The organism is Bacillus sp. FSL W8-0629 (assembly GCF_038593225.1).
GTDB classification, from domain to species: Bacteria; Bacillota; Bacilli; order Bacillales; family Bacillaceae; genus Bacillus; species Bacillus altitudinis.
Map to the genome: position 1 here is coordinate 947672 of NZ_CP151975.1, position 57671 is coordinate 1005342.

At 40.4% G+C, this 57671-nt stretch carries 57 protein-coding genes (2 of these 57 running past the window's edge); 34 read left to right on the plus strand and 23 right to left on the minus strand.

The genetic code is table 11. The features are described from left to right. Together NSQ17_RS04800 and NSQ17_RS04805 are read left to right on the plus strand one after the other, a co-directional pair. Positions 1-876, plus strand: partial view of a 5'-nucleotidase C-terminal domain-containing protein gene (locus NSQ17_RS04800; protein ID WP_342467907.1) — the 3' portion only. 2031 nt of this gene lie to the left of the window's left edge; only the last 876 of its 2907 coding nucleotides appear in the window; the start codon falls outside the window, past its left edge; it ends in the stop codon at positions 874-876. 32 nt (positions 877-908) lie between these two features. Then, positions 909-1475: a class D sortase gene (locus NSQ17_RS04805; protein ID WP_217967402.1), complete on the plus strand. Its 567-nt coding sequence runs from the start codon at positions 909-911 to the stop codon at positions 1473-1475. 34 nt (positions 1476-1509) lie between these two features. On the opposite strand, the gene NSQ17_RS04810 is transcribed toward NSQ17_RS04805, so the two are convergent. After that, positions 1510-2412: an RluA family pseudouridine synthase gene (locus tag NSQ17_RS04810; protein WP_342467908.1), complete on the minus strand. Its 903-nt coding sequence runs from the start codon at positions 2410-2412 to the stop codon at positions 1510-1512. A 108-nt stretch (positions 2413-2520) separates the two neighbouring features. On the opposite strand from NSQ17_RS04810, the gene NSQ17_RS04815 reads away from it, so the two are divergent. From NSQ17_RS04815 to NSQ17_RS04825, 3 genes are all read left to right on the plus strand, one after another. After that, positions 2521-2862, plus strand: coding sequence for a DUF5365 family protein (locus tag NSQ17_RS04815; protein ID WP_024719947.1), 342 nt, complete (start codon positions 2521-2523; stop codon positions 2860-2862). Between the two features lie 307 nt (positions 2863-3169). Then, entirely contained in the window at positions 3170-3835 is a 666-nt protein-coding gene (locus tag NSQ17_RS04820; RefSeq protein ID WP_017366913.1) for an HAD family hydrolase, read from the plus strand. Between the two features lie 14 nt (positions 3836-3849). After that, a complete protein-coding gene (locus NSQ17_RS04825; protein WP_007497061.1) occupies positions 3850-5388 on the plus strand; it encodes a bifunctional GNAT family N-acetyltransferase/carbon-nitrogen hydrolase family protein in 1539 nt (512 codons plus the stop codon). Between the two features lie 45 nt (positions 5389-5433). Here NSQ17_RS04825 and NSQ17_RS04830 read toward each other — a convergent pair whose 3' ends face one another. Continuing rightward, complete coding sequence (locus NSQ17_RS04830) at positions 5434-5850, minus strand: hypothetical protein (RefSeq protein WP_024719949.1); 417 nt, start codon at positions 5848-5850, stop codon at positions 5434-5436. A gap of 166 nt (positions 5851-6016) precedes the next feature. Between NSQ17_RS04830 and NSQ17_RS04835 the strand changes: the two genes are divergently transcribed. From NSQ17_RS04835 to NSQ17_RS04885, 11 genes are all read left to right on the plus strand, one after another. Next, positions 6017-6433 carry a VOC family protein gene (locus tag NSQ17_RS04835; protein WP_024719950.1) on the plus strand — a complete coding sequence of 139 codons (417 nt, stop codon included), beginning with the start codon at positions 6017-6019 and terminating at the stop codon, positions 6431-6433. Between the two features lie 83 nt (positions 6434-6516). Next, the gene (locus NSQ17_RS04840; RefSeq protein ID WP_007497064.1) at positions 6517-7434 is read left to right on the plus strand and encodes an AEC family transporter; all 918 of its coding nucleotides are present in this window, start codon (positions 6517-6519) and stop codon (positions 7432-7434) included. Between the two features lie 28 nt (positions 7435-7462). After that, on the plus strand, positions 7463-9055 hold the full coding sequence (locus NSQ17_RS04845; protein WP_047946632.1) for a PucR family transcriptional regulator: 1593 nt from the start codon (positions 7463-7465) through the stop codon (positions 9053-9055). A gap of 241 nt (positions 9056-9296) precedes the next feature. Then, on the plus strand, positions 9297-10634 hold the full coding sequence (locus NSQ17_RS04850; RefSeq protein WP_061418518.1) for an aspartate aminotransferase family protein: 1338 nt from the start codon (positions 9297-9299) through the stop codon (positions 10632-10634). A gap of 358 nt (positions 10635-10992) precedes the next feature. Beyond that, positions 10993-11550 (plus strand): glycerol-3-phosphate responsive antiterminator, encoded by a 558-nt coding sequence (locus NSQ17_RS04855; protein WP_146269837.1) that lies wholly within the window; start codon positions 10993-10995, stop codon positions 11548-11550. A 215-nt stretch (positions 11551-11765) separates the two neighbouring features. After that, positions 11766-12581 (plus strand): MIP/aquaporin family protein, encoded by an 816-nt coding sequence (locus NSQ17_RS04860; protein ID WP_008349011.1) that lies wholly within the window; start codon positions 11766-11768, stop codon positions 12579-12581. Between the two features lie 15 nt (positions 12582-12596). Further along, a complete protein-coding gene (gene glpK / locus NSQ17_RS04865; RefSeq protein ID WP_007497075.1) occupies positions 12597-14093 on the plus strand; it encodes a glycerol kinase GlpK in 1497 nt (498 codons plus the stop codon). 139 nt (positions 14094-14232) lie between these two features. Then, complete coding sequence (gene glpD / locus NSQ17_RS04870) at positions 14233-15894, plus strand: glycerol-3-phosphate dehydrogenase (protein WP_039169256.1); 1662 nt, start codon at positions 14233-14235, stop codon at positions 15892-15894. A 144-nt stretch (positions 15895-16038) separates the two neighbouring features. After that, on the plus strand, positions 16039-17784 hold the full coding sequence (locus NSQ17_RS04875) for a phospho-sugar mutase (protein WP_041507535.1): 1746 nt from the start codon (positions 16039-16041) through the stop codon (positions 17782-17784). A 151-nt stretch (positions 17785-17935) separates the two neighbouring features. Beyond that, entirely contained in the window at positions 17936-19081 is a 1146-nt protein-coding gene (locus NSQ17_RS04880; RefSeq protein ID WP_041507534.1) for a GAF domain-containing sensor histidine kinase, read from the plus strand. Then, a complete protein-coding gene (locus tag NSQ17_RS04885) occupies positions 19078-19728 on the plus strand; it encodes a response regulator transcription factor (protein ID WP_007497084.1) in 651 nt (216 codons plus the stop codon). The genes NSQ17_RS04880 and NSQ17_RS04885 overlap by 4 nt, the downstream gene beginning before the upstream one ends. Positions 19729-19885: 157 nt before the next feature. Here the strand turns inward: NSQ17_RS04885 and NSQ17_RS04890 are convergent, their stop codons facing one another. Beyond that, complete coding sequence (locus NSQ17_RS04890; RefSeq protein ID WP_008349000.1) at positions 19886-20134, minus strand: YhdB family protein; 249 nt, start codon at positions 20132-20134, stop codon at positions 19886-19888. 248 nt (positions 20135-20382) lie between these two features. On the opposite strand from NSQ17_RS04890, the gene NSQ17_RS04895 reads away from it, so the two are divergent. Continuing rightward, positions 20383-20646 (plus strand): YqzG/YhdC family protein, encoded by a 264-nt coding sequence (locus NSQ17_RS04895; protein WP_224562989.1) that lies wholly within the window; start codon positions 20383-20385, stop codon positions 20644-20646. A gap of 45 nt (positions 20647-20691) precedes the next feature. Here the strand turns inward: NSQ17_RS04895 and NSQ17_RS04900 are convergent, their stop codons facing one another. Continuing rightward, positions 20692-22167: a catalase gene (locus NSQ17_RS04900; protein ID WP_045034838.1), complete on the minus strand. Its 1476-nt coding sequence runs from the start codon at positions 22165-22167 to the stop codon at positions 20692-20694. A gap of 160 nt (positions 22168-22327) precedes the next feature. Further along, positions 22328-22759, minus strand: coding sequence for an Rrf2 family transcriptional regulator (locus tag NSQ17_RS04905; RefSeq protein WP_041507532.1), 432 nt, complete (start codon positions 22757-22759; stop codon positions 22328-22330). A 183-nt stretch (positions 22760-22942) separates the two neighbouring features. On the opposite strand from NSQ17_RS04905, the gene NSQ17_RS04910 reads away from it, so the two are divergent. Continuing rightward, entirely contained in the window at positions 22943-24142 is a 1200-nt protein-coding gene (locus NSQ17_RS04910) for a globin domain-containing protein (protein ID WP_342467909.1), read from the plus strand. A 76-nt stretch (positions 24143-24218) separates the two neighbouring features. After that, entirely contained in the window at positions 24219-25634 is a 1416-nt protein-coding gene (locus tag NSQ17_RS04915) for a SpoVR family protein (protein ID WP_024719961.1), read from the plus strand. Between the two features lie 50 nt (positions 25635-25684). On the opposite strand, the gene NSQ17_RS04920 is transcribed toward NSQ17_RS04915, so the two are convergent. Continuing rightward, positions 25685-27049 (minus strand): alkaline phosphatase, encoded by a 1365-nt coding sequence (locus NSQ17_RS04920; RefSeq protein ID WP_041507529.1) that lies wholly within the window; start codon positions 27047-27049, stop codon positions 25685-25687. 354 nt (positions 27050-27403) lie between these two features. On the opposite strand from NSQ17_RS04920, the gene NSQ17_RS04925 reads away from it, so the two are divergent. After that, the gene (locus tag NSQ17_RS04925) at positions 27404-28234 is read left to right on the plus strand and encodes a C40 family peptidase (protein WP_007497097.1); all 831 of its coding nucleotides are present in this window, start codon (positions 27404-27406) and stop codon (positions 28232-28234) included. A gap of 455 nt (positions 28235-28689) precedes the next feature. Further along, entirely contained in the window at positions 28690-30090 is a 1401-nt protein-coding gene (locus NSQ17_RS04930) for an amino acid permease (protein ID WP_338704850.1), read from the plus strand. Between the two features lie 44 nt (positions 30091-30134). Here NSQ17_RS04930 and NSQ17_RS04935 read toward each other — a convergent pair whose 3' ends face one another. The 3 genes from NSQ17_RS04935 to NSQ17_RS04945 are packed head-to-tail and all read right to left on the minus strand — an operon-like array spanning position 30135 to position 31955. After that, a complete protein-coding gene (locus NSQ17_RS04935; RefSeq protein WP_008348984.1) occupies positions 30135-30425 on the minus strand; it encodes a hypothetical protein in 291 nt (96 codons plus the stop codon). Further along, a complete protein-coding gene (locus NSQ17_RS04940; protein ID WP_342468083.1) occupies positions 30413-31471 on the minus strand; it encodes an anti-sigma factor in 1059 nt (352 codons plus the stop codon). Before NSQ17_RS04940 ends, NSQ17_RS04935 begins: the two co-directional genes overlap by 13 nt. Next, positions 31464-31955 carry a sigma-70 family RNA polymerase sigma factor gene (locus NSQ17_RS04945; RefSeq protein WP_008348979.1) on the minus strand — a complete coding sequence of 164 codons (492 nt, stop codon included), beginning with the start codon at positions 31953-31955 and terminating at the stop codon, positions 31464-31466. Before NSQ17_RS04945 ends, NSQ17_RS04940 begins: the two co-directional genes overlap by 8 nt. Before the next feature lie 386 nt (positions 31956-32341). Between NSQ17_RS04945 and NSQ17_RS04950 the strand changes: the two genes are divergently transcribed. Further along, positions 32342-32944, plus strand: coding sequence for a 1-acyl-sn-glycerol-3-phosphate acyltransferase (locus NSQ17_RS04950; RefSeq protein WP_024719965.1), 603 nt, complete (start codon positions 32342-32344; stop codon positions 32942-32944). 40 nt (positions 32945-32984) lie between these two features. Here NSQ17_RS04950 and NSQ17_RS04955 read toward each other — a convergent pair whose 3' ends face one another. Next, complete coding sequence (locus NSQ17_RS04955) at positions 32985-34316, minus strand: hemolysin family protein (protein ID WP_008348975.1); 1332 nt, start codon at positions 34314-34316, stop codon at positions 32985-32987. A 58-nt stretch (positions 34317-34374) separates the two neighbouring features. Beyond that, a complete protein-coding gene (locus NSQ17_RS04960; RefSeq protein WP_268381626.1) occupies positions 34375-34815 on the minus strand; it encodes a MerR family transcriptional regulator in 441 nt (146 codons plus the stop codon). A gap of 335 nt (positions 34816-35150) precedes the next feature. On the opposite strand from NSQ17_RS04960, the gene NSQ17_RS04965 reads away from it, so the two are divergent. Both NSQ17_RS04965 and NSQ17_RS04970 read left to right on the plus strand, forming a co-directional pair. After that, positions 35151-36533, plus strand: coding sequence for a hemolysin family protein (locus NSQ17_RS04965; protein WP_342467910.1), 1383 nt, complete (start codon positions 35151-35153; stop codon positions 36531-36533). Positions 36534-36622: 89 nt separating this feature from the next. Beyond that, on the plus strand, positions 36623-37015 hold the full coding sequence (locus NSQ17_RS04970; protein ID WP_017360342.1) for a hypothetical protein: 393 nt from the start codon (positions 36623-36625) through the stop codon (positions 37013-37015). Here NSQ17_RS04970 and NSQ17_RS04975 read toward each other — a convergent pair. The 3 genes from NSQ17_RS04975 to NSQ17_RS04985 are packed head-to-tail and all read right to left on the minus strand — an operon-like array spanning position 37012 to position 38495. Continuing rightward, a complete protein-coding gene (locus NSQ17_RS04975) occupies positions 37012-37377 on the minus strand; it encodes a CrcB family protein (protein WP_007497111.1) in 366 nt (121 codons plus the stop codon). The two genes, NSQ17_RS04970 and NSQ17_RS04975, sit on opposite strands and share 4 nt — an antisense overlap. Then, complete coding sequence (gene crcB, locus NSQ17_RS04980; protein ID WP_034647784.1) at positions 37378-37779, minus strand: fluoride efflux transporter CrcB; 402 nt, start codon at positions 37777-37779, stop codon at positions 37378-37380. Beyond that, a complete protein-coding gene (locus NSQ17_RS04985) occupies positions 37779-38495 on the minus strand; it encodes a glycerophosphodiester phosphodiesterase family protein (RefSeq protein WP_045034845.1) in 717 nt (238 codons plus the stop codon). Before NSQ17_RS04985 ends, crcB begins: the two co-directional genes overlap by 1 nt. A gap of 306 nt (positions 38496-38801) precedes the next feature. On the opposite strand from NSQ17_RS04985, the gene NSQ17_RS04990 reads away from it, so the two are divergent. The 3 genes from NSQ17_RS04990 to NSQ17_RS05000 all read left to right on the plus strand — a co-directional run bounded on the left by NSQ17_RS04990 (position 38802) and on the right by NSQ17_RS05000 (position 40917). Next, positions 38802-38903 carry a YhdX family protein gene (locus tag NSQ17_RS04990; RefSeq protein ID WP_017360338.1) on the plus strand — a complete coding sequence of 34 codons (102 nt, stop codon included), beginning with the start codon at positions 38802-38804 and terminating at the stop codon, positions 38901-38903. Between the two features lie 164 nt (positions 38904-39067). After that, positions 39068-40156, plus strand: a complete 1089-nt coding sequence (locus tag NSQ17_RS04995) for a mechanosensitive ion channel family protein (protein WP_024719970.1) — start codon at positions 39068-39070, stop codon at positions 40154-40156. Positions 40157-40170: 14 nt separating this feature from the next. Next, positions 40171-40917 carry an NAD-dependent protein deacylase gene (locus NSQ17_RS05000; protein ID WP_342467911.1) on the plus strand — a complete coding sequence of 249 codons (747 nt, stop codon included), beginning with the start codon at positions 40171-40173 and terminating at the stop codon, positions 40915-40917. 38 nt (positions 40918-40955) lie between these two features. On the opposite strand, the gene NSQ17_RS05005 is transcribed toward NSQ17_RS05000, so the two are convergent. Continuing rightward, the gene (locus tag NSQ17_RS05005; protein WP_024719972.1) at positions 40956-41810 is read right to left on the minus strand and encodes a polysaccharide deacetylase family protein; all 855 of its coding nucleotides are present in this window, start codon (positions 41808-41810) and stop codon (positions 40956-40958) included. A 295-nt stretch (positions 41811-42105) separates the two neighbouring features. Between NSQ17_RS05005 and dat the strand changes: the two genes are divergently transcribed. Continuing rightward, positions 42106-42960, plus strand: coding sequence for a D-amino-acid transaminase (gene dat / locus NSQ17_RS05010; protein ID WP_024719973.1), 855 nt, complete (start codon positions 42106-42108; stop codon positions 42958-42960). A 206-nt stretch (positions 42961-43166) separates the two neighbouring features. Here dat and NSQ17_RS05015 read toward each other — a convergent pair whose 3' ends face one another. Beyond that, on the minus strand, positions 43167-43673 hold the full coding sequence (locus NSQ17_RS05015; protein ID WP_342467912.1) for a universal stress protein: 507 nt from the start codon (positions 43671-43673) through the stop codon (positions 43167-43169). Positions 43674-44232: 559 nt separating this feature from the next. On the opposite strand from NSQ17_RS05015, the gene NSQ17_RS05020 reads away from it, so the two are divergent. Continuing rightward, positions 44233-45984 carry an ABC transporter transmembrane domain-containing protein gene (locus NSQ17_RS05020; RefSeq protein WP_342467913.1) on the plus strand — a complete coding sequence of 584 codons (1752 nt, stop codon included), beginning with the start codon at positions 44233-44235 and terminating at the stop codon, positions 45982-45984. A gap of 3 nt (positions 45985-45987) precedes the next feature. Continuing rightward, positions 45988-48003: an ABC transporter ATP-binding protein gene (locus NSQ17_RS05025; protein WP_342467914.1), complete on the plus strand. Its 2016-nt coding sequence runs from the start codon at positions 45988-45990 to the stop codon at positions 48001-48003. A 125-nt stretch (positions 48004-48128) separates the two neighbouring features. On the opposite strand, the gene NSQ17_RS05030 is transcribed toward NSQ17_RS05025, so the two are convergent. From NSQ17_RS05030 to NSQ17_RS05060, 7 genes are all read right to left on the minus strand, one after another. Next, complete coding sequence (locus tag NSQ17_RS05030) at positions 48129-48746, minus strand: NAD(P)H-binding protein (RefSeq protein ID WP_008348943.1); 618 nt, start codon at positions 48744-48746, stop codon at positions 48129-48131. Between the two features lie 284 nt (positions 48747-49030). Next, on the minus strand, positions 49031-49234 hold the full coding sequence (locus tag NSQ17_RS05035; RefSeq protein ID WP_008348940.1) for an alpha/beta-type small acid-soluble spore protein: 204 nt from the start codon (positions 49232-49234) through the stop codon (positions 49031-49033). Between the two features lie 226 nt (positions 49235-49460). Continuing rightward, positions 49461-50567, minus strand: a complete 1107-nt coding sequence (ugpC, locus tag NSQ17_RS05040; protein WP_024719977.1) for a sn-glycerol-3-phosphate ABC transporter ATP-binding protein UgpC — start codon at positions 50565-50567, stop codon at positions 49461-49463. Positions 50568-50704: 137 nt separating this feature from the next. Continuing rightward, entirely contained in the window at positions 50705-51580 is an 876-nt protein-coding gene (locus NSQ17_RS05045; RefSeq protein WP_268373814.1) for a helix-turn-helix domain-containing protein, read from the minus strand. A 20-nt stretch (positions 51581-51600) separates the two neighbouring features. Next, positions 51601-51810 carry a YheE family protein gene (locus NSQ17_RS05050; protein WP_008348933.1) on the minus strand — a complete coding sequence of 70 codons (210 nt, stop codon included), beginning with the start codon at positions 51808-51810 and terminating at the stop codon, positions 51601-51603. Positions 51811-51955: 145 nt separating this feature from the next. Then, on the minus strand, positions 51956-53314 hold the full coding sequence (locus tag NSQ17_RS05055) for a YheC/YheD family protein (protein WP_342467915.1): 1359 nt from the start codon (positions 53312-53314) through the stop codon (positions 51956-51958). Continuing rightward, on the minus strand, positions 53271-54377 hold the full coding sequence (locus NSQ17_RS05060) for a YheC/YheD family protein (protein WP_342467916.1): 1107 nt from the start codon (positions 54375-54377) through the stop codon (positions 53271-53273). The genes NSQ17_RS05055 and NSQ17_RS05060 overlap by 44 nt, the downstream gene beginning before the upstream one ends. Positions 54378-54591: 214 nt before the next feature. Between NSQ17_RS05060 and NSQ17_RS05065 the strand changes: the two genes are divergently transcribed. The 4 genes from NSQ17_RS05065 to NSQ17_RS05080 form a co-directional block, all read left to right on the plus strand. Next, positions 54592-55725: a DUF445 family protein gene (locus tag NSQ17_RS05065; protein WP_060780931.1), complete on the plus strand. Its 1134-nt coding sequence runs from the start codon at positions 54592-54594 to the stop codon at positions 55723-55725. A gap of 122 nt (positions 55726-55847) precedes the next feature. Beyond that, positions 55848-56204 (plus strand): YlbF family regulator, encoded by a 357-nt coding sequence (locus tag NSQ17_RS05070; protein ID WP_008348927.1) that lies wholly within the window; start codon positions 55848-55850, stop codon positions 56202-56204. 446 nt (positions 56205-56650) lie between these two features. Beyond that, positions 56651-57517, plus strand: coding sequence for a Cof-type HAD-IIB family hydrolase (locus NSQ17_RS05075; protein ID WP_008348923.1), 867 nt, complete (start codon positions 56651-56653; stop codon positions 57515-57517). A gap of 113 nt (positions 57518-57630) precedes the next feature. Further along, positions 57631-57671, plus strand: the start of a protein-coding gene (locus NSQ17_RS05080; RefSeq protein ID WP_342468084.1) for a coproporphyrinogen III oxidase. 1459 nt of this gene lie beyond the right edge of the window; only the first 41 of its 1500 coding nucleotides appear in the window; the start codon lies at positions 57631-57633; its stop codon lies beyond the right edge, outside the window.

A 57671-nucleotide genomic window follows, 5' to 3' on the forward strand; every position in this document is an offset into this window, starting at 1 on the left:
AGTGCAAGGCTTGCCAAAGAAGGTGATGACGAAATCGATGTCATTTTCGCTGGCCATAATCACGAAGTGGTCAATGGAGAGGTAAATGGAAAATTAATTGTCCAAGCCTTTGAATACGGAAAGGCAATTGGAGAAGTCAATGTCACACTTGACCGGAAAACAAAAGATATTGTCAAAAAGAGTGCAAACATTCAGTATGTGGACCAGGCTGGTATTGAAAAGGATCAGGAGGCAGCGGACATTTTAGCTCGTTACGGAAAAGAAGTGGAGCCGATTATTAGTGAGGTGGTTGGAGAAGCAGGGGTCAAGATGGAGGGCGGCTATTCAAATGATGGTGATACACCACTTGGCAATCTCATTGCGGATGGCATGAGATATTCAATGAAAAGTGACTTTGCCATGATGAATGGTGGCGGCATCAGACAAAATCTCGAAAAAGGACCCATTACTTGGGGAGACCTCTTTAATATTCAGCCATTTGGAAATGTGTTAGTGAAGCTGGACATTAAGGGGAAAGATTTAGTTGATATCATTGAAGCTCAAATATCTCCTCAATTTGGACCGGATTATAGCATTTCAGGCTTTTCTTATTCGTACAATCCGTTAACATATAAAGTAGTCGACTTAAAACTGCCTGATGGTTCTTCCGTTGATTTCGATAAAACGTATACACTCACAGTGAACAACTTCATGGCGACTGCCACTGGAAGTAAGTATGCACCGATTGGGCGGCTAGGGAAAAATCCGGAAACAGGCCCAGAAGATTTAGAAGCAACGGTCGCTTTTGTAAAGAGCTTCGAGGGAGCTTCTATTGTGTATCAAAAAGAAGGCCGAATTCAACAAGCGAAACAAGAAGAAAAGGCAGCAGCAAGCTAAAGAATCATCAGCAAAGACAAAGGAGTTAACGCATGAAAAAATGGCTTGCAGTGATTGTCATGTCAGTGGGGATTGTGGTGCTTGGCTGGGGAATCTGGCAAATGGCTTCTACTCACTTACAAACAGCACATTCTTTAGAGGAAGCAAAGAAGGTCGTAGAAACTGATCAAGGGATGACAAAGGAAAAATTTTCACCTGAAATGGGGAAAGCCTCTGGCATCCTGACCATTCCGAAATTAAAAGCCGATTTGCCGATTGTTGAAGGGACAGATGCGGACGACCTTGCCAAAGGCGTCGGTCATTATAAAGGCAGTTATTACCCTGATCAAAATGGACAAATCGTTTTGTCGGGACACAGGGATACGGTCTTCCGCCGGACTGGTGAACTGGATATTGGGGATCAGCTAAAAATCACTGTACCGTATGGTGAGTTTGTTTATGAAATCACGCATACGAAAATTGTGGATCAGCATGATACATCCATTATTACCTTACAAAATAAAAAGGAAGAGCTTGTGTTAACCACATGCTATCCATTTCATTTTGTCGGCAACGCACCAGAGCGGTACATTATTTATGCGAAAAGAGCATCTGTCTAACGTCAAAAGAGCCTGTATGATCAGGCTCTTTTTTCTACATATTGTCCATTAATTCAGCCATATCAGGTAGGAGCGGTGCTTCTATCGTCAGCTTTTCACCTGTGAATGGATGGTTCATGTCTACTTGTTTGGCATGAAGGGCGCATCTGTTTATCAGGTCACGCTTCCCGCCATATAATGTATCGCCAGCTAAAGGATGCCCGAGACTGCTAAGATGGACCCGAATTTGATGCGTTCTGCCTGTTTCTAATCGCAGCTTAACGGCCGTCATCTGTAAACGTTTATTGAGATGGAAGACCTCATAATGAGTCTTGGCGCTTTGACCAGTAGGAGAAACCCTCCTTCTGACGGCATGGTGTTTATCACGTCCAATGGCTGCTTGGATCGTTCCTTTCTTTTTCTTAAACAGTCCTTGTGCGATGGCAAGATACGTTCTGTTAATCGCTTTTTTTGAAAGCATTTGATCGAGTACAGCATGTGCCAACCTGTGTTTGGCAAAAATGACGGTGCCACTTGTATCTTGATCCAGCCTATGTATATGTCTGACCCGCTTTTCTTCTCCATTTGCTTGAAAATGGAAAGCGACTAGGTTCGCCAGCGTACCTGTTTGTCCTTTTTCATTTGGATGCGTCGGCCTTCCAGCAGGCTTTTGGACAACTAATAAATGCTCGTCTTCAAAGAGTACCTCTAATTCACCGTATTCTGGCGTCACATCACTTTCTTCCGTCTCAAATAAATCAATGATAATCTGATCACCTGTACTCACTTTTGCAGCATGGTGGGCAGGTTTTTGATTGAGACGGACTTTTTGGTGCTCCATCCAAAAATGGATAATCGGTTTAGAGGCAGACACTTCGTCTTTTAAAAATTGACTTAAGGAAATGCCATTTTGCTGCTCACCTACTTTTAGGGAGAGCGTGTGTCCTTTTATGATCATGATATTCGTCCTCTCTTTGGGTATATATAGGAAACACTTACCTTAGCGAATGACTTTTTTTCTGTGCTATTCTGAATGGAGTAATAACGACAGAGAGGTAGATGCCACGTGAGATTAATGAAAGCTGCGACAGACCTTCAAGAGCAGGCAATTGAAGAAGTATCAAAGGAAATTGAAGATCTCTTATCCCATTCTGTCAATGGAGAAGCGCAGGAAAAACAACCCCCGCTTACATTCATTGATGGTGTGTATAACGGGACAATGGATGATGCTTTTCGTATCTTATCAGGACTTCAGCTATTACATACCATTATTTTAAAGCCGAAGCGACATATCACAAAACGAGATCGTGAGTTATTTGAACTCAACCGTGAACAAGTTAATGCGTGCGGTTTTTCTTTCCCGTTTGATTTAGATGATTTTGCAGGCCGTCACCTTCAAAATGCGTAAAAGTTGGTGTGAACTTCCTTGTTAACTTACAAGGTCGTCGCACATACTATTTTTAAGGGAACGGAGAAACCTTCAAGATCTGTAATACCAATTCCGCTCTTTTTCAACAATGTCTATTCTCCACGAATCGGAGCGCTTGGATCTCTTGCAGAAAGAATCGAACATGACAGGAGCCTGACAAAACGATGCAGGCTCCTTTTATACATAATCATTTTAGCAGACATTCATCTTTGAAAGTCAATTTTATTCACGATATGATAGCAGTATGGAAGATATTTCAGACTTTCGGAAAAAAGGAGTGGCCTCTTTGGTAAAGGCGATTATATTTGATTTTGATGGATTAATTTTAGATACAGAAACACATGAATATGAGGTTCTGCAGGAAATGTTTGCGGAGCATGAATCGGAGCTGCCTCTGTCTGTATGGGGAAATGTGATTGGAACGCAGGCAGGTTTTAAGCCTTTTGAATACTTGGAAGAGCAGTTAGGAAAGACATTAGATCATGAGGCACTCACAGAAGACCGGCGTTCACGTTTTCAAAAGAGAATGAAGGACGAAGCAGCAAGACCTGGTGTAGAAGCTTATTTAGAAGCGGCAAAGGAGCTTGGAATTAAGATTGGACTTGCTTCCAGCTCAGATTATAAATGGGTGTCTGATCACCTGAAGCAAATTGGACTTTTCGATTACTTTGAATGTATCCGCACGTCAGACGATGTGGAAGAAGTGAAACCTCACCCAGAACTTTATTTGCAAACCGCACAATGCTTAGGCGTTGAGCCAAAAGATTGCGTGGCATTTGAGGACTCTGTGAATGGGTCAATCGCTGCCAAACGAGCGGGTATGAAATGTGTCATCGTGCCAAATAAAGTGACGAGCACACTGCAGTTTGAAGAATATGATGCGAGATTAGAATCCATGGCTGAAATCGAATTGCTCCAGCTATTCCATCAGCTTGAAAAAGAGGATCAGTAAGGGGGCAATACATCATGGCAGAAAAACTAGATTTAACGCGATTTGAAAAAAGAATGGTGATTCGAAATATTAGAGAAGAAGATATCGACCGAATCATTGCATTGCAAGAGGTATGCTTTCCAGGCATGGACCCTTGGAAAAAAGAGCACCTTGAAAGCCACCTTGAACATTTCCCAGAAGGCCAGTTCTGTGCGGAATTCGAGGGAGAAATCATTGGCTCATGTTCAAGTTTATTAATTAACTTTGATGAATACGATGATCGTCACACATGGCAGGACATCACAGATGATGGATATATCACAAACCATAATCCAGATGGGATGAATATGTACGGAATTGAAGTAATGGTCAGTCCTGAGTACCGCCGGATGAAAATCGGTCATCGTTTATACGAAGCAAGAAAAGACTTAGCGAGAAGATTAAATTTAAAAAGCATCATCATTGGCGGACGTATCCCGAATTATCATAAATATCAAGAGGAAATGACGCCTCGCCAATATGTAGAGCAAGTCATGCTGCACCAAATTTATGATCCTGTGCTATCTTTTCAGCTGTTAAATGAATTTAGCCTGATGCGGATCAATCCGAATTACTTGCCGGATGATAAAGCTTCCAGTACGTACGCAACGCTAATGGAATGGAACAATGTCGATTATCGCCCGCAATCGAAAAGATATTATAAATCGGCGTTCCCAGTACGAATTTGTGTCATTCAATATGCAATGAAGCAAATTCATTCCTTTGAGGAATTTATGAATCAAGTGGAGTATTACGTGGATGTGGCATCAGATGCGTCAGCTGACTTTGCCGTTTTCCCGGAAATCTTTACAACGCAGCTTATGTCATATTTAGAAGAGAGATCACCAAGTCTAGCAGTGCAGCGGATTACAGAATATACCGAGGACTACATCAATTTGTTTACAGATCTCTCGGTCAAGTACAACATTAATATCATCGGTGGTTCTCATTTCGTTGAAGAGGAAGGGAAAATCTATAATATCGCCTATTTATTTAGACGTGATGGAACGATTGAAAAGCAATATAAGCTGCATATCACGCCGAATGAAAGAAAATGGTGGGGGATTTCAGCTGGTGACCAAGTCCGGGTATTTGATACGGATTGCGGGAAAATTGCGATCCAAATTTGCTACGATATTGAATTCCCTGAGCTTGCTCGAATTGCAGCTGACAAAGGAGCGAAAATTATTTTCACTCCATTCTGTACAGAAGACCGTCAAGGCTATTTACGAGTACGTTACTGTGCGCAGGCGAGAGCGGTTGAAAATCAGATATATACGGTCATTTCTGGAACGGTCGGAAACCTTCCGCAAACAGAAAACATGGATGTCCAATATGCACAATCAGCAATCTTTGCACCATCTGATTTTGAATTCGCAAGAGATGGCATTGTAGGGGAATGCAACCCGAATATTGAAATGGTGGTTGTCGGTGATGTCGACTTAGAAATATTAAGAAGGCAGCGTCAAGATGGGACGGTTCGTCAGCTGAAAGACCGAAGAAGAGACGTGTACCATATTGAATATAAGAAATAACCAAAACAAGCGCCCCGCAATTATGCGAGGCGCTTTTCTTTATGTTTACATTTTCTTTAATGCGAGTGTAGCAAAGTGGGCAATGCTTTTGGCAGCTAAAAATGGAACGTCTGATTTGACAAGAGATTGATAAATCGTTTTTTCTACTTGTTTCCATGTAAGAGCAGGCTCTTCTAAAAGATTTTTTAAATCAGGTCCTACATGCTGGTTGAAAAACTGCTCAAATTGTTCGCGTTTTTCTTGTCCGGCAATCACTTCTAATTTTTGTAGCCACTTTTCTTGTTTTTGGAAAGATTGTTCGATGTTTTGTTTAATGGTGTCTGTTGTTGAAGGAAGCTGAAAATCACTTTCTGCTGTCACCTGCTTCGTTTGAATAGATGCAGCATCAGCTGTTTGTGTAATAGGTGAAGCGAATAAAAGGACAGAGGTGGAGAGCATCAAAGATTTTGCGATTGTTTTCATTAAGAAAACCTCCTAGTTCATTTAGTATTGTGCACGAGATTTATTATACATTTTTGTTAAAATAAGGTAATGGGGCTTACCGCTTATTTTTTCATGCGACAAAGGGATGCCAAATGAAAAGACGAATATACTGAATGGAAATGATGTTTTACAAAGGGAGAGGGATATGGGGCGAGAATCTAAACATCTGTATATCAATTTGCCGGTTAAGCATGTAAATGAGTCAAAGGATTTCTTTGAACAGCTGGGTTTTGACTTTCAACAAGAACTGACGAATGAACATGCTGCTTGTTTTGTGATGAATGAGACGATCACAGTCATGCTGTTATCACTTAAGCATTTCCAATCCATTTCAGAGAAGGAATTGGTAGATGCCAGAAATGGCGCAGAGGTCATTATCTCTTTACAGGTCGAGACGAGGGAAGAGGTTGATGAGCTTGTAGAGCGTGCGATCGCAGCTGGTGGTTCACCGTTTAAGGAAAAACAAGACCATGATTTCATGTATGGCTGGAGCTTTCAGGATCGTGATGGTCATTTATGGGAAGTGTTTTATATGGATGAGGAGAGAAGCGACCTTTCATAAGGGTGCTTCTTTTTTATTGATGATCAGTGGTATGATAAGAGGGTAAAAAATAAGGAATTCATCTAGAGAAAAGTAGGTGCTGCATGGAGTTTTTACTTGTCTTAATGCCAGTGTTCGGCATATTCCTTATAGGGTATATTGGGCAGAAGACAATTGGTTTTGATATACATACGCTCTCATCAATGTCTTTATATTTAATGTCACCTTTTCTTGCGTTTGAAACCTTTTATCAAAATAAAGTATCGATGGACTATGTGTACTTATCTATATTTGTCGTAGGGCTTTGTCTTTCACTTGTTTTATGTGTCTTCATTTTATCTCGAATTTACGGGTATTCGAATGAAACGTATTGTGCCATGATTTTGTCATCAGCATTTATGAATAATGGAAATTACGGCACGCCTGTTGTCCTTCTTGTTTTTGGAGCAGCTGGTTTAGATATTGCGATTGTGCTAATGGTCCTTCAGCAGCTCGTCATGAGTACGATCGGCATGTATTATGCAGCAAAAGGTGGAGAGGACGCGGGGGACTTGAAGGTCGTTCTAAAAAAAGTGCTGCGTATGCCGGTTGCTTACGGGGCTCTTCTTGGTCTATTATTTCAGCTCATTGACCTTTCATTACCTAAAGAGCTTATGACAGGTGTTCAGCTGGTCGGGGATGCAGCGATACCAACGATTATGCTGATTTTAGGTATGCAGCTCGCAGTGATTTCTTTTAAACAAGTGGATTATCGCAATATTTCCTATGCGGTGCTGCTCAAGCTGTTTATTTCACCTCTCATCGCCTTTGGTTTTACACTTATTTTACCTGTAGATGATTTGGTGAAACAAATTATGATTTTAGTTGCAGCGATGCCGACAGCGGCGAATACAACACTGATGGCTGTGCAATTTCGAACGAAGCCTGAGTTTGTCTCAAGCACGACGTTTCTCAGTACGATTTTAAGTATTGTGACTTTACCTGTTTTATTATGGATTTTATCCATGCACCCTCTGGGATAGGGGACGGCAAACAAAGGGGGACTTATGAATGAATGTAGATGTTCATTTTCAAGTAAGTGATGTGTTAAAAACGAAGCATTTTACGCATGCGAAAGTGTTAGCTGGGGAAAAGGGATTGTTTCGGCAGGTAAAATGGGTACATGTACTTGAAGTGCCTGCTGTAGAGGATTTGTTAAACGGAGGCGAGCTGATCTTAACGACGGCCGCAGGCTTCCATGATCAATTGGAAGTCTTTCAGGCGTTTTTAAGGCAGTTGATTGACTCAGGTGCGGCCGGCTTGTGTATTGAATTTGTACCGCTCCGGTTTGATGTACCGGAAGAACTGATTATTTATGCAGAAGAACGTGATTTTCCGCTTATTCTGTTTACAAAAGAAGTGAAGTTCGTCAATATTACACAGCATCTCCATACGATGATGATTGAGCGTCAGTATCAGATGATGGCGGATTTAGAAACACTGTCGTCCAAGTTGAATGAGCTTTTATTGACTCCTCATCCGCAGATGGATATTTTGGATCAAGTGTATCAGCACGTGAGAGGGATTCTTTTGTTGATCCCTGTTCAAGGTGAACCGATTATTTTATGTGATTCATCCAAACAAACAGAAGAGCTTGTGATGAATTATTTGCAGTATGCTTCATTACCAAAAGGATATGAAGTGACGCAAAAACAAGTCCTTGCACTCAAACAAACCTTTGCAGACCTCGTCCTCATTCATCAATCGAACACGCTCTCGGAATTTGAACTGCTTGTGATGGATAAAGGAGCGAATGCCCTTGCCCAGCAAACTTTAAGAGAGCTGTATACAGAAGAGCTGAAGAAGACAAAAGAGAATGAATGGCTGCAAAAATGGTTTCATGAAGAGCATACAGAAAGAGAAATCATAGAACACCTTGAGGAAACAGAAGGACTGAAAAAACCGACCGGCTGTGTGGTGATGCTCTTTCAAAAAAACCACCAAATAGAAGAAATCGCAGGGAATCTTTATTTTCTTGTCTCTTGCCGTTCTATTTTTCAGCGTGCTGGTTTCTATTTGATTGTGTACGAGCATCAAGGACAAACCTTATTTATTTTATTGAATACAAGAAAAGTTGAGGACTGGAAAGAGCGTGCAGAAAAAGCGGCAAACGACATCACGCAATTATATGACCGTGAGAAGCCCGGCGAGGCAGCCATCAATTATGGAATCGGTTCATATTGTGAGCAATTTCAGCGCATGAGAAAAAGTTTTCAAGCAGCGAAAGAAGTGCTGCATTTAAAGAAAGTGATGCCGCAACGGATAAAAAGCCCATTTTATCAAGATTTACATATGCTTCGGTTGATGCCTGTCATGAAAGAAAGCGGGTTATTAGAATGCATGGTGAAAGAGTATTTAGAGCCGGTGATTTTATATGATAAACAAAATAGCGGCAGGCTCTATCAGACGCTGAATATCTTTTTACAGACAAACGGTTCTAAAAAAGAAACCGCAAGCCAGCTCTATATTGTGAGGCAGACGCTTTATCACAGATTGGATAAGCTTCATGCTTTACTTGGTGAGGATATGATGCAAGCGCCAAAACGTCAAGCGCTTGAATTTGCGATCCTTGCTTATGAATTTTTACAGGGGAATCGCCATTAATGGTATATGTTAGATTTGCTAAGGGATCAAGTAGAGTGTCTCATGGTTCTTTTCAATCAGTTGACGATCTGTCTAATGTAATGTGTCTGGCCCCTTTTTTATAATGAGAGTAACGACACGGGCGGTCTTGTTTCAGTTTCATATGCCTCACTTTTTATCCATATAATGAATGGAGAGGTCATATGCAGGACCGGTTTAAGTTTCTTTTATGATGAAAACGGATACATGGGGGCGTGGGAAGATGAAAACACATAACGCACAAGATCTTCAGGCGAAAGATGATCAGTTCATTTGGCATCATATGAAAGGGACAAACAAAGAAAATGAAAGTATGGTGATTCATGAGGCAGAAGGCGCATGGGTGACAGATATTCATGGAAATCGTTATTTAGACGGAATGTCAGGACTGTGGTGTGTAAATGCCGGATATGGACGTAAAGAGCTTGCAGAAGCGGCGTATAAGCAATTAAATACGATGCCTTACTACCCACTGACACAAAGCCATGTGCCAGCGATTCAGCTGGCTGAGAAGCTCAATGAATGGCTAGGCGGGGACTATGTGATCTTCTTTTCTAACAGTGGTTCTGAAGCGAATGAAGCGGCATTTAAGATTGCCAAACAATATCATGCGCAAAAGGGAGAGAGTACACGCACAAAATTTATTTCCCGATATCGATCGTATCATGGCAACACAGCAGCAGCTCTAGCCGCAACGGGTCAAGCGCAGCGTAAGTACAAATATGAACCGTTAGGGCAGGGGTTTATCCATGTCGCACCGCCTGATATGTACCGGCATCCTGAAGATCAAGAGAGCTTGGCAAGTGCTGATGCAATCGATCAAGCGATGACGTGGGAATTAAGTGAGACCATTGCTGGCGTCATCATGGAGCCGATGATTACAGGAGGCGGTATCTTAATGCCGCCAAAAGGATATTTGAAGAAGGTGAAAGAAATCTGTGAAGATCATGGAGCGCTCCTTATTGTGGATGAAGTGATATGCGGCTTTGGCCGGACAGGAAAGCGGTTTGGATTTATGCATGAGGAAGTGAAACCAGATATCATCACCATGGCAAAAGGGATCACAAGTGGATATTTACCGCTATCTGCAACGTGCGTGAAACGAGACATTTATGAAGCGTATGCAGGAGAAGATACGTATGACAGGCTACGGCATGTGAATACATTTGGCGGTCACCCTGCTTCCTGTGCGGTGGCACTTGCTAACCTAGAGATCATGGAAAACGAGCAGTTAGTGGAGCGGTCAGGCACGCTTGGCCAAGACATGCTCGAACGTTTGCAAGAGCTAAAAGAGCATCCATTTGTCGGTGATGTGAGAGGAAAAGGCCTGCTGTTTGGGATTGAGCTTGTGCAGGATCAGGCGTCAAAAAAGCCAGCTGATCCAAGTGTAGTCGGTCAATTGATTGCAGAATGTAAAAAACGGGGATTGATCATCGGGAAAAATGGCGATACAGTGGCTGGCTATAATAACGTGGCACAGCTCGCACCACCGCTAAATATCACTGATGAAGACGCCTCATTCATTATTCATACTTTAAAAGAAAGCATGGCGCAATTATAGCAGAGATTTCTCTGCTTCAGATTGTTGACAAAGGGCTAAAATATTATTTATTTTAGCCCTTTGTCTTCTTTTCAGCGTGATAGAAAACCTTTGCAGTCTAGGAAGAACGAGTACTGGCGCGGAGCGAATTTGACATTCGTGAGCACCAGCACGCAGGACTGACAAAGAATGCGAGGGTTTGCCTACACGCTGTAGCAGAGAGATTTCTCTGCTTTTTTCTATGTCCAGAAAGGATCAGGTCTGAATCGATCTGCTAGGCTGAATGGTCAATGGGCACACTAGGTGTATTGAAAAAAACATGCGATTCTATTACTGTAAGGAGAAGATAGAACCAATACACACGAGAAGGAGACGGCATATGAGTTTTCATGATCAACCCATTCTACCTGCTGTTCGCAATATGAAGCAATTTGAGGAATTTTTAAAAAGTCCATTTACATATGGGGTGTTACTAGATGTTCACTTAGGGCGGCTTAAGGGCATCATGAATGAGGCGAATGCGCATCATAAAAAAATGTTTGTCCATGTCGATCTCATTCACGGAATCAAACATGATGAGTACGGAACGGAATTTATTTGTCAGGAAATGAAACCAGCTGGCATTATTTCTACTAGGTCTTCTGTCATAGTAAAAGCCAAGCAGAAAAAGGTATATGCCATCCAGCGAATGTTTTTACTTGATACAAGTGCGATGGAAAAAAGCATGGAGTTTGTCGGGAAACATCGTCCAGATTTTATTGAAGTATTGCCGGGTGTCGTGCCAGATTTAATTACAGAAGTGCGCAAAAGAGCTGGAATACCAATATTTGCAGGAGGATTTATTCGAACAAAAGAAGATGTAGAAAGGGCGCTTGCAGCAGGGGCGACAGCTGTCACCACATCGAATACAGAGCTTTGGAAAGCGTTCCAAAAGTGAAAAAGATAAAATGTGAAAATTGATTGACAACGTTTTCATCCTCTGTTACTATAGCACTAAGTTAATATCATGTGATGGAGAAACGGAGATCCACAACGACGCTTTACTAGGTGACAAATGACCCTGATGTAAAGTATGTTTGTTGTGGATCTTTTTTCTTTATCTTTTCTACACATTTATAGGGGATGGCAACTGAACCAGAGGAGGAATTTTTCATGACACCATTTTGGGGTGAAGTCGTTGGTACAATGCTTCTTATTATTTTCGGAGGCGGTGTGTGTGCGGCAGTCAGTTTAAAGAAATCGCTCGCTTATCAGTCCGGCTGGATTGTAATCGCTTTCGGATGGGGATTTGCAGTAGCGATTGCAGCTTATGCCACTGGAGGAATCAGCGGTGCACATTTAAACCCGGCGCTGACAATAGGTCTTGCATTAGAAGGAAGTTTTCCTTGGGCTGATGTTCCAATGTATATTGTCGGTCAAATGCTTGGCGCATTACTCGGAGCTATTATTGTCTTCTTACATTACTTACCGCACTGGAAAGCGACAGACGATCCAGGTGCAAAACTAGGCGTATTCTCAACTGGTCCTGCGATTCCGCATACTTTTGCAAACGTGCTCAGTGAAGTCATTGGTACATTTGTATTGGTGGTAGGAATTTTAGCGATTGGTGCAAATAAATTTGCAGACGGAGTCAATCCGCTGATTGTTGGTTTCTTAATTGTCGCAATTGGTCTTTCATTAGGTGGTACAACTGGTTACGCAATTAACCCTGCACGTGATTTAGGTCCAAGAATCGCACATGCCATTCTGCCGATTCCAGGTAAAGGTCCATCAAATTGGAAATATGCTTGGGTTCCAGTTGTTGGTCCAATTTTGGGCGGTGCATTTGGCGGTGTTTTCTATAATGCAGCCTTTAAAGCGAACGTCACACCAGCCTTTTGGATTGTAAGCGTTATTTTAGTTGTGGTATTGTTAGGACTCTATGTTTCTACGAAAAACCAGACAAATGCTGTCAATGAAAGTATGTAAGGGGAGGAAAACACCATGGCAAAAGAAAAATATATTCTCGCATTAGATCAAGGGACAACAAGCTCAAGAGCGATCTTATTTGATCAAGAAGGTAAAATTGCCCATACAGCTCAGAAGGAATTCAATCAATATTTTCCGAACCCAGGCTGGGTAGAACACAATGCAAATGAAATTTGGAGCTCTGTTCTATCAGTTATTTCAACTGCTTTAATCGAATCAGGAATTGAAGCAGATCAAATCGCCGGTATCGGAATTACGAACCAGCGTGAGACAGCTGTCGTTTGGGATAAACATACAGGCGCACCCGTTTACAATGCAATTGTTTGGCAGTCACGACAAACATCTGGTATATGTGATGAGCTAAAAGCGCAAGGGCACGATGAAACGTTTAGAAATAAAACGGGTCTACTCATTGATGCTTATTTCTCAGGTACTAAAGTGAAATGGATTTTAGACAATGTCGAAGGTGCTCGGGAGAAAGCAGAAAATGGTGACTTACTGTTTGGCACAATCGATACATGGCTCATTTGGAAAATGACTGGCGGTCAATCACACGTGACAGATTATTCAAATGCATCAAGAACGTTAATGTTCAATATTTACGATCTGAAATGGGATGAAGAACTACTTGATATCTTAGGTGTTCCAGCTTCCATGCTGCCAGACGTCAAACCATCATCACACATTTATGGTGAAACAACAGACTATCACTTCTTTGGTAAAAATATTCCGATTGCAGGAGCGGCAGGAGATCAGCAGTCTGCGTTATTCGGTCAGGCTTGCTTTGAAGAAGGAATGGCGAAGAACACATATGGTACAGGATGTTTCATGTTGATGAATACAGGGGAAAAAGCAATTAAGTCGGATCATGGATTGTTAACGACGATTGCATGGGGCATTGACGGCAAAGTTGAATATGCTTTAGAAGGAAGTATTTTCGTTGCTGGCTCAGCGATCCAGTGGCTGCGTGATGGACTTAGAATGTTTAAAGACTCAAAAGACAGTGAAGCTTATGCTGAGCGTGTTGAGTCAACAGACGGCGTATATGTCGTACCAGCATTCGTTGGTTTAGGCACACCATATTGGGATAGTGATGTCCGAGGCGCTGTATTCGGTTTAACACGCGGTACTTCTAAAGAGCACTTTGTTCGTGCAACGTTAGAATCACTTGCTTATCAAACGAAAGATGTTTTAGATGCGATGGAAAAAGATTCAAACATCTCACTTAAAACATTGCGTGTCGATGGCGGGGCTGTAAAGAATGATTTCTTAATGGGCTTCCAAAGTGATTTGCTGGATGTACCAGTAGAACGTCCAGAAATTAATGAAACGACGGCACTCGGTGCGGCCTATCTTGCGGGAATAGCAGTTGGCTTCTGGAACGACCGTTCAGACATTGCAAAACAATGGAACCTTGACAAGCGCTTTGAACCTAAAATGGAAGAAGACAGCCGTGACTCGTTATACAGCGGGTGGAAAAAGGCTGTAAAAGCAGCTCAAGCTTTCAAATAAACAAAAAGTATGGTATACTTCAAGTAAGTTAATAGAACGGTTGGAGAACTGGAGAGACCGCAAGCACCGAAGTGTAGAAATACGCTTTGGGTGTTTGCGGTCTCTTTTTCTTTACCGTACAACATGGGAGGAACAAGAGATGACTTTTTCTAGCTTAGAAAGAGAACAAATGCTTCAGGACATGACAAAGAAACCATATGATGTGTTTATCATTGGTGGGGGTATTACAGGCGCAGGTACAGCACTTGATGCGGCTTCACGCGGAATGCGTGTCGGTCTTGCAGAAATGCAGGATTTCGCAGCAGGTACATCTAGCCGCTCAACGAAACTTGTACACGGCGGACTTCGTTATTTAAAACAATTTGAAGTGAAAATGGTCGCAGAGGTCGGTAAAGAGCGTGCCATCGTATACGAAAACGGTCCTCATGTGACAACGCCAGAATGGATGCTTCTTCCGATGCATAAAGGCGGGACATTCGGTAAGTTTTCAACTTCAATCGGACTTAGAGTATATGACTTTTTAGCTGGCGTTAAGCATAGTGAACGCAGAAGTATGCTAAGTGCAAAAGAGACACTTGCAAAAGAACCGCTTGTGAAAAAAGATGGCTTAAAAGGCGGGGGCTACTATGTTGAATACCGTACAGATGATGCACGCCTGACAATTGAAGTCATGAAAGAGGCTGTGAAATTCGGGGCAGAAGCGGTCAACTATGCGAAAGTAAAAGAATTTATTTATGATAAAGGCAAAGTTGTCGGTGTTGTCATTGAAGATGTCACAACACAGAAAACATACGATGTATATGCGAAAAAAATCGTCAATGCGACTGGTCCATGGGTCGATCAGCTAAGAGACAAGGACCACTCAAAAGAGGGGAAACATTTACAACATACAAAAGGAATTCACTTAGTATTTGACCAATCTGTTTTCCCATTAAAACAAGCAATCTACTTTGACACACCTGATAAACGAATGGTCTTTGCGATTCCAAGAGAAGGAAAAACGTACGTGGGAACAACAGATACAGTTTACAAAAAACAGCTGGAACATCCGCGTATGACAAAAGCAGATCGTGATTACGTGATCAAAGCCATTCAATATATGTTCCCAGATCTTCATATTACAGAAAAAGACGTTGAATCTAACTGGGCTGGTCTTCGTCCACTCATTCATGAAGAAGGCAAAGATCCTTCAGAAATTTCTCGTAAGGATGAGGTATGGACATCATCTTCAGGCTTAATCACGATTGCTGGCGGTAAATTAACAGGTTACCGTAAAATGGCTGAACACATTGTGAATCTTGTACGTGATGGACTTAAAGAGGAAACTGGAAAAGATTTCGGACCATGTAAAACGAAACATATGCCAATTTCAGGCGGGCATGTAGGCGGTTCAAAAAATATGGCATCCTTTGTTCAAGCGAAAACGGCAGAAGGAGCATCCGTTGGTTTGACAGAACCTATTGCACAAAAATTAGCTGAGAAATATGGCTCAAACGTCAGCAATGTCTTCAAGCGTGTGGAGCAGCTTCAAGGGGAAGCAGACAAACGAAACATTCCCGCATATGTGTTGGCTGAACTTGTCTATGCGATCGAAGAAGAATTGGCTGTAACACCTGTCGATTTCTTCTTGAGAAGAACAGGCAGCCTATTATTTAATATCAATTGGGCAAAAACGTATGCACAGCCTGTTGTTGACTATATGGCAGATCGTTTTGGCTGGGATGAAGCGACAAAACAGAAACATCAAACTGAATTAGACCGACTATTCCATGAAGCAGTCGTACCGCTTGATGCTGAATAAGTAAAAAGCCGATCGTGTATCGGCTTTTTTTATTTTGTTCATCGTTTTTTCATATGTTCATGATATAACATGACATGAAGGATAATTCCATATAAAATAACAGTAGATGTTATTTTATTGATGATAAGAGCTGGGAGGACGACCATGAGTTGGAATACGAATTATGAGCGTTGGATCAATGAGAAGCACCTGGATACTGAACTAAGGGAATGGCTGGAGGCACATCAAGATGATCATCAAGCGCTTGAAGACTGCTTCTACAAAAACCTTGAGTTTGGTACTGGAGGAATGCGCGGAGAAATTGGTGCTGGAACGAACCGAATGAATGTTTACACTGTTCGAAAAGCATCTGCTGGTCTTGCTGCGTATATTGCAGCACATGGAGAGGATGCAAAAAAAAGAGGCGTCGCCATTGCCTATGATTCACGCCATAAATCTCCTGAATTTGCGATGGAAGCGGCCAAAACACTTGCTTCACATGGCATTCAAACATACGTATTTGACGAACTGCGTCCGACACCAGAACTCTCTTTTGCAGTTCGAGAACTGAATGCCTTTGCAGGGATTGTTGTGACAGCAAGTCACAATCCGCCAGAATATAATGGCTATAAAGTTTATGGAGAAGATGGAGGCCAAATGCCCCCATTTGAAGCAGATCAAGTCATTAAAGAAGTAGATGCCATCGAAAATGAATTAGCCATTTCAGTGGAATCAGAAGAAGTATTGAAGCAAAATGGTTTGATCCGCATGATTGGTGAAGAAATCGATCAAGCGTATATGGAAAAATTAAAAACGATTCGTGTGCACCCTGAGCTTGCAAAAGAAGTCGATGTCAAAGTGGTGTTTACCCCGCTTCACGGGACGGCGAATAAACCTGTCCGAAACGGACTTCAGGCCTTTGGTTATAAGCATGTGACGGTTGTGCCTGAACAGGAAAAACCAGATCCGCAATTCTCGACGGTTACGTCTCCAAATCCAGAGGAGCATGCCGCTTTTGAATACGCCATCAAGCTTGGCGAAAAGCAAAATGCTGATATTTTGATTGCGACAGATCCAGATGCAGATCGATTAGGTATCGCTGTGAAAAATCATGATGGTGAATTTACCGTTTTGACCGGCAACCAAACAGGCGCCTTACTACTTCATTATTTATTATCTGAAAAACAAAAACTAGGTCAGCTGCCGCCTCGCCCCGTTGTGATGAAAACGATTGTGACAAGTGAGCTTGGGCGTGCTGTTGCCTCAGCATTTGGAGCTGACACGATTGATACGCTCACTGGCTTTAAATTTATCGGAGAAAAAATCAAGCAGTTTGAAGAAAGCGGAGAATACACGTTTCAATTTGGCTATGAAGAAAGCTACGGCTATTTGATCGGTGATTTTGCACGAGATAAAGATGCAGTTCAAGCTGCGCTATTAGCAGTTGAAGTCGCAGCCTTTTATAAGAAACAAGGGAAGTCATTATATGATGCGCTTGTTGATATTTTTAAGGAATTTGGATTTTACAGAGAAGGGTTAAAGTCATTAACCTTAAAGGGGAAAGTAGGAGCAGAGCAGATTTCTGCTATTCTTCATACCTTTAGATCAAACCCGCCAGCTTCTATCGCCGGTCAGCGCATTACGGTCATTGAGGATTATCAATCAAGTCAAAGGCACCTTGTGGCTGAAAAGAAAGAAGAAACGATTCATCTGCCGGCATCAAACGTCCTGAAATATTTCCTTGAAGATGGCTCATGGTTTTGTTTACGACCTTCTGGTACGGAGCCTAAAGTCAAATTTTATATTGCAGTCAAAGGCACATCGTTAACAGACAGCGAAGAAAAGCTGAAACACTTATCAGAAGAAGTCATGAAAGTCGTCTATGACATTGTGGAAGAAACTACTAAATAAAATATCACAAAGCCATCATGTCATGCATGATGGCTTTTTCTCAGTCAAAAGGATGAGAAAAAATCATCCTTTTTGAGAAAGAGCCGCACAGGTGCTCATGGTATAATCAACATATTGATAAGAGAGGCAGTAAAAGCCGGGGGTACACACGATGGGAGATTACCAAGAAAAAGTCAAAACATTAAAAACGTTAAAAGAAATTGCTGAAAAGCTAAATGAAGGGATGGAAATGAAGGAAACGCTTCATGAAGTGCTTCATATGCTTATGGAAGTGACAGGCTTTCAAACAGCATGGATTTATTTTATAGAAGAAGACGGATCGTATGAACTAATGGCAGAAGTATGCTTACCTGAAGCGCTGGCAAAGGATCGAAAGCAATTGATGTGTCAAAACGATTGCTATTGCATCAACCGCTACACGAAAGGCTCACTGCAATCAGCTACCAATATCATCAATTGTAAACGGATTGAAACGGCGATTGAGCAAAAGCTTGGAGATACAGAAGGAATTACCCATCATGCAACCGTTCCGCTCCAAGCATGTAAGCGTACGTTTGGCTTATTAAATGTGGCGGCAAAAGGGAAGGTCACATTTACACAGGAGGAGCTGAATCTGCTTGAAAGTATTGCACTGCAAATTGGTACGGCTATTCAGCGCATGAAGCTTGTGCAAAATGAGCAGCAGCATGCACTTTTAGAAGAACGAAACCGGCTTGCGCAGGATTTACACGATTCTGTGAATCAAATGCTGTTTTCCGTGAGTTTGACTGCAAAGGCAGCGCGTCAAATGACAAGTGATCAAAAATTAGGTGAAATGATTGATTTTATTCAGCATTTATCACAAGATGCCCTCATTGAAATGCGATCACTCATCTGGCAGTTAAGACCAAAAGGGCTTGAAAAAGGATTTACAACAGCGATTGAAGAGTATGCACAGCTTTTAGGTCTAAATTGTTCATTGTCTTTATCAGGCTGTATGGAAATAGATCATTCAAAGCACGAAACCTTATTTCGCGTATGCCAAGAAGCTCTAAATAATTGCCAAAAGCATGCGGGCGTTGAGAAAGTAGAGGTCAAACTGGAGCAATCAGGAGATACGTTTGGTATGAAAATCATCGATCAGGGAAAGGGATTTCAGTATGATGAACAAATGAGTCTTCCTTCATTTGGGCTGAAAGGGATGGCTGACCGTATCCGAAGAGCAGGAGGTACATTTTGCATCAATTCTGAGCTAGGGAAGGGAACGACGATTGATGTGAAAGTACCATTTTCTCAAGAAAGGAAGGGATTGTCATGAGGGTAGTCATTGCAGATGATCATCACATTGTCCGAAAAGGACTGGTCTTTTTCTTGCAAACCCAGCCAGATGTGGACATCGTTGGTGAAGCATCCAATGGAGAAGAGGCACTACAGGTAGTGAGGCAGACAAAGCCTGACATTGTCTTGATGGATCTTTCTATGCCTGTAATGAATGGGATTGAGGCGACAAAGCAAATGACGCTGGATATGCCGGATGTCCGCATTGTCATTCTGACAAGCTATGCAGATAAGGACTATGTGATCCCTGCTATCCAAGCGGGAGCAAAGGCTTATCAGCTCAAAGATGTAGCACCTGAAAAGCTTCTCACGACAATGATTGAGGTGCAAAATGGTACGTACCAGCTAGATGGTCATATTACAGCTTTTCTTGTCCAGCATCTAACTGAACCTAAAGAGCAGAAATGGGCATTGATGAACGAACTGACCAATAGAGAACGTGATGTCTTATTTGAAATCGCAAAAGGGAAAAGTAACAAAGAAATCGCCTCATCGCTTTTTATTTCTGAAAAGACTGTGAAAACTCACGTGTCTCATGTGTTATCAAAGTTAGAGCTGGCAGATCGAACTCAGGCCGCTCTATATGCGGTAGATTATCAAAAAAATCAGCCGAAAGAGCTGTTGTAACAGTCATGGTGGACATTTCAAAAGACTTCATGAGTATTTCTCATGAAGTCTTTTCTTCTTTATGAAAGGCGGTCAGTAAAAGGGTGAAAACAAAGAGCTAAAATAAAGTTCATTCTAGCCCTATGTCAACAATCTGAAAGAAAATCAGCCTTTTTCTTTATGTGTACATCGGTTCAGCATATGCTTCAGCAACGGCAGCCTCTGAAGCATGGTCAATATACTGCAGGAGTCCATATAAACATTTTTCAACATCTGCATCGTTCCGGTTAAATTGATACGCATGTAAGAAATGCTCAATACGTTTCGAGAGCAAATCATCTTGCGTACGGACCATAAGAATAAGTAAATTATCCCATTGCGAGCGATGCGTATAATAAAGTGCCTTATCATAATCTGCCACATTCATTAAACCTTCTCCTTTCCCTTGAGAAGTCTTACTTAGTTTGCTCGGATCAGATCGACTTTTTCAGGGGAAAAGTTGGTGTCTGCATAAACAGGGTACCGGGAATTATAGGCTGAATAAATGCTTGATGTATGAAAAAGAACCAACCAGCAAAACCTAAACAAAATAGACATGAAAGTGAGAATATTGATATCATGCACCCGAAATTATGGATGCTTTTTGCAGCAGGAATTGTTTTATTTGGCAGTCTCATGATTCATCCATCTTCACAAGCAGCTGTGCAGCCAGCAGAGAATTGGGAAAGGCTTGCGTATACTGCCTTGCAAGATGAATATGAAGGCGCCGCTTTAAACGATTATCATTACATTGGACGTACACAAGTGAATGAAGATCAAACAAAAGATGTGTTTCGCGTGACCGTGAAGGAAGGCTCCACACGATTTGCAGCACATGCAGAAATTTATTTTCATCCGGTGACGGGTCATTTGATTAGTATTAACGTGTTTCGGTTATAAAAAAGCACCTCTTTTAAAAAGAGGTGCTCCAGCTGAAAAGAAGATCTATTTCATGCTTCCTTGAAGATATGAGCGAATATCCACACCGAGTGAATCCGCTAAACGCTGTCCATAATCTTCATCTGCACGATAGAAGTTGCAGATCGCAAGTAATTTCGTTTTTTCATTTACGTCTTTCAAGTCAGCTGTCAAGTTTTTGATCAATGCTTGTTTCTCTTCTTCAGAGTAGCTTCGATATTTTTCTCCAGCTTGTTTGAAATCGTTTGGTTTTTCGATTTTTTGTCTCACCATACGGTCACCGTGAAGAACCGGTTCACTTTCTTTGTAGTGAGGGTTTTCTTTTGGCTGATCGTCATAACGGTTTGGTTCATAGTTAATATGACCGCTTGGACGAGTTGTTGTCATAAAGCCATCCTGTTGGTTATTGTGAACAGGCGCATAAGGACAGTTCACTGGGATGCGCATGTAGTTTGCACCTAGGCGGTGACGCTGCGTGTCAGGATAAGAGAACAGACGACCTTGAAGCAGTTTGTCTTCAGATGCTTCAATTCCTGGTACTAGGGCACTTGGCGTGAAAGCAGATTGCTCTGTTTCAGCAAAGAAATTTTCTGGATTGCGGTTCAGTGTCATGCGGCCCACTTTTTGCAGCGGATAATCTTCCTCGCTCCACGTTTTCGTCGGATCACATGGATCATAATCTAGTTCATCATAATCACTGAGCGGCATAAGCTGAACGTAAAGATCCCATGCTGGATAATTTCCTTTTTCAATACGATCATACAAGTCTCTTGTCGCATGCTGGAAGTCGTTTGCTTGAATTTCTGCAGCTTCTTCCATCGATAAATTGCGAATGCCTTCTGATGGTCTCCAGTGGTATTTCACATATTTTGTTTCTCCGTATTTGTTTACCCATCTAAACGTATGAACACCAGAACCGCGCATTTCAGCGTAGTTCGCAGGAATACCTTCGTCAGAGAAGAGCCATGTGAGCATGTGAGTGGATTCAGGTGTTAACGTCATAAAATCCCAATAACGGTCAGGATCTTGAATGTTTGTTACAGGATCTGGCTTGAGAGAGTGAACCATATCAGGGAATTTGAGTGCATCACGAATAAAGAAGATCGGCAAGTTGTTCCCAACTAGATCATAGTTGCCTTCTTCTGTATAAAATTTGACAGCGAAGCCGCGAGGGTCACGTAATGTTTCAGGCGAACCTTTAGGATGAATAACCGTTGAGAAACGGACAAAAACGTCTGTTTGTTTTCCTTTTTCACTTAAGAAGGCTGCTCTTGTATGTTTCTCCATGCTATTTTCTACTTCAAATACACCATAAGCGCCGGCGCCTCTTGCATGAACGACACGCTCTGGAATACGTTCACGGTCAAAGTGTGCAAGTTTTTCAATCAAATGGTAATCATCAAGAAATGAAGGTCCCCTGTGACCAGCAGTTCTAGAGTTTTGATTATCGCCAACTGGCACGCCTTGATTCGTTGTCAAATTTTTATGATTAGAATTTGTCATTCTTTTTCTCCTCCTGTAAACAAAAAATGGTTTCTAGCAATCTATATACCCTAATTATATTGAATCAAACATGATAGTCAATATTTATTTATAATAATTTTAAATAAATTATTATTACAAGGAGGTAAAGAAAAAGACGAAAGAAATAAATTCTTTCGCCTTAGAGCAGAAGCTCTCTTAGAGCATCTTTGTTTTGTGTTAAATCATTTAATGTGTATTGGTCAAGAACGCGTAAATAAGCAGTGAGTGCTTCATGAAGTACGTGCTTTAATGAACAAATCGGGGAGATAATACAGCTGTTTTTCTTCGGATCAAAGCATTCAACCATGACTAAATCATCCTCTGTATAGCGGACAACCTCACCAATATTAATGCTTTCTGGGCTTTTCCCCAGCCTAATCCCACCATTTCTTCCGCGGATCGTTTCTACATAACCACGTTTTCCTAGATGGTAAATTACCTTTGTCAGGTGATTTTTCGAAATGCCATAAATATCGGCAATCTGCTGAATATTTGACAGTTCATTGTTTTCTCTCGAAGCTAAATAAATGAGTACCCTTAATGAGAAATCTGTATAATTCGTAAGTTTCATTTGGACGACCTCTAAACCTAATAGAGTTTTGTATCATCGTAACACATTTTAGACAAAAACTGTTCGAGAAAGTGCTAAATGTGACAACATTTAAAACATGTATTATAAATATTGCTTTTATATGTTGTCTTCCATTACGATAAAGATGTATTTAAAATACATCTTTTGAAAGAAGGAATAACGATGTTATCCACAGATCAAATGAATGCCATTAAACAATCAGCCCCTCTTCTAAAAGCTGAGGGAACAAAACTTGTGACAGTTTTTTATCTAAATATGATTAGACAGCATCCAGAGCTACTCAATCAGTTTAATAAAACAAATCTCATGAATGGAAGCCAGCCAGAGGCGCTTGCCGCAACACTCTATCAAGCTGCACTGCACATTGACCGCTTGGCAGACTTGCTTCCTGCTGTGAAACAAATTGCCCATAAGCATGTCAGTGTCATGGTGAAAAAAGAGCAGTACCCAATCGTCGGATATCACCTTCTTGAAGCAATGAAAGAGGTATTTGGGTTATCAGAGGAAGATGACACATTGTTGGCTTGGAAGGCTGCATATGACATCATTGCGAATATATTCATCACCATTGAGGCAGAAATGATGGCTGAAAATGTGAAACAAACTGGTGGATGGGCAGATGTCAAACCGTTTATTGTGAAGAAAAAGAAACCAGAATCTCCATCACTCATTTCCTTTTATTTAGTACCAGAGGATGAATCTGAGCTACCAATGTATGAAGCTGGTCAATACATTACGGTGCAGGTAGATATGCCGGGTGAAGCCTATGTATGCAGCAGACAATACAGTTTATCAGATCAATATCACCCATCTTACTATCGCATTACCGTGAAACGAGATGGGCATGTCTCCACATTCCTGCATGATGAAATGGAAGAAGGCGATGTTCTTCACGTCAGTATGCCGCAGGGAATGTTCTGCTTGAAAGATGACACAAAAGAACCCGTTTATTTGATTAGTGCTGGTTCTGGTGTCACACCAATGATTGGTTTAGTGAAAACAGCGTCGCATAACAATCAGCCATTCACGATGATTCATGCAGACAGACTAGAGGATGTAACTGCTTTTGAACAAGAGTTTGAACACGTTCTCACTTCATCTCCAGAGGGGCGTATTATCCTTTGTAACGAACAATTTGAAAAGAGTGTAAAGAGTGAGCTGGTTGAGAAGGTGGCTACGCGGATTGACCGACCTTTCCTTCAATCCGTCATTGGTGAAGGAAAAGGGCAATTTTATGTTTGCGGTTCCCCAGTATTTACTCAAGAGATGATCCTTATTTTAAAAGCGTTGGACATTCCGGAAGAGAATATCCATTTTGAAGCGTTCGGCGGGCAATCCACGAAAGAAATGGAAGTCGTCTAAACGGTTGGAGGAACATCATGTTTTTTTAGGTACGCTCATATAGTAGGGATAAGTCCGATGAGGAGGGATGGTTTCCTTGAGCGTATCTGAAAAACGTCTTTTACAAAGAGCGATTGATGAAATTACAGAAATTGCAGAAGGATTTGGTCTGGATTTTTATCCGATGAGGTATGAAATCTGTCCCGCGGAGATTATTTATACATTCGGTGCATATGGCATGCCAACACGATTTAGCCACTGGAGCTTTGGAAAGCAATTTCACAAAATGAAGCTTCATTATGATTTAGGATTAAGCAAAATTTATGAGCTGGTGATTAATTCAAATCCTTGCTATGCCTTTCTCCTTGATAACAATTCGCTTGTTCAAAATAAACTAATTGTGGCTCATGTCTTGGCACACTGCGATTTCTTTAAAAACAACTGCCGTTTCCAAAACACAAAACGAGATATGGTGGAAAGTATGTCAGCGGCAGCAGAGCGAATTAAAGAATATGAACATATCCACGGTACAAAAGAAGTCGAGTCCTTTTTAGATGCTGTATTGGCATTGCAGGAGCATATTGATCCGTCGCTTGTTCGTTCAAAATTAAGCTGGAATCTCGACGATGAAGATGAATATGAAGAGGACAAACCAAAACGTCAAACGCCATATGATGATTTGTGGGGAATGGATGAACCAAAAACACGTGAGAAAAAGAAAACGATCAAGCAATTCCCCCCAAAGCCAGAAAAAGATATATTGCTCTTTATCGAGGCACACTCCCGGGAGCTAGAGCCTTGGCAGCGGGATGTGCTGACGATGCTGAGAGAGGAAATGCTCTATTTTTGGCCACAGCTAGAAACGAAAATCATGAATGAAGGCTGGGCATCGTATTGGCACCAGCGGATTATGCGTGAACTTGATTTAGATTCAAGTGAATCGATTGAATTTGCCAAATTAAATGCAGGTGTCGTGCAGCCATCTAAGACAGGAATCAATCCTTACTATTTAGGGCTGAAGATTTTTGAAGATATTGAAGAGCGCTACGATCATCCATGCGAGGAATTGAAAAAAGCAGGAGTGACGGAAGGGTCGGGTCGCAGCAAAATGTTTGAAGTGCGGGAAATTGAATCAGACATTTCTTTTATTCGAAATTACTTAACGAAAGACCTTGTGATGAGGGAAGATTTGTACTTGTTTCAAAAGCAGGGGAGAGACTATAAAGTCATTGATAAAGAATGGAAGGCAGTCCGTGATCAGCTAGTCAGCATGAGGGTCAATGGCGGCTTTCCGTATTTGACAGTCATCGATGGCGACTATTTAAAAAACAATGAACTCTATATTAAACATTGGTATGAAGGCATTGAGCTCGATCTCAAATACTTAGAAAAGGTGCTTCCATATTTGTATCAACTATGGGGAAGAAGTGTGCACATCGAGTCAGTTCTTGAAGGAAAAGAAGTGATGTTTTCATACGATGGAAAAGGGGTTCATAGGAAGTATCTCACTTAATGATCAAAAAAGATGTCTACGACTAGACATCTTTTTTTGTGATTAGCACTTTATTGGTTTTTCAGCAGTTTGAAAATGTGTTTCGCTTGATCTGTATTTTCCATAAGCCCTTTTAGCTGTTCGCTTGTTGGTCCATAAGCATAAAATGGTACTTCATCCCCTGTATGACCCGATGTGGTCCAGCCTGTATGAGACCTCGTATTGATGACCTTTTCGATGGCATCATCAATTTGAACAGGATCTTTTGTTTCAGCTGCCTTTTGAATAGAGGCGATTTCCTCTTTTGTGAAATCAAGGTCGATGTATTGTTTGAGCGCAGTCTCGACCGTCATACCCCCTACAATTTTGTTTGCAATGAAATCAGGTGTCTTTTTTGCTGCTTTGACAGGCTGATAATCCCAGCTGCCCGAGCCGTCTGCCCCGAAGGAAAGGCCGCCAGTTGAATGATCTGCTGTCGTGATGACTAACGTGTTTTTATCCTTTTTTGCGAAACGAATGGCTTCTTCAAATGCTTTTTCAAAATCTTTCATCTCACTCATCGCACTGACAATATCGTGGTCATGTCCAGCCCAGTCAATTTGACTGCCTTCAACCATGAGGAAAAATCCTTTTTTGTTTTTAGACAGCTGTTTGATGGCTGAGGATGTCATGTCTTGCAAGGAAGGGGTCGTTTTATCACGATCAATTGCTTTATCGAGACCACCGTCAGCAAAAATGCCTAACAATTTTTGCTGTTTGTTTTTTTGTAAGTCAGCTTTATTGGTTACGTAACGATAGCCTGCTTTTTGAAATTCTTTCGTCAAATCACGATCTTTGCGGACAAAATCGATCAGTCCTCCGCCAAGCATGACATCGACTGTATGCTGTTTGCCAATTTTCTCATCGAAGAAATCATCAGCAATGGCTGCTGTGTTTTTTCTAGAAACATCGTGGGCGGCATACGCAGCAGGTGTCGCATTGGTTAATTCAGATGTGACGACGAGACCAGTAGACTTTCCTTTGCGTTTTGCTTCTTCTAATACTGTTTTTAGTTTTTTGCCATTTTTGTTTACACCAATGGCGTTGTTGTATGTCTTTTGACCAGTTGCCATGGCTGTCCCAGCTGCTGCTGAATCAGTAATGTTACTTTTAGAATCATCAGGGTATGTTTTATGCATGCCAGTGAGGTAAGGGTCAAACGCTGTTTGCTTGGAAAGATCACCGTTGTGTTTAAATGAGCGGTAAGTTGAAAGGTAAGGTGTTCCCATGCCATCTCCAATGAGCACGATCACATTTTGTACGTCATTTTTTGGTTTCTTTTTAGCCTCAGCTTTGTCAGCCTGTCCAAATTCAATTCCTGAAAAAATACCAATCGATAACACTGATGCGGCTGCGATTGCAGCTATTTTCGTTTTCGAGCTTTTCAACACACTCATTCATTTTGCCTCCTCATTGTTTATGTATCGCTCTCACGTTTACAATGGTAGAACAGAAGTGTGGATTCCAAATGACAGCACCGTAAAGTTCACTTTAAAATTGTAAAGGTCCACTTTACATAGAATGAACCAAAAAGAGAAATGAATGTATGATTTATCTATGACAAGATGCATTTGTTTTGTCATGATTGTGTAATAAAAATGAAATAAAAAGAACCCTAAAAAAAAATAATTTTTGCCGAATTAATAAGCATAATGTCGTAGGAAGTCAAGACTATTTCTTCTGGTATTCGATCCTTATAATAGAAAGTAGATAAAAATTCGGATCACGATAGATACATACAGGAGGAACAAATGAAAAAACAATTGATCACAGCTGCAAGTGCAGTTCTACTTGGGACGACATTATTTGCCGGAGCTGCCTCAGCACAATCAGTAAAGGTTCAAAAAGGTGACTCTCTTTCTGTTCTAGCGAAAAAATACAAAACAACCGTGAGTAAGATTAAATCAGACAATAAACTGAAATCTAACACGATTTATGTTGGACAAACCTTAAAAGTGAATGGTACTTCTTCAAAAAAGGTAACGAAAACATCAAAAACAACAACAAAAGTAAAAGCGTCTTCGACGACAGCCACTCATAAAGTTGTCAAAGGTGATACTTTATCTAAAATCGGCAAAAAATATGGAATGACAGTGAAAGAGCTGAAATCGTTAAATAAACTCAAAACAGATCTGATTAAAATTGGACAAAAGCTGAAAGTGAAAAAGACGTCCAAAGTGAAACCAACACCTGTCAAAGAAAAAACAGTTGCTACTTCTTCTTTAAATACGTCTAAACTCGTAGCAGATGCGAAAGCACAAAACGGTACACCATATAAATGGGGTGGAACGACACCGAAAGGCTTTGATTGCAGCGGTTTTATGTGGTATATCATTAACAAACAAACAAAGATTTCAAGACAAACGACTGAAGGTTTTTGGGGATCAATGAAAAGCGTCTCAACACCTAAAGTTGGAGATTTTGTCTTCTTTACAACCTATAAATCTGGCCCATCTCACATGGGTGTCTACCTTGGGAACAACAAGTTTATCCACGCTGCTTCTGATGGTGTGACGATCAGCGATATGACTTCAAGCTATTGGAAGCCAATTTACCTTGGCGCAAAGACATTTGTAAATTAATAATGGATCTTAAGAGACTGCTTACTAGGCAGTCTCTTTTTTTGTATATCGTTTGCGCAGCTAAAACAGTCCTTTATCATAGCTCTCTATGAGTCTAAAGGCTTTTAAATAAGCAAAAGTGAAGACAAGTTATCAAAAGAATAATTTTATTTTCACTTTATAAAAATTATATCAAAAAAGTATAATTTTGTATGTTGTATAATAAATAGAAGAGGCCAAGCTATGATTTGAATAAAGATTGAAGAAAATCTACCATGAATATTGACAAGTATTTTGTTGATAAATAAGAATTTTCACTCTATTTTGAAAAAAGTGTTTTCATTTTTTAATTTTCATATATAATAATTTCACGCCACCAATTTATTGCGCTAAATTAAATCTAAATATTCAGAAAATAAAGTGAATTACGAAGTGGTGGCGTCTTTAGACCGATACTAAGTTTTGGGAGTGATGGTATGAGCAATTCGTTGTTTAGAAAGAAGAGCATTTCAGAGCTAATTGCGGCAACACAAGGGGAAAAAGCGTTAAGAAAGGAATTAGGCTCATTTGACTTAACGATGCTTGGTATTGGAGCGATTATCGGTACAGGGATATTTGTTCTGACAGGTACAGGCGCCGTCACAGCAGGTCCAGGACTTGTTTTATCATTTGTAATTGCAGGTCTTGCATGTTTATTTGCGGCATTGTCATATGCGGAATTCGCTTCCACAGTGCCAGTATCAGGATCTGTTTATACATTTACGTACGCATCTATGGGAGAATTTTTAGCGTTTATCATTGGCTGGGATTTGATATTAGAATATATGCTAGCCGCTAGTGCCGTTTCAGCAGGCTGGTCAGGCTACTTTGTATCGTTTTTAAATGGGATAGGGATTCATATACCGGTTGAATTAACAGCAGCACCAGGTGGTTTAAAGGGTCAAGTGACATATTTTAATCTTCCTGCATTTATTATTTTAATGATCATCACCTTCTTGCTGTACTTCGGTATTAAAGAATCAAAACGAGTCAACAACATCATGGTCATTATGAAAATTGCGGTGATTCTGCTCTTTATTTTAGTCGCTGTGAAATATGTAAAACCTGAAAACTGGACACCATTCGTTCCTTTTGGAACTTCAGGCGTGTTAAGTGCAGCAGCTCTCGTATTCTTTGCATTTATCGGATTTGATGCAGTTGCTTCTGCGGCAGAGGAAACAAAAAATCCATCCCGCAACTTGCCAAGAGGAATCATCACTTCCTTATTGGTTTGTACCATGTTGTATGTGGTAGTCAGTGCCATCATGACAGGCATTGTTCCATTTATGAACTTTGAGGGAGTATCCCATCCAGTGTCTCTTGTTTTACAAGTAGCCGGTCAAAATTGGGTGGCGGGTATTGTAGATGTTGGGGCGATTTTAGGGATGACTACGGTCATGCTTGTCATGCTGTACGGCCAAACACGTGTCATGTTTGCCATGTCTCGTGATGGCTTGGTACCAAAGGTTCTTTCAAAGGTTCATCCAAAACATAAAACACCTTATATCAATACTCTTTTCTTTGGGACATTGTCAGCATTAATGGGTGGATTCATTCCGCTTGATGAGTTGGCAAGTCTAGTGAACATCGGAACACTTTCAGCTTTCATTTTGATTTCAGTTGCTGTCATTGTCATGAGAAAAACACAGCCTGATTTACCGAGAGCATTCAGATGCCCCGCAGTGCCGCTCATTCCAATCTTGGCTATTCTATCTTGCGGACTGCTCATTTATAAGCTTGGCACCATCACATTTGTTCGTTTCTTAATCTGGCTTGCCATTGGACTTGTTGTCTATTTCTTATATTCAAGAAAGCACTCCGAATTAAACAAAAAATAAGAGTGTACAGAAAAAGCCAGTCAAGTATGACTGGCTTTTTAGTATTAAAAACCTAATTGAAGATCGACATCAATCGAGACGATCGCATAGACACAAACGATGACAAAAATATTCAGAACGACGCCTAGGAAACCTGGTCCAGTGCGGCCTTTTTTAATGAACAGTTCAATCACACCGAATGGAACTGCGGCCATTGCAAAAGGAAGCATTTGAAACGAATAAAATGTCACATTGCTAATAATGGCGAGGTTCAGCATGAGCAGCGATAAAATAGCGGTGCCGACTGAAATCCAGCCAAACACATTATGCTCTTTAAAAATTCTTACCAATTCCATAATTCCACCTCGCTCACTTTGGCCGTTTTAATGCGTTTTGTCTTCACAAATTTCTCTATTTCTTTAGAAGGACCTGTGACAACAGAACCGTAAACCGTGACACCATTTTGATTGATGTAGCGTATTCGGTTAGACAGGTCAAGTTCAGGTCTGCCAGAGATCGTTTTTGCCCAGGTTGGATGCTGGTTGACATAGGCGAGGGCATCTTTGAACTGATCAACCTCTGTTTTTGATGTGTGCTGAAGCTCTTTTAAAAATTCAGAGTCTTTCCCGGGGTAACCGATTGGACGCTGATTTCCACTTAATGAATCTTCTGTCTTTATCGCATTCCAAAGCACTTTCATATCATATTTTTTAGCAAATGAATATACGTCTTTCGGTGTGTATGCTTTGTCATAGGATACATACACTTCACTCACTGTTCCTTCAGGCAGCTTGTCTAAAGTAGTGAGTGTTTGTTTTTTAGATGTATCTGCCTGCGACGAAGGGTGCGTAAAGAAATCCTCCGTATTACGTGCGCTGTCGCCATAATAAGAGATCGTAGGCTGCTTTAATTTATCGAAAAACATTTCGATTTGTTCACTGCCGATGGCTTCTGTTTTATTGCCAATTTGTTTTTGTAGCTTAAGTTCTGTGTTCATACCAAACAGTTTGACTTGCCCTTTTAAATCCTTCATATCAATGGCGACATTCGGTTTTGTTAGGGCGACTGTTACAGCGGCCGTTTCCATAAAATGATTGCCTTTACTGTCTGCTCCGCCAACGCCGTAGTATAGATAACTACCTAGTGTACAAAGCGGTAAAATAATCAGTGTAGATATGACAGCAAGCACAGAAATACGTAAATAGGACTTTCTTTTTCCGTATTGTAAAATGGCTTTTTGTTTTTCAGGACTGATGGAGAAGTCTGTCCAATCTGAGTCATTCAGTTCTTGGCTTAAGCGTTTTTCATTTTCTTCGAGCTCTTCTTCAAACGCCATCATTTCTTCTTCATTCATCTCGCCATTATTATACTGTTCCCATCGCTTATTAAACTCTTCATTCATCATTAACACCTCTGTTATATAGTGCTTTTAGGCGCTGCCTTGCACGAAATAAAACACTTTTAAAATTTGCTTCAGTAATATTCATGACCTTGGATGCTTCTTTGTAATTCAGTTCTTTTAAATAATACAATGTCAACGCTTCCTTGTAGTTATCTGGAAGCTGCTCCAAATACATGTTGAGAACTTCTTTTATTTCAATCTGTTCAGCAGGACTTTGTACAGACGTTTGTAAAAGGCCGCCAATGAGATCATCCGATATGGTCACTTCTTTTTTATGTTTCCTGACATAATCAATAAAAGCATTTCGTGCCACCTGAAATAACCAAGGTTTCACTTTGCTATGGTCGTAGGAATGAATATGTATATAAGCACGCATAAAGGTTTCCTGCAATAAGTCCTCTGCCAAATGTTTGTCTTTTGTCATGGAGAGCAGAAACCTGTAAACATCGTTCATATACATTTGATAAATTTCATCGATCGTCACTGATTTTTCTCCCCTCTATGTTATACACGCATAAGAAAGGCATAAAGTTGCACGAAACTTCTCATAGGCCGTACATTACTCATCTCTTTCACCGAATCAAAATCATTTCTCCTTATCATAGCGAAATTTGCATCATTTATAAAGTGTTTTCAATAGAACAAATCAGGAAAAAAACTCAAAAAACGACAATTTTGGACACATTTCTTCCTCTATTCTCTCCTAAAAACACATGCTTGAATACAGAAGGAGCGGTCATCTTAAGTGAAAAGATGATTTTAGTGAACCGTCTCTATTTTATCAGCAGGAGAAAATTTTTAGTACCAGGTAATAAAAAATTTGTTATAATAGAAACAAATCCTTCATTCTTCAAACAAAGGAAGTGCACTATGTATAAATTTTCAGGCTATACCGTCAAAGCATTTTTTGCTCTCCGAGGCGGAATCAAAGTATATCAAAAAGAGAATCTGCCAACAGACCGGGGGTTTGTCATTGCTTGTACGCATGAGGGTTTTGTGGATGTTCTTGCATTAGGCGCAGGAATTCTTCCGTTTGAGATCCACTACATGGCGAAAAAAGAATTGTTTGCAAATAAATGGATCGGCGGATTTTTAAAGAGGATTCATGCTTTTCCAGTTGATCGAGAGAATCCTGGGCCAAGCAGTATTAAAACGCCCATTAAATTATTAAAAGAGGGAAAGATCGTTGGGATTTTTCCAAGTGGAACACGTACAACAGAAGATGTTCCTTTAAAAAGAGGGGCCGTTACGATTGCGCAGCTCGGCAAATCACCAATCGTACCAGCAGCGTACAAAGGACCTTCTAATGCAAAAAGCCTTTTTAAGAAGGGGAAAATGCGCTTAATCATTGGTGAACCGATTGAGCAGTCTGAATTTGATCATCTGCCGCCAAAAGAAAGATTAGGTGCGATGACAGAAGTATTAAACACAAGAATCAAAGAACTTGAAGCTAAGTTAATCGAAAAGGGATAAAGAAAACGACCACTTGCTAAGGCAAGGGTCGTTTTTTTTCTTAAGAAGCGCCTTCTTCAGCTGCTTCTAATAGTTGTTCGTTTAGTTTTTTGACTTCGATGTATGCCACATGGTGTCCATCGACTTCATTAATGATAAATTCATAGCCTTGTTCACGAATCGCGTCATTTTTCTCGACTTCATATTTTTGTGTAAGGAACCAGCCGCCGATTGTGTCGACTTCTTCGTTATCAAGTTGAATACCTAGTAGCAGGTTGACTTGATCCACAAGGACTTTTCCATCAAAGATATAGTGGTCTTCTCCCAGTTTACGCACTTCGTTGATTTCATCAATATCGAATTCATCACGAATTTCACCGACGATTTCTTCAAGGATGTCTTCAACTGTTACAAGTCCTGCTGTACCGCCATATTCATCTGATAAAATGGCCATGTGTACTCGCTCACGCTGCATTTTAAGCAGTAGATCATGAACAGGAACTGTTTCAATTACATGAATAATCGGGTTTACAAAATGTTCGATCGTATCACTTGTGGAACATTCACCACTAATACATGCAGTGAGTACTTCTTTAATATTCACAACACCGATGATGTTGTCTTTATCGCCATCTTCAATTGGATAACGTGTATATTTCTCGACTTTGGTCACTTTCAGCATTTCCTCAATCGTAATATCGTGCGGGAAGCTGACAACTTCGGTACGAGGAATCATAATTTCTTTCGCCAGACGGTCATCAAATTCAAAAATTTTATTCACATATTTGAATTCAGACTGGTTAATCTCGCCGCTTTTATAGCTCTCTGATAAAATAATCCGCAATTCTTCTTCAGAGTGCGCCATGTCATGCTCAGAAACTTGCTGAAGACCGAACGCTTTTGTTAACAAACGAGCAGATCCATTTAATACCCAGATAAAAGGGAACATCACTTTGTAAAAAATCATAAGCGGTCTAGCAAATAGAAGGGACACTTGCTCAGCCTTTTGAATGGCGAGTGTTTTTGGTGCAAGCTCTCCAACCACGACGTGTAAAAACGTCATAATACTAAACGCAATAATAAAAGTGACAATAGAACTAGCTGATTGAGGAATGGACAGCTCTACAAATAGTGGAGCAAGCATGTGCGCAATTGTTTCTTCCCCTAACCAACCAATCCCAAGGGCGGTAATGGTAATACCGAGCTGACAGGCCGACAGATACTCATCAAGGTGAGTCGTGACATGCTTGACAGCAACTGCTGTTTTATTACCTTCTGCGATTAACTGATCAATTCTTGAGCTTCTTAAGCGAATGATCGCAAACTCTGATGCAACGAAAAATGCGGTTAAAGCTATAAGCAAAGCAACTATAAGTAAATTAACTATGTCCAATTAAGGCCTTCGTTCTGACTTTGAGAACGAAGGTAACACCTCCTGTTTAGTAAAAATTTTAACTTAACAGCAGTAAAAATGATTGGACAGCCGTCATCTTCTCAGGTGTAAGCTGTTCTTTTAATTTTTCACGTTGTTCTGGCTGAAGCTGCTTACAACGTACCAAAATGCGGTCCATATGCTCATTCATCCGATCGATATCAGAGGTTAAATGGACAAGTTCGTCATGTTCTTCCTTTTGAGAAGGGAATTGTTCATCTAATCTGGATTTGATGTCAGAAAGAGCCAATCTCTGCTGTTTGCAAAGAACGATTAATTGTAATCGTTTTAAAGCATGTTCATCGTAATAACGATAATTAGAGCAAGATCTAACAGGCGCAAGCAACCCTAGATTCGTATAATAATCTACAGTTCGTTTCGTCACCTGTGCAATCTGTGCTAGTTCACCAATACGATACTTTTTCTCAGCCCCATCTGAACATCTCCTCCTAACCGTCACGTTATAGTTTATGAAAATAGTTTAATATAATTCGAGTCTGAAACACAAGATAATTGTTCAGATTTCCTGCCAATATGAAGAAACAAAGGGCATTTCCATCAATTTAGGTTGTCATCTCTAAAATACTGTAGCGATACAGGAATTTTCAGATTATTTATGGTAAGATAAAATGAATACCGTTTCATATATATGTAGAGAGACGGATTTTACGTGAACCGGAGGTGGTTAAGTGGGGCCCTCAAAGTAGTCTTATTTAATCAGTTAACCGTTTTGCAAAAGACAACATCATCAATCAGGAGGTGACTCCTTGTTCTTCTAAGAAAGAGCAAGGTTAAATGGACGATATTGTTAATCTGAGTATAGTCGGAGTTTTGATTGCTTTAACAGCTTTCTTTGTTGCATCTGAATTTGCCATTGTAAAGGTGAGAAGTTCAAGAATTAATCAGCTTGTTGCCGAAGGGTCCAAAAAGGCTATCATGGCGAAAAAGGTGACATCAAGGCTAGATGAATATTTGTCAGCCTGTCAGCTCGGTATTACAGTGACATCCCTTGGTTTAGGGTGGATCGGTAAACCGGCAGTAAAAGAACTTTTAGTTCGAGGTTTTGGTTTGACAAACATTCCTGATTCAGCAATCAGCCTGATCTCAGCAACACTTGCGTTCTCTATTATTACCTTTTTGCATGTAGTTGTTGGCGAGCTTGCACCAAAAACACTTGCCATACAAAAGGCAGAAAAAATGACGCTTTGGCTGTCAGGACCGCTGCATGCATTTTATATCCTTATGTACCCTTTCATTTATGTGTTAAACGGGTCAGCCCGTGTACTAACGAAAATGATGGGCATCGATATGGGGTCTGAAAAAGAACATTCCCATTCCGAAGAGGAATTAAAGATTTTATTATCTGAAAGCTTAAAAAATGGGGAAATCAACTCATCAGAGTATAATTATATGAACAAGATATTCGATTTTGATAATCGAATCGCAAGAGAAATTATGATACCGCGAAGAGAAATTTGTGCGATTCCAGAAGATATGCCGTTAGACGAAATACTGGCGATCATGACAAAGGAAAAGTACACACGTTTCCCCGTGTTTTCAGGGGATAAAGACCATGTCATTGGCATGCTCAACAAAAAGCAGCTCTTTGCAGATATTGTGTATCTAGGAGAAAAAGATCAACTGAAGCTTCAAGATTATATTTATCCAGTGATTGAAGTGATTGACACGATTCCAATTCAAGAGCTTCTCGTCAAGATGCAGCGCGATCGAATGCATATGGCGATTTTAACGGATGAATATGGCGGGACATCTGGACTTGTCACAACGGAGGATATTTTAGAAGAGATTGTTGGAGACATTCGAGATGAATTCGATGAAGATGAGCAGCCGGTCATTCAAAAGAGAGCGGAGCATCATTATATATTAGATGGAAAAGTGAGATTAGAGGAAGTTCAAGTTTTGATCGAAATGTCATATCATGATGAAGAAATTGATACGATAGGCGGGCTAATCTTAAATGAGAACATTGATATCCGAGAAGGACAATCCATTTATCTTGATGATATTCGGATGAAGGTCTTGGAGATGGATGGACGCTATGTGAAAAAGATCGACCTGAAAAAAGGCGTCACATCATCTGAAAAAGAAAATACACGCACAGGGCTTGATATAAAAGAGCCGCTGTTAGTAAATGAAATGACCTTGAGCGAAAAATAAGCTCAAGGTTTTTTTAGGTATTTAGCCTCTTTTTTGAGAATATATGTTCGTATATAATGAGAACAAACGTTCGTAAAAGGGGGATGGACATGCTCTGGTATGAAACAGCAAGTATCACGGAGAAAAAAACCTCAATGAAACGTATTGAGTTTCATTTAAAAAATTTCAAGAACTATCAAGCAGCCATTTTAAATATTGAAAGACAGCTTGAAAAGCGAAGTTCTCTCCAACATCATCATATGGCACGTCAAAAATTAGAAGAGCAGAAAAGTCAGTATGAACTGATTGTTGCTTGTATTGAAACGGCTTTAAAAGAATTGGATGAAATAGAGCAGCAGCTCATTGATTATAAGTATTTTCGAGATTGGCGCATGGCAAAATGTGCAATCGAAATCGGCTATAGTGAGAAGACACTATTTTTAATGAAGCGCCAGCTGATGGATCAACTGCTCATCAGCCTAGCTGCCATCACAGATATTTAAAACAGAAGTTGTCCTATTTGATAAAACGCCGCAAAAAGGCATAAAGAGCCGATGATTGTCACAAGTAAATAGGCAGCAAGCTTTCCTATTTGACGCTGCATCAGCATCGTCGCAGATTCTACACTAAACGTAGAGAATGTGGTAAAGCCGCCAAAAAAACCAGTTCCTATGATCACTAGCAGTGGATGATTGGACGTTACAGCGCCTGTGAGAAAACCTAAACCGGCTGCACCTAATAAATTAATGAAAATAATACTGTACGGGAAAAGGGCATGGGATGGAGTTTTCTGGATTGTTTGGCTGATGAAGAAACGACATGCACTACCGATCCCTCCAGCTACAGCTGTACAAAAAACAATCATTTATCTGCTTCCTTTCTGCTGCTTATTTTGATGAAAGAGCCGTTCAGCAAGGATCAGGCCTGCTAAAGCAGCGGCTACTCCAGCAATGACTGAGAGCAGGATGTACATCATACTTAAATTGAACTGCCCTGCCTGTAACAGAAGAACTGTCTCTTTAGAAAAGGTGGACATGGTCGTAAACCCGCCGCAAAACCCTGTTCCAATCAAAGCTGCAAGATATTTTTTTCCTTTCTGAAATAGAAAGTATCCTGTCGCAAAACCAAGAAGCAGGCTGCCGGAAATGTTTTCAATCATCGTTGCATAGGGGAATGTCTGGCTGATGACAGTTTGGCTTAGTTCATATCTGCAAAGTGTACCAATCAATCCACCGATAAAAACGGCGAAATAAGTTTTCATCTGCATCATTTCTCCTTTTGAAAAAATAGCGGGTTATCGGTTACCACACCATCAATTGGATATTTTTTGATTCGATCCGCTGTTTTTTGATCTTTTACAGTCCATATAAACACATCCATCCCGAATGTGTGGATGCGGTCTATCCACCATCTATTGATCATCGTTTTCTTCATATTAAGACAATTTGCAAACGAGCTGTATGTCGTTAACTTTCGTTTCGTTAGTTTAAATGCATCAGGCTTGATAATCAAAGCTGTGCGAAGAGAAGGGGCGAATGCTTTGATTCTTTGCAGTGCATGAACATCAAAAGATTGAATGATGATATGACGAGAATAGGCAAACCGATTGATGATGCGGGCAACTGCCTTTTCGATTCCTATCTGCCGTTTTGGGTGTTTGATCTCGATCAATATCCCAATCCGCTGACTGTATCTTTCAAGAATTTCTTGTAATGTTGGAATTCGTTCATTCGTATACTGTTGGTCAAACCAGCTTCCTGCGTCCAGTTTTTTCAACTGATCAAGTGTATAGCTTTTGACTAAGCCGTTTCCGTTCGTCGTTCGCTCAACGGTATCATCATGGATGACGACGACGTGCTGATCCATTGTCATTTGTACGTCTAATTCAATATAATCTGCTCCTTGCTCGACAGCTACATCAAACGCAGCGATTGTATTTTCTGGGGCTGCGCTTGATGACCCTCTATGTGCGATAATATACACTTGCTCCAGCTCCCTGACATAAGTTCTGGTCTTATCATATCAAATGCTTTGGTGGTTTTCCTTCTTTACTATATGGAGAAGAAGAGCGCCGTATTATCATGGAACCTCATGTACCGAAAAAGCTTGATGTATCATTTTGAAAAATTTACAGGAATAGAGCAAGCTTTGATTGAGTAAACCTGAATTACATCAATTTTTCTTCGATCAATTTTGTCCAAATCGTCAGCGTTCGTCAAAATATTAGTGCTTTCGTCATGTTGACTGAAAATTCTGATGTTTTATAATGATGAAAAGGAGGCGAGATGATTGGGTAAAGGGAGAATTAGAGTGGAAGAACGTATTAAGGCCGAAACGGATGCTGAAATGTTTAAAGCGACTCTCCTTGATCAGGCTCAGAAGAAAAAGTAGTTTGCTGCCCGTCGATATGTCTCAAGCCAAAATTTCATAATTGAACATCATGCCTCGGGATAGGTCCCGAGGCTTTTTATATAGAGGTCAGACATTTAAGAGAGGACATAAACGAAGGTTATATTATAAACTAGAGAGGATTGTTTTAAAGGAGAGAGACAGAGATGTTTACACAAAAATGGATGGATACATATTTTACAGTCGATATTGCGATCCAAATAGGCATTAGCCTTTGTATTTTATTGCTTTTTTTATTACTTCGAAAAGTATTTACGAAATACTTGTTTCACCTGCTCTTTAAGCTGACAAATCGGTCTAAAACCGAAGTCATTAACCAAATTGTCGTGGCGTTTGAAAAACCTGCGAGACTGTTTTTTGTGGCACTAGGTTTATATTTTGCGTTAAGACAAGCCCCATACTTTGAGCACCATATGGATGTTATTGTCAAATTGTATAGATCTTCTATTATTTTGATGCTGACGTGGGGGCTTTGTAATCTAACCGCAGCTTCTTCCTTCTTATTTCAAAAAGTGAATTCAAAATTTGAATTAGAGATGGATGATATTTTAGCCCCATTTTTATCAAAGGTTCTTCGGTTTATGATTATTGCACTGAGTATTAGCGTCATTGCACAAGAATTTAATTATGATGTGAACGGACTTGTGGCAGGGCTTGGCCTAGGTGGTCTTGCTTTTGCACTCGCTGCGCAGGATACAGTGGCGAACTTTTTTGGAGGAATTGTGATTATTACAGAGAAGCCTTTTACAATGGGCGATTTTGTAGAGACTCCAAGTGTACTTGGGACTGTAGAGGACATTACCTTCCGAAGCACAAAATTTAGAACACCTGCTGAAGCGGTGGTGACCGTGCCAAATTCGACCCTTTCAAAGGAGCCGATCACAAATTGGACGAGAATGAATAAACGTCAAATTACGTTCTCCGTTCGCGTATCTTACAATACACCGAAAGAAAACATTGATAAGTGCATCAAACGTCTGAAGCAAATGCTTTATGAGCATGATGGGGTTCATAAGGAAACGATTATGGTGAATTTCGATGTGCTGGCAGACAGCTATTTAAACTTATTCTTTAACTTTTATACAAACACAACGGCTTGGTCTGAAAACCTGGATATTAAGCAGGATATTAACTATCGCATTATTGATATCTTCCATGAAGAGGGGGTAGAATTTGCTTTCCCTGGACAGACCATTTATATGAAACAAAAAGGTGAGAAACAGCTCGGTGAATAAAGGAGGAATGGTGGTTGGATCAAACAAAAGTGGCAGCGCTAAGAGAGAGATTATCAAAGGCCTCACATATTACAGTCCTTTCAGGTGCTGGGATGAGCACAGAATCGGGAATTCCCGATTTTAGATCAACGGGTGGACTATGGACAGAAGATACTTCTCGCATGGAGGCAATGAGCCGGTCCTACTTTTTATCACATCCGCATCAATTTTGGCCGAAATTCAAAGAATTGTTTCAAATGAAGATGAGTGGAGAGTACGAGCCAAACGCTGGACATGCTTTTTTAGCCAATTTAGAAAAGCAAGGAAAACGTGTGGATATTTTCACGCAAAATATCGATGGTCTGCATAAAAAAGCGGGAAGCCAGCATGTGTATGAACTGCATGGTTCCATTCAAACAGCTACATGTCCATCATGCGGGTCAACATACGAACTGCCTTATTTATTAAAAGAAGAGGTACCGGTTTGTGAGCGGATTTCATTAGACGGCCGTACATGTGGACGAGTACTTAAAACAGATGTTGTCCTTTTTGGGGACATGGTGAAGCACTTTGATCAAGTGGAGAAATCGCTCCAGCAAACGGACATGCTACTCGTCATGGGAACTTCCTTAGAAGTGGCACCAGCCCGATATATTCCAGAAGATGCTGCTCATCATCCTTCCATCTTTAAGGTCATGATGAATTTAAGTGAAACGGAATTCGATCCGCTGTTTGATCTTGTCTTTCACGAACGAATTGGCGAGCTTGTGAATGCTTTATAAATCATAAAAAACCCGCATCCAATAGGTGCGGGTTTGCTTTATTGTTGTAGTGGCTTCATTGTTTCATCAAGGACTTCAAACGTGTAGCCCTTCGCCTTTAATTGTGTGATCAGACTGTTTAAGTATTTTGCGGTAGCTGGCTGATCATGCATTAAGATGATTTTTGGCTCTTTCGGGTACTTGGTTTCAAGCACTTGCAGCTGATTTAATACTTCTGGTACATATTTTGAGCTTTTATATTTCCAGTCAAGACTGTCAATGGTCCAGTCCCAGTATACAAAGCCTTTTTGTTTTAAACGTGTTTTTTGCTGGTCTGTTAAGTTTGGAGAACTGCCATAAGGTGTTCTCACAAGATGTGTATATTCACCAGTAACAGAAGCCAATATGCGCTGATCTTCTTTCATCTCATTTACAGGAGAATCACTTTTTTGATAAAAGCGTTTCACATCATGCGTGATGCCATGAAGTCCTAATTGATGACCTTCTTGATGAAGTCTTTTCACAGCTGCTGGGTGTTCTTTGATTTGCGGCCCGAGCATAAAAAATGTGGCCTTCACTTGCTGTGACTTTAGCACATCTAACAGCTGATTTGATGTAGCAGAAGGGCCATCATCAAAGGTCAAAAAGATCGTTTGATCCGTTACATGTTTGTTTGGATTGATCTTAAAATGTGCATCTAATGTTTTTGGCGAATCATCTTTTGCTTTCAGACTTGTACTTGTGTCTCGAAATGGACTGCTCGCAGACACTTCATTCGGTTGATCTGCTGCCTGCATATTGGTTTTAGACATATCCCAAATGAAAAAAAGGATCAATGTCAGGATGACTAGACCAATTGCCTTTGAGAGCAGCATCGTGTTTGAAGGTGTCTGTTTTTTCGTAACCCGTTGCATTACAATCGCTCCAATAAATCAGTAGTTTGTGTCGAATCATGTAGTGGATTCTGTCTTTTTTCGCTGTTTTTTGTCGTGCTCATATGGAGTAAGTATACAGGAAAAAAGAGCCTATGAATATAGAAGATGCTAAAAAATTGGAATCTTTTTGGTTATGAATCTATATTTGTTACAATAGAAGGTTATCCAGTCAAATGGATATGAAATAATTCTGAATAATCATTGAAACGTTTACATTTATCCGCTAAGATAGCATCAGATTCAACCATTAAGCAAAGCGAAGGGGAGATTCCATATGAAAGTATTGTACAATGGGGATTTTATTGAAAAAAAAGATGCACATGTTGATATTGAAGACAGAGGCTATCAATTTGGCGACGGAGTCTATGAGGTCATCCGCGTATATAATGGGACTTTGTTTACATTAAAAGAGCATACTGAGCGTCTATTCAAGAGTGCAAAGGAAATCGGCATTCATCTGCAAGGTACAGTATCCGATATGGAAGAGAATTTGAAGAAGCTAGTCGCAGATAATCAAGTGATTGATGGCGGCGTGTATATTCAAGTCACGCGAGGCGTCGCACCTCGTAAACATCAATATGGTGTACTTACCCCTCAGATTACAGCATATACATTTCAAGTGAAAAAGCCTATTCAAGAGCAGACAGCTGGTGTGAAAGCTCTATTGTCTGAAGATCTTCGCTGGTTAAGGTGTGATATTAAAAGCTTAAACCTTTTATATAACGTCATGGAAAAGCAGAAAGCGTCTGAAGCTGGTGCGTTTGAAGCGATTTTAATAAGAGACGGCTTTGTGACAGAGGGGACGTCCTCGAATGTATATGCCGTCATTGACGGTGTCATTCGTACACACCCAGCAAATAACCTGATTTTAAACGGCATTACACGTAGAAAGCTGCTAGAGGTTTGTCAGGAAGAAGGATGTCGTGTGGAAGAAACCCGCATGAGTAAAGACGAACTTTTGCATGCACAGGAAATTTTCATCAGTTCAACGACAGCTGAAGTGATTCCAATTGTAGAGATAGATGGTCAGCCAGTTGGAGAAGGTGTTCCAGGAGAGATCACGAAGCGTGTACAGGAAGGGTTCCAGAAGAAAATTAAGCATGAAAGCGAAGCATCTATTTCTTCGTAAGAAGAAAAAGGCTGTAAACCAATGTTTACAGCCTTTCAGCGTGTAGACAAACCCTCGCATTCTTTGTCAGTCCTGCGTGCTGGTGCTCACGAATGACAAATTCGCTCCGCTCCAGTACTCGTCCTTCCTAGACTGCAAAGGTTTTCTATCACGCTGAAAAGACAAAAGGCTAAAATAAAGTTCATTTTAGCCTTTTGTGATGACATTTATTTCACGATCAGTACAGGTATATCTGATTTGGACGATAACTTTTCACTCACACTGCCAAAGAGCATTTTTTTCAATCTGCTTTGGTCACGTGCTCCCATGACGATGAGGTCTGCTGAAATCTTTTCAGCGTATTCGATAATCGCTTCTGCAGGCTCCCCTTCAACAATTTCAATCGCAGCTTCAAACTGCTCTTCATTTAACAGCATTCTTGCTTCTGCAACGACCTCTTCTGTATGATCTTCAAAAATCAAGGGACTTTGCTGTTCATCTTGAGGTACATACACAGGGGGTGTTTGAAGGTCTGCCATGCCGCCTCCGATATAAGCGCCGCCAGTCATTGGGCGAGGTGCATCAAACACCTGTCTGCTGGATTTCCCATCATGAGCGTAAGCAACGGTCAGCTTGGCATTCAACGTTTTGGCTAAAGCGATTGCCTTCTTTAATGCTTTCTTACTGTCTTCATGTCCATCAAACGCAACGACCATCCGATCAGCTTGAAACAATGTCCTCATTCCTTTCAAAAGGAGTCTATACGTTCATGGTATACCCGTTATGAGAAAAAGATACACATGAAAGCGATTGTGTTTTTGTTAGAAAATTTCATTTATTGAAAAATATTTATTGACAAAATGGTGACAGCCACTATAAGATAAAAAAAGATTCAAGAGCCAAAAGGAGGAAATGTCATGTGCAACATCATTGGAAGAATGAAATCAAACTGCATGAATGGGTTGATTCACGTGACAATTACACCTTCATTGGTCATTGAAAAGGGACTCGTATGTTCCAATTGATCGGATGAATCAAGGCGTATGTTGCGTATTTGTCAACATGCGCCTTTTTATCATGTATAAAAGAGGCGTACCAGTTAGCTGGTTGCCTCTTTTTTTGTTGTATACATTTCGTATCTCGAAATAATGGAATGCATCAACAACTAAATGAAGAGGAGTGAAAGCATGTGAACATGCCAAAGGCAAGACAAATGACAAAAGTTCAAAAAACGAAACAAGGTGACAATCAGGAAAATATAGAAAGCGGCTAGCTTTAAAAGGAGAGACAAACATGTTTTCAGTATTTGTGAAATTAGGCTGGTTCTTTAAACAAGAGTGGAGGCGCTATACAATCGCCATTACGCTGCTGCTCATTGTGAATGTGCTTGAAATGCTGCCACCGAGGTATCTAGGTCAAGCAGTTGATGACATTCGGTCTGGTCAATTTACAACATCCAGTATCTTATTTTACGTAACCATTTTTTGCTTACTTGGTGTCAGTGTCTATGCGCTCACCTACTTTTGGATGTATCAGTTATTTGGCGGCGCAAATGTCATGGAGCGTGTGATGCGCGGAAAATTAATGCGCCACTTACTTAAGATGACACCCACCTTTTATGAAAAGAAAAAAACCGGAAATTTAATGGCGCTAGGTACAAATGATTTGAATGCTGTGGCTTTAACAACAGGCTTTGGCGTTTTAACATTAGTCGATTCCACTGCTTACATGCTGATGATCTTTTTTACGATGGGGTTGACGATCAGCTGGAAATTAACTTTAATGGCCATTATTCCGATGCCGCTGATGGCGATTTTGATAGCGTTTTATGGCAGTAAAATTCATGAACGCTTTACAGTCGCTCAAGATGCATTTGGTGATATGAATGATCGTGTATTAGAATCAGTTGCCGGCGTTCGGGTAATTCGGTCTTTTGTACAGGAAAAACAAGATGTGAATCGCTTTCGAGAAATGACAGATGATGTTTTTCAAAAAAATATGAGAGTAGCGATCATTGATTCATTGTTTGAGCCGACGGTGAAATTGCTTGTGGGGATCAGTTATTTAATCGGTATCGGTTACGGCGCATATCTTGTGTTCCAAAGTGATTTAACCATTGGTGAGCTTGTCGCATTTAACGTCTATCTGGGGATGATGATCTGGCCAATGTTTGCCATTGGTGAATTAATTAATATCATGCAAAGAGGAAATGCCTCATTAGACCGGTTGAATCATACACTCAGTTATCAACCAGATGTAACTGACGCAGCCAAGCCAAAAAGATTACAAGAGCCTGGCGATATTCAATTTGAACATGTGACATTTAGGTATCCAACTTCCTCTAAAGATAATCTAACGGATGTCTCCTTTACTGTACGAAAAGGGCAAACGATTGGTATTACAGGAAAAACGGGAAGCGGAAAAACAACGATTGTCAAACAGCTTCTTCGTCAGTATCCGACAGGTGATGGGAAGATCTTGCTTTCAGGTGTTCCAATTGAGGACATTGAATTGGATCAACTGTTTCAATGGATTGGCTATGTTCCGCAAGATCATGTCCTTTTCTCAAAAAGTGTAGAAGAGAATATGCGTTTCGGTCATAGAGACGCGAGAGAAGCTGAATTAGCACAAGCGATTAAAGATGCTTACTTTGAAAAGGATTTACGCCTTTTACCAGAAGGCTTGGAAACAATGGTTGGAGAAAAGGGAGTAGCGCTGTCAGGAGGACAGAAGCAGCGGATTTCCATTGCACGTGCTTTATTAATTGACCCAGACATTTTGATTTTGGATGACTCGTTATCTGCAGTTGATGCAAAAACAGAAACGGCTATTTTAGAGAATTTAAGACAAAATCGTCATGGAAAAACGACATTTATTACAACCCACCGTCTATCAGCTGTAGAGCATGCGGATCTCATTCTTGTCATGGAAGAAGGACGTATTGTTCAAAAGGGAACCCATCAAGCGCTTATTCAGCAAGACGGATGGTATAAAGAGCAATTTCTGCGTCAGCAGCTGACAAATCAGCTGGAAGGAGGGGGATGAGGCATGACAACAGGGAGAAGACTTCTTGCCTATGCACTCCTGTATAAAAAAGTATTGTCTGTTGCTTTGATCTTTCTCATCATTGCAGTTGGTGCTGAGTTGACAGGACCTTTCATTGGGAAAAAAATGATTGATGATCATATTTTAGGTGTAGAAAAACCGTATGTTGAGGTAAATGAAAAAACAGATAAAACGGTTTATTACCAGGGAAATAACTATATAAGAAGTGACCGGCTACAGAATCAAAATGAAGCTGGAAAGCAAATCAATGTCGTGCAAGTCGGATTTGGGTACTATTTTGTGAATGAACCGATTCGATTTGACGGGAGCCGGACAATAGAAGGGGATCAGCTCACCATTGAAAATGGGAGCGAGCGTGAGACGTATCAGGTACAGCGTTTATCCAAAGAGGAAATCTTCGCTTTTTATCAGCCGGAAATCAGTGGTTTGGTACAGCTTGTTCTATTTTATTTTGGGATGCTCGTCATTGCGATTTTCTTTCAATATGGGCAGCACTATTTACTCCAGCGTATTGCAAATCGCATTATTCAAAAAATGCGAGTGGACGTATTTGAACATATTCAAACGCTTCCGATTCGGTATTTTGATAATTTACCGGCTGGAAAGGTTGTCGCGCGGATTACGAATGATACAGAAACCATTCGTGATTTATATGTCACAGTACTCGCTAATTTCGTCACAAGTGCCATTTACATGGTTGGAATTTATATCGCCATGTTCTTATTAAATGTGAAGCTGGCGCTTATTTGTTTAGTGGCTGTTCCGATTATTTTCCTATGGTCGATGACTTATCGAAAGTTTGCGTCGGTTTACAATCACCGTATTCGTTCCATCATTAGTGAAATTAATGCCAAGCTAAATGAAGCCATTCAAGGGATGACGATTATTCAAGCATTTCGACATGAACAAGCAACGAAAGAAGAATTTGATGAGCTGAATAACAATCACTTTCGATATCAGCGAAAGATGCTTCATTTAAATTCACTGCTTTCACATAACTTGGTGAATCTGCTTCGGAACTTAGCATATGTCGCACTCATTTGGTATTTTGGCGGCGCGTCCTTAAGTGCGACGGGCATTGTGTCGATTGGGGTGCTCTATGCATTTGTCGATTATTTAAATCGTTTGTTCCAGCCGATTACAGGCATTGTGAATCAATTCTCTAGATTAGAATTAGCCAGGGTTTCATCTGAACGGGTCTTTCGATTATTAGATGAGCCAGGTACTGAAGTGGAAGAACCAATTCAGAAGAAACTAGAGGGACACGTCCAATTTCAGGATGTTACCTTTGCGTATAATGAAGGGAAAAATGTATTAAAGAACATCACCTTTGAGGCGAAAAAAGGTCAGACGGTGGCACTCGTTGGACATACCGGTTCTGGGAAAAGTTCGATCATGAATTTGCTGCTACGTTTTTATGATATTCAGCATGGGGACATCCTCATTGATGGAGAAAGCATCTATGATCAGTCGCGCCAAACGCTGCGTAAACAAATGGGCATTGTACTGCAAGATCCTTATTTATTTTCTGGAACGATTGCGTCCAATGTCAGTTTAGGAAATGAAGACATTAAAAGAGAAACGATTGAAACATCGTTAAAGCAAGTGGGCGCAGCAGAACTATTAAATCATTTGCCTGAAGGTTTTGATGAACCAGTTGTTGAAAAGGGGAGTACTCTTTCCTCTGGGGAGCGTCAATTGATTTCATTTGCCCGTGCACTGGCATACGATCCAGCGATCTTAATTCTAGATGAAGCGACGGCTAACATTGATACAGAAACAGAAGCCATCATTCAGCGGGCACTGGATGTCGTCAAAGAAGGACGAACCACTTTTGTCATTGCACACCGATTATCTACTATTAAGAAAGCTGACATGATTTTGGTGTTAGAAAAGGGTGAGATTGTCGAGCGCGGCAGCCACGAAGAGCTCATGGAGCAAGGCGGACTGTATGCGCAAATGTACGAATTACAAAAGGGAGCTGTGACGAGCAGCTGATAGGATAAGCAGCAAAAGCCACTTTCAATTTGAAAGTGGCTTTTTCATGGCAATGAAAAAAGTCGAGGCTTCATGATATGATCTCGACTTTTACTGGTTGTATATCATTTACATAAACTAAATGGTCAATAAGCGATACCGACACGTTGATGCACAAATTCTTTTGAGTTTAACTGCTGATACAAAAAGTGTGCGGTATCTTCAACTGAGATTTTCTGTCCATCTATAGGGAGAAAATTCTTTTCATAGCGATATGACCGTGTCACTTCTCCATCTGGTAAATAGGTTGGGCAAATGATTGTCCAATCTAGTTCAGTTGATTGAAGAATTTCAAATGCTTTGGCATGTTCTTTAGCAGCTCGGGAAGTGGTTCGCCTTGATTCATTTGTTTCAAAGCGGTAAAGCTCAGGCTGCTGCCTTGCTTTCAAAATCCCCGCAGTGCCAATCGTTATAATTCTTGATGTTCCTGTTTGCTTCATGGCTTGTACGATATGCTCCATTGAAACAGATAAAGTATCATCACCATCTGTTGATAGACAGCTCACGACAATATCTGATCCTTTAATTGTTTCAAGAACATCCTCTTGATTTCTGGAATTGCCGGTGACTTGAAACATACCCGCAAGCATTTCTTCCCGGTTTGTCCGAATTAACGAGCGAACCATGTAACGATCATCTTCTTTTACGAAACGAAGAAATGCTTGTCCTACACGTCCATGAGCACCGAAAAGAGCTATTTTCATCTGATCGATCCCTCCACTACATACTATAAGTGAAAAGAACTTAAAATGGTACAGTTTTATGTCATGCTTTTTTTATAAAGATGAAAGGACCGAATACTATGAGCATATTCACATAATAGAGAGAGACCGACAAATTGTAGAAGTTCAAAATTCACACCTGAAATAATGTCCATGAAGATCCGCTCCTTTCTAATACATCATATGAATTCAAAAGGAATCGGTGAGGGATAAAACCAAAAAAAGAAGACACCATAAGAGGTGCCTTCTATGATCCAGATATGAAATTAAGCTTTTGTTCCGCCAAGGTTTTGCTGAGCGTAAGATACAAGACGTTTCGTGATTTCTCCACCAACTGAACCGTTAGCACGAGCTGTTGTTTCTGCTCCAAGGTTTACACCAAACTCAGAAGCGATTTCGTATTTCATTTGATCGATTGCTTGCGCTGCTCCAGGAACTAGTAATTGATTTGAACTATTAGAATTTGCCATGATGTGAATCTCCTTTTTATATATGATTTTTTTGGTTGGGTTTGCTGGAGTCGCACCAGCGAAATGACCAAGTCATTTGCCACTTGGCGAAACCCAATGCGGTAACTGCTTTGTACTAAATATTATGGTTCGCTACGAAAAAAACATACGGAAAAAGAACATGGTAAATGTTGTTTTCATATACAAAAAACCACCACCCAATGGTGATGGTTTGTGGAACGTCTTCTTATTCAGCTGAGCGGATGCGGAGCTCAGTCTCTGTATCAAAGAAGTGCGCTTTATTCATATCAATGGCAAGAGGGATCGTCTGACCTGCCTGAATATCTGTGCGAGAATCAACACGTGCAATAAACGTTTGACCAGCGAGAGAAGAATAAAGCATCGTTTCCGCTCCCATTAATTCAGCCACTTCTACGTTTGCTTCAATTTTTGTTCCTTCAGAAGCCTCTATAAACACAGGCTCATCATGGAAATCTTCTGGTCTGATGCCTAGAATCACATCTTTTCCGATATAGCCCTGACTGCGTAATACTTTCATTTTTCCTTCTGGTACACGAATGTGCGTATTCCCAATGGCAATGGCTCCGTCAGACAGTTTTCCTGTAAAAAAGTTCATCGCTGGAGAGCCAATAAATCCTCCTACAAAGACATTCTCTGGGTTTTCATACACATCCTTTGGTGCGCCAACCTGTTGAATAAAGCCATCTTTCATGACAACAAGCCGAGTAGCCATTGTCATGGCTTCTGTTTGATCGTGTGTGACATAGATGAATGTCGTCTGCAGCCGCTGATGAAGTTTAGAAATTTCGGCACGCATCTGAACACGAAGTTTAGCATCTAAATTAGAGAGAGGTTCATCCAAAAGAAAGACTTTTGCATCGCGTACAATGGCCCTTCCAAGTGCAACACGCTGTCTTTGACCTCCAGACAATGCTTTAGGTTTTCGATCTAAGTATTGTTCAAGCCCTAATATTTTTGCAGCGTTTCGAACCCGCTCATCAATTTCTGCTTTAGGAAATTTTCGAAGCTTTAATCCAAAAGCCATATTATCGTACACATTCATATGAGGGTATAAGGCATAGTTTTGGAAAACCATCGCAATATCCCGATCTTTTGGTGCCACATCATTCATTCGCTTGCCGTCTAATAGAAAATCTCCTTGTGAAATTTCTTCAAGGCCTGCAATCATGCGGAGAGTTGTTGATTTTCCGCATCCAGATGGACCAACAAACACAATAAATTCTTTATCCTCAATATGTAGATTAAAGTTATCTACTGCTGTTACTTTGTTATCGTACACTTTATAAATTTGATTCAGCATCATTTCAGCCATAGGTGGTAGCCTCCCAGTCCTTTTTGAAAGCGCTTTACTTATAAATGAAGTGTATAAAAAGGAAGGGTGTCTGTAAATGGACAACGTGCACAACATCTTATTTTCATTTTTAGGCAAGGTGCTCATGTTAGGATCATTTAAGAAAGATCGAGAAGATTCATCATGAAATAAGCAGCTGACGCTTCTTGAAAATGCCGTATATCTAGTCCTGTCCGTTCAATAAATTTATCAATCCGATACTGGAGGCTGTTTCGATGAACATATAACGCTTTTGCTGCCTGCGATGCATTTAAATTACACTGCATATAGGTCGTGAGAGTCCGGTAAACGTCCCGATCAAAGATTGTTTCTATAAATGCATCTGAAATAGCGGCAGAAACCATGTCTGTATCATGGCGAATGAAAGCAGGTAAACATTGATAAAATGTTGCAACCCCTGACCTAAGTTTTCCTTGCTTCAGATGCCATAAGAAGAGCTGATGTTCATTTAATAATCTCATTTTTAAATTTCCATTCGGCAAATGCAGCTGTCCTTGCATGAAGACAACGTCTGTTAAAAAATCACTTGTGATGGCTTGAGACAAATCATGTAGCTGTTCAAGTTGACCATTTTCTGATGTAGCGTTTGTTTGAATGAGCATAGCTGTTTCAGTGCCTGTCCATAAGAAATGAATATGTTCGAGGCTGCTGTTCACAGCCTCTTTTATTTGCTGCCTTTGTTCTGCTTGGTGATCCATTTTAAAAAAATGAACACGGACGGATTGATCGATGGTGATTGATTTGTTTTCAAAGAGATAGCTGTACCATTTCTGTTCTTCTTCCGTTTCCTGCGTATGAGGTACATCAATTGGTGTGAGGAATGAATTGAGAAGAAGCGCTTCCCTTTCTGTTAGCTCCGTTTTGTTTACTCCGAAAATTTCGCCTTCGTCTGTTTGATACCAGAGAATTTGTTTATCATTTGTTGGTGAACTGATGATATGGTGTCCGTAAACAAGTTTTAGTTTTTCTAACATGGCGAGGCTCCTTAAACAGTTTAATCATACACATGGAATAGCATTAATTCGTGGATTTCTTCTTTTAAGGTTGGTTCAACTTCATGAGGCGGAAGCTGAGAGCCCCATTCAATATCACCCGTTTTGTGATAAATGCCTTCATAGTGTGAACCATTATGAAAAAAGGATATTTTCCAGCCAGGTAATTGCGCTTTTTTAAAGAGAGGTTTCCATTGAAAATGAGAAATCATATCATCATTGCCTCCTTGCTTTTATTGATGAAACAATAAATACACACGACAATACGGAAACAACCTTGAACTTGGTTTTATTGTATCTCATCTGATGAAAAGAGCATAGGGAAAGCACAGATTTCAGAGACATGAAAAGAAAACATCAATAGGCGTTTGCATGGTCTATAGGAGTAAGAGCCATTTGTGTTAGGTAAGATGCGTATTCAACGATTCTTTTCCCAATCAGCCATTCTGAGTGTTTCAATGGTGCATGCAGAAAAATCTCGCGGCCTGGACGAGAATTGGCTTCAAACATCCAGATAGCACCTAAGTGATCAATACCTAAGTCAAAACCAATTTCCCCAATCAGACCGGGCATTTTTTCATCTATCACACGACTAAGTGCGAGGGCAGTATCAGAGAGCTCTTGCAAAACCTTCAAACGTTTCTCTTCATCAGGAAAGATATCATACAGTGTTTTTACTGAACCACCATGCAGTTGATGGGTTGTGACAGTGTGATCTCCTGAAACTTTTCCAGCAGCGGCTGTAACAGTCCAATGACCATACTTATTTTTATTCGTATGAATTCTAAAATCCAGTGGTTGATTGTCTATTTGAAGAAGCTCAATGCCTTGTTGTGCAATCAAGTCGTGAATTGCACAATCTTCCCGCAGTTTTTTTACGAAATGGTCTACGGAATGATATGAAGTGGATTTCCCTTTATTTGAGCAGACAGTGACCCCGTTTTCCGTCTTCTTTAACTGATAAATCCCGTCTCCGTGACTGCCGTTTGTTGGTTTTAAATAAATGACATGATGCAGATGAAGGAGTGTTTCTATTTTATTTAAAGCATCAACAGGATCTAATCGTATAGAATGTGGTAAGAAAGAGCTTGTTTTTTCATCTGTTAATAGCTGTTCATGAATGTCCCATTTATTAAAAAAATAAGGGTTGAACCAAGGGATATCGTAGTCTTGAGTGAGTTTTCGTTTTGTTTCTTGAATGAATGCCGACTGAGCAGCCTTTCTATTAGGCAGCCGGTCATAAACAACGGATGGGAGAGGCATCTGCTTTTTTACCCAGCGCTCCTCTTGGTAAAGAAAACCTTCTACTATTCCTTTATCCCAATCGATAGAATGAGTACCAAAAAGATATGCAAAACCAGCATGTTGCCTGCAAGATTGCAGCAATTTCATAAAATAGGAAGATCTTGCGCCTAAAGGTGCTGTATTTTGTTCGAATCCTGCAGTGAAAATGCCGATGAGAGGTCCTATATAGAGTGTATGTTGAACTAATATGACATCAGCTTTCGTTTTGTATGGAATGAATAAAGCGCGATAAAGGTCTTCTGATAATAAAATCATTTGAGATTGATGATGATAGGAAATGGCGAAATCATCTACTAAACAAGAACCTAAAGCAATAGATAAAATTGCCTCCTGCTCTTTAAACTGAGCAGGGAGATATACTGTTTTTTCACTTGCTGAATGAGGAGCGATGATGTAGCGTTTTCTCTTCATAAGGAACCTCCTTTTCTTCAGCCATCATCGATTTGGCATGTTCAAGTATGGTCTGAATCAATTGATTCTCCCTCTCAGGGTAAGCTTTTAAAAAAGAGGATCGTCCTGGCTTTGATCTTACATTTGAGATGAAAAGTCTGCCTTCATTTGTATGAAGCAAGTCTATAGCGAATTCAATACACGGTGAGAAAGTTTTGTCTATAAACGCTGGAAGAGATGATTGAATGGAGGCAATATCATCTAACAACAGCTCCTTGATGTGTGGCTTTAATGAGTTTAAATAGTGATCAAAGGCTACCACATGAATGGAATTTTGTGTATTGCTTAAAAGGCTGTTTTCTACTGATGGTTTTGTATGAATCCCCATGCTATTCCATTGATTTTGAGAATTTTTTATAAGAAAAATCCTAATTTCATTGAATATAACGTCTTTTTGATCATTCGTGTTAAAAAATTGAAGGAAAGATCGGCCGATATATTTTTTGCACCAGCGCTCAACCTCTGCTGAATGTGAAAAGGTGATGATTTGCTTAGCGTTTAGCTGCACAGTAATGAGTGATTTGTCTTTTAAAGAAATGAAGCAAGAGGATGCTGCGTGCTGTTGAGAAAGCGGCTGTATTTTACAATATCCGCCCTTTCTGACCAAGTTGAGAAGGTCTGAAGGCTCTGTCAATAGAGAGCAGACAGGTAAGTATGGTTGTAAAGAAGGGAGGAGACGGAGCTGCTCGAATAGCCGCATTTTATTTGAAATTCCAGTATTCAAAAAAACGGTTTTCGGATACTTTTTTAACCAATTCATGATAGGTTTTGCTTTTTTAGATTGTGCGTCATGCTGATAAAGACAACGATCATAAATCAAGTCAGGAATCTGAAATTCTGACGCTTCAAATCCTTTGCCAGTCTTAAATTTTTGACCGTGAATGACATTTGAAGCAGGCTTTAAATCTAGAGGTGAAAAACGAACAACTTCTAAATCAAAAGAAGAGGCTGCTTTGGCAAGCTGATGTGTGAATGCTTCTTCATGCTTCGGAGAAAGAGCGACAATGCCGAGCGTTGACGTCATGAAACAACACCTACTTTTCAAATTCTTTTTTTAACATCTGAAAAACACTTTTTGTTGATTTTACATAAACTTGGCGTTCCTATATCATTACGACAGATCGTTGTCTCATATGTCACATTGAATGCTTCATTTGCTTGGACTCTTGACAACAACTATAATACGTATAGATAAAAACAATAAACTTCAGGTGTTGTTTGAAAGGTAGATGACGACTTTGGATATATTCACAACGTTTATCTTTATGATTGTGATAGGTGCAGTGATAGGGGCAGCAACAAACCATCTCGCAATTAAAATGCTTTTTCGTCCGTATAAGCCATATTATTTATTTGGGAAGCAGCTCCCATTTACACCGGGTCTCATTCCTAAAAGAAGAGATGAAGTAGCCAAGCAGGTTGGCGTCATGGTGATGGAGCATTTACTAACGCCAGAGGGTATTAAAAAACGATTTGAATCATCAGAGGCAAAGCAAGAGATATTGCGGACAGTGCACCGATATATTGATAAAGGTGCTGATATGGAAATGACGGTTTTCTCCATGTTAGAAAAATACGGTTTTTCACAGGCTGACGTTAAAGCTGACGCATGGCTTCATCAGTGGACTGATCATAAGCTCCACTCACTGCTTGAAAAGTATGATCAGCAAACATTGTCTGAGCTGTTGCCACAGGATGTAGAAAATAAGCTTGCATCAAAAATTCCAGATGCCGCAGATTATATTTTAAAGAGAGGCATTCATTATTTTGAAAGTGATGAGGGAAAAGCAAGACTCGGTCATATGATAGATGATTTCTTAAAAGAACGAGGAATGCTTGGCAGTATGGTCCAAATGTTTTTAGGGAATTCAAGCTTAATTGATCGCGTGCATCCTGAAATGATGAAGTTCTTAAAGAATGCAGAGACAAAAAGGTTTTTATCAGATTTACTTGTTCAAGAATGGGTCAAGGTAAAGCAATTTTCTTTACATGAGCTTGATGAAAAATGGAATGTGAAGGAGCTTCTATTTAGTGTGAAAAAGCAATTGCTTTCACATTTTTCTACAAAGGTGCTGTTAGATAGACCAGTAGGAGTTTACATCAGTGCAGTAGCGGATGATCTTAAGACCAAGTTTGCTCCATCTCTCATTGATAAAGGGATTGAAGCCGCATCTAATGCGCTTGAGGGACTGCTCGCAAAGCTCCAATTTGAAGAAATTATTCGTGAACAAATTGAACTTTTCCCGCTTGAAAAAATGGAAGAGCTTGTGATCAGCATATCTAATAAGGAGCTGAAGATGATCACATTTTTAGGCGGTCTTTTAGGTGGATTGATCGGTGCTGTCCAAGCGATTTTTGTCACCTTATTCTAAGGCAAGATCGAGAAATTTCGATGAATTTATTGTATATATGTGAAACGAAAGCCATAGTTTGTTATAGTGGAGTGGTGTCCGCCGATCCATATCGGTGATAACGGATAGAAAGGAGACATAACATGTCTGTAAATCTTTATGATGTTGCATATGACCTTGAAAAAGCACTGCGTCATAGCGAAGAATATTCAGCGTTAAGAAATCTTTATGATGAGGTAAACGGGGATGAATCCTCTAAAAGAATGTTTGAGAACTTCCGTGACATTCAAGTAAACCTTCAACAAAAACAAATGACTGGTCAAGAGATTACACAAGAAGAAGTAGAGCAAGCGCAAAAAACGGTTGCACTTGTGCAGCAGCATGATAAAATCTCTCAGTTGATGGAAGCAGAACAACGCGTAAGTGTTCTCATCGGTGAATTAAATAAAATTATCATGAAGCCTCTTGAAGAGCTTTATGGAAATACTGAAGAAAATTAATTGAAAGGGCGATCATATTCGCCCTTTTTTTCATTCATATCGCCGCTTGTATATCTTTAAAAAAAGGGTTGTCGAAGCTCGTAAATTCTGCGATAATACTTATTGAAAGTGCTTTCAAAAAGCGCTATCGTGATGAATTGGGTGCGTTCCACTTTGGATTTACGGCGATGAGCCAAATGAGAGAGAAGCGCTTCTGGGAGAAAAGCAAAGCATAAGGGGATATGATATAAGCAATGCTTTGGTGTGTGAAAGATGAGGGGATCATGGGGAGCTTCATCACGCCATTGTTACGCATCCAAACCATACATAAAAAAAAGCCTAGGGGTAGGCTTTTTTTATTTGCGATTGTGGCATAAAACAAGGGCTGCTTCAACTGCATGTTCTAAAGCGCTAAGCTAGGGCATATCCTCATCGTAAGTACAGTCATCAAGAAGGGGGATGCCTCAGTGTCAAAAAAGCTACTTGCACTCAATATAGATGGAACGTTGCTTCGTTCCAATGGGAAAATCCATTCCGCTACAAAAGAAGCTGTGGAATATGTTAAGAAAAAAGGGGTTTACGTGACGATTGTCACCAACCGTCATTTTCGATCTGCACAAAAAATTGCCAAGGCGTTGAAAATACCAACTTCAACTCTTGTGACGCATAGTGGTGCATTTATCGCTGATAAGCTTGATGAGCCGCTCCATGTGAAGAAATTAACGGAAGAGAAAACATTTAATCTTGTGCAGATCCTTGAAAGCTTTGATTGTAATGTTCGCTTGTTACATGAAAAATTCTCAATCGGCAATCGGAAAAAAACACAGTCTCAACTGATGGGAAAAACGTTGATTCATCCGTCTGATCCCATTTTCTATCCCGTTCAATTTGTTGAATCATTAAGTGATATGCTCATGGATGAACCGGTTAGCACACCTGTCATTGAAGTGTATTCGACGGCAGCACTTCAGCCTGAAATCCACACAACCATTCAACAAGCATTCCCATCTGTTGATCTGATTAAGATCAGTGATGAGAAAATGAACATTGTATGCAAAGGGGTATCGAAAGAAGCAGGACTTTCTCTTTTAACCTCAGCACTAGGTTTTACATTAGAAGATACGGTCGTGATCGGTCACGGGACAGACGACATCCCGATGCTTGAGTTAGCTGGCTTAGGCGTTGCGATGGGGAATGCACCTCATTCGGTCAAACGTAAAGCCGATTGGGTGACACGTTCTCATGATGAACAGGGTGTTGCTTATATGATCAAAGAATACTTTAGAATGCAGCAAAGGGAAGGTTTTTTACATCAATTTGATATTAAACGATAATATAGTGAAGGCCCTGTCTATTAAGAAATGGCAGGGCCTTCGTCTGTTCTCTTCATTGCTTTTCCTAGATGAATTTTGTAAAATGAAACAAGTTTGAAGATAAAGGTGATATGATGCGAATTTTAGTTAAAGGGCTGTCTAATGAACGATTTCA

Bases quoted from the DNA above. Each gene is read 5' to 3' on its own strand.
- NSQ17_RS04805 (WP_217967402.1), top strand. From the start codon at position 909: ATGAAAAAATGGCTTGCAGTGATTGTCATGTCAGTGGGGATTGTGGTG.
- NSQ17_RS04810 (WP_342467908.1), bottom strand. From the start codon at position 2,412: ATGATCATAAAAGGACACACGCTCTCCCTAAAAGTAGGTGAGCAGCAA.
- NSQ17_RS04825 (WP_007497061.1), top strand. From the start codon at position 3,850: ATGGCAGAAAAACTAGATTTAACGCGATTTGAAAAAAGAATGGTGATT.
- NSQ17_RS04830 (WP_024719949.1), bottom strand. From the start codon at position 5,850: ATGAAAACAATCGCAAAATCTTTGATGCTCTCCACCTCTGTCCTTTTA.
- NSQ17_RS04835 (WP_024719950.1), top strand. From the start codon at position 6,017: ATGGGGCGAGAATCTAAACATCTGTATATCAATTTGCCGGTTAAGCAT.
- NSQ17_RS04840 (WP_007497064.1), top strand. From the start codon at position 6,517: ATGGAGTTTTTACTTGTCTTAATGCCAGTGTTCGGCATATTCCTTATA.
- NSQ17_RS04845 (WP_047946632.1), top strand. From the start codon at position 7,463: ATGAATGTAGATGTTCATTTTCAAGTAAGTGATGTGTTAAAAACGAAG.
- NSQ17_RS04850 (WP_061418518.1), top strand. From the start codon at position 9,297: ATGAAAACACATAACGCACAAGATCTTCAGGCGAAAGATGATCAGTTC.
- NSQ17_RS04855 (WP_146269837.1), top strand. From the start codon at position 10,993: ATGAGTTTTCATGATCAACCCATTCTACCTGCTGTTCGCAATATGAAG.
- NSQ17_RS04860 (WP_008349011.1), top strand. From the start codon at position 11,766: ATGACACCATTTTGGGGTGAAGTCGTTGGTACAATGCTTCTTATTATT.
- glpK (WP_007497075.1), top strand. From the start codon at position 12,597: ATGGCAAAAGAAAAATATATTCTCGCATTAGATCAAGGGACAACAAGC.
- glpD (WP_039169256.1), top strand. From the start codon at position 14,233: ATGACTTTTTCTAGCTTAGAAAGAGAACAAATGCTTCAGGACATGACA.
- NSQ17_RS04875 (WP_041507535.1), top strand. From the start codon at position 16,039: ATGAGTTGGAATACGAATTATGAGCGTTGGATCAATGAGAAGCACCTG.
- NSQ17_RS04880 (WP_041507534.1), top strand. From the start codon at position 17,936: ATGGGAGATTACCAAGAAAAAGTCAAAACATTAAAAACGTTAAAAGAA.
- NSQ17_RS04885 (WP_007497084.1), top strand. From the start codon at position 19,078: ATGAGGGTAGTCATTGCAGATGATCATCACATTGTCCGAAAAGGACTG.
- NSQ17_RS04890 (WP_008349000.1), bottom strand. From the start codon at position 20,134: ATGAATGTGGCAGATTATGATAAGGCACTTTATTATACGCATCGCTCG.
- NSQ17_RS04895 (WP_224562989.1), top strand. From the start codon at position 20,383: ATGATTCATCCATCTTCACAAGCAGCTGTGCAGCCAGCAGAGAATTGG.
- NSQ17_RS04900 (WP_045034838.1), bottom strand. From the start codon at position 22,167: ATGACAAATTCTAATCATAAAAATTTGACAACGAATCAAGGCGTGCCA.
- NSQ17_RS04905 (WP_041507532.1), bottom strand. From the start codon at position 22,759: ATGAAACTTACGAATTATACAGATTTCTCATTAAGGGTACTCATTTAT.
- NSQ17_RS04910 (WP_342467909.1), top strand. From the start codon at position 22,943: ATGTTATCCACAGATCAAATGAATGCCATTAAACAATCAGCCCCTCTT.
- NSQ17_RS04920 (WP_041507529.1), bottom strand. From the start codon at position 27,049: ATGAGTGTGTTGAAAAGCTCGAAAACGAAAATAGCTGCAATCGCAGCC.
- NSQ17_RS04925 (WP_007497097.1), top strand. From the start codon at position 27,404: ATGAAAAAACAATTGATCACAGCTGCAAGTGCAGTTCTACTTGGGACG.
- NSQ17_RS04930 (WP_338704850.1), top strand. From the start codon at position 28,690: ATGAGCAATTCGTTGTTTAGAAAGAAGAGCATTTCAGAGCTAATTGCG.
- NSQ17_RS04935 (WP_008348984.1), bottom strand. From the start codon at position 30,425: ATGGAATTGGTAAGAATTTTTAAAGAGCATAATGTGTTTGGCTGGATT.
- NSQ17_RS04940 (WP_342468083.1), bottom strand. From the start codon at position 31,471: ATGAATGAAGAGTTTAATAAGCGATGGGAACAGTATAATAATGGCGAG.
- NSQ17_RS04950 (WP_024719965.1), top strand. From the start codon at position 32,342: ATGTATAAATTTTCAGGCTATACCGTCAAAGCATTTTTTGCTCTCCGA.
- NSQ17_RS04965 (WP_342467910.1), top strand. From the start codon at position 35,151: ATGGACGATATTGTTAATCTGAGTATAGTCGGAGTTTTGATTGCTTTA.
- NSQ17_RS04970 (WP_017360342.1), top strand. From the start codon at position 36,623: ATGCTCTGGTATGAAACAGCAAGTATCACGGAGAAAAAAACCTCAATG.
- NSQ17_RS04975 (WP_007497111.1), bottom strand. From the start codon at position 37,377: ATGATTGTTTTTTGTACAGCTGTAGCTGGAGGGATCGGTAGTGCATGT.
- crcB (WP_034647784.1), bottom strand. From the start codon at position 37,779: ATGCAGATGAAAACTTATTTCGCCGTTTTTATCGGTGGATTGATTGGT.
- NSQ17_RS04995 (WP_024719970.1), top strand. From the start codon at position 39,068: ATGTTTACACAAAAATGGATGGATACATATTTTACAGTCGATATTGCG.
- NSQ17_RS05005 (WP_024719972.1), bottom strand. From the start codon at position 41,810: ATGCAACGGGTTACGAAAAAACAGACACCTTCAAACACGATGCTGCTC.
- dat (WP_024719973.1), top strand. From the start codon at position 42,106: ATGAAAGTATTGTACAATGGGGATTTTATTGAAAAAAAAGATGCACAT.
- NSQ17_RS05020 (WP_342467913.1), top strand. From the start codon at position 44,233: ATGTTTTCAGTATTTGTGAAATTAGGCTGGTTCTTTAAACAAGAGTGG.
- NSQ17_RS05025 (WP_342467914.1), top strand. From the start codon at position 45,988: ATGACAACAGGGAGAAGACTTCTTGCCTATGCACTCCTGTATAAAAAA.
- NSQ17_RS05030 (WP_008348943.1), bottom strand. From the start codon at position 48,746: ATGAAAATAGCTCTTTTCGGTGCTCATGGACGTGTAGGACAAGCATTT.
- NSQ17_RS05035 (WP_008348940.1), bottom strand. From the start codon at position 49,234: ATGGCAAATTCTAATAGTTCAAATCAATTACTAGTTCCTGGAGCAGCG.
- ugpC (WP_024719977.1), bottom strand. From the start codon at position 50,567: ATGGCTGAAATGATGCTGAATCAAATTTATAAAGTGTACGATAACAAA.
- NSQ17_RS05045 (WP_268373814.1), bottom strand. From the start codon at position 51,580: ATGTTAGAAAAACTAAAACTTGTTTACGGACACCATATCATCAGTTCA.
- NSQ17_RS05050 (WP_008348933.1), bottom strand. From the start codon at position 51,810: ATGATTTCTCATTTTCAATGGAAACCTCTCTTTAAAAAAGCGCAATTA.
- NSQ17_RS05055 (WP_342467915.1), bottom strand. From the start codon at position 53,314: ATGAAGAGAAAACGCTACATCATCGCTCCTCATTCAGCAAGTGAAAAA.
- NSQ17_RS05060 (WP_342467916.1), bottom strand. From the start codon at position 54,377: ATGACGTCAACGCTCGGCATTGTCGCTCTTTCTCCGAAGCATGAAGAA.
- NSQ17_RS05070 (WP_008348927.1), top strand. From the start codon at position 55,848: ATGTCTGTAAATCTTTATGATGTTGCATATGACCTTGAAAAAGCACTG.